Origin of the sequence: Microtetraspora malaysiensis, assembly GCF_001528665.1 — a bacterium.
GTDB classification, from domain to species: Bacteria; Actinomycetota; Actinomycetes; order Streptosporangiales; family Streptosporangiaceae; genus Microtetraspora_A; species Microtetraspora_A malaysiensis.
This window is the reverse complement of sequence record NZ_BBYJ01000025.1, coordinates 1-56904: the sequence shown is the minus strand read 5'-3', so window position 1 is coordinate 56904 and position 56904 is coordinate 1. Positions and strand designations below refer to the sequence as shown.

General features: G+C 71.5%; 53 protein-coding genes (1 of these 53 only partly in view). 27 read left to right on the top strand and 26 right to left on the bottom strand.

Going from position 1 to position 56904, the window contains the following annotated elements; translation table 11 throughout:
* The 3 genes from AWQ71_RS29985 to AWQ71_RS29975 all read right to left on the bottom strand — a co-directional run.
* Positions 1-93, bottom strand: partial view of a hypothetical protein gene (locus tag AWQ71_RS29985; RefSeq protein ID WP_067139189.1) — the start only. Its footprint begins 150 nt before the window's first position; 93 of the gene's 243 nt are visible here — the first part of the coding sequence; its start codon is at positions 91-93; the stop codon falls past the left edge of the window.
* Positions 94-405 carry a DUF6247 family protein gene (locus AWQ71_RS29980; protein ID WP_067139186.1) on the bottom strand — a complete coding sequence of 104 codons (312 nt, stop codon included), beginning with the start codon at positions 403-405 and terminating at the stop codon, positions 94-96.
* Between the two features lie 283 nt (positions 406-688).
* On the bottom strand, positions 689-1816 hold the full coding sequence (locus tag AWQ71_RS29975) for an alpha/beta hydrolase family protein (protein ID WP_067139183.1): 1128 nt from the start codon (positions 1814-1816) through the stop codon (positions 689-691).
* Positions 1817-1967: 151 nt separating this feature from the next.
* On the opposite strand from AWQ71_RS29975, the gene AWQ71_RS29970 reads away from it, so the two are divergent.
* From AWQ71_RS29970 to menC, 9 genes are all read left to right on the top strand, one after another.
* On the top strand, positions 1968-3503 hold the full coding sequence (locus AWQ71_RS29970) for a serine hydrolase domain-containing protein (protein WP_067139180.1): 1536 nt from the start codon (positions 1968-1970) through the stop codon (positions 3501-3503).
* Between the two features lie 127 nt (positions 3504-3630).
* Positions 3631-5193, top strand: a complete 1563-nt coding sequence (locus tag AWQ71_RS29965) for an ABC transporter substrate-binding protein (RefSeq protein ID WP_084259441.1) — start codon at positions 3631-3633, stop codon at positions 5191-5193.
* 1 nt (position 5194) lies between these two features.
* Positions 5195-6151, top strand: coding sequence for an ABC transporter permease (locus tag AWQ71_RS29960; protein WP_067139175.1), 957 nt, complete (start codon positions 5195-5197; stop codon positions 6149-6151).
* Entirely contained in the window at positions 6148-6942 is a 795-nt protein-coding gene (locus tag AWQ71_RS29955) for an ABC transporter permease (RefSeq protein ID WP_067139172.1), read from the top strand. Before AWQ71_RS29960 ends, AWQ71_RS29955 begins: the two co-directional genes overlap by 4 nt.
* Complete coding sequence (locus AWQ71_RS29950) at positions 6939-8666, top strand: dipeptide ABC transporter ATP-binding protein (protein WP_067139169.1); 1728 nt, start codon at positions 6939-6941, stop codon at positions 8664-8666. The genes AWQ71_RS29955 and AWQ71_RS29950 overlap by 4 nt, the downstream gene beginning before the upstream one ends.
* Positions 8667-8766: 100 nt before the next feature.
* Positions 8767-10311 carry an N-acyl-D-amino-acid deacylase family protein gene (locus AWQ71_RS29945; RefSeq protein WP_067139166.1) on the top strand — a complete coding sequence of 515 codons (1545 nt, stop codon included), beginning with the start codon at positions 8767-8769 and terminating at the stop codon, positions 10309-10311.
* Complete coding sequence (locus tag AWQ71_RS29940) at positions 10308-11876, top strand: PucR family transcriptional regulator (protein WP_067139163.1); 1569 nt, start codon at positions 10308-10310, stop codon at positions 11874-11876. The genes AWQ71_RS29945 and AWQ71_RS29940 overlap by 4 nt, the downstream gene beginning before the upstream one ends.
* Before the next feature lie 55 nt (positions 11877-11931).
* Positions 11932-12741 carry a GNAT family N-acetyltransferase gene (locus tag AWQ71_RS29935; RefSeq protein ID WP_245658597.1) on the top strand — a complete coding sequence of 270 codons (810 nt, stop codon included), beginning with the start codon at positions 11932-11934 and terminating at the stop codon, positions 12739-12741.
* A complete protein-coding gene (menC, locus tag AWQ71_RS29930) occupies positions 12738-13844 on the top strand; it encodes an o-succinylbenzoate synthase (protein WP_067139160.1) in 1107 nt (368 codons plus the stop codon). Before AWQ71_RS29935 ends, menC begins: the two co-directional genes overlap by 4 nt.
* A gap of 69 nt (positions 13845-13913) precedes the next feature.
* Here menC and AWQ71_RS29925 read toward each other — a convergent pair whose 3' ends face one another.
* On the bottom strand, positions 13914-14522 hold the full coding sequence (locus tag AWQ71_RS29925) for a TetR/AcrR family transcriptional regulator (RefSeq protein ID WP_067139158.1): 609 nt from the start codon (positions 14520-14522) through the stop codon (positions 13914-13916).
* Between the two features lie 201 nt (positions 14523-14723).
* The gene (locus tag AWQ71_RS29920; RefSeq protein WP_067139416.1) at positions 14724-15596 is read right to left on the bottom strand and encodes a LysR family transcriptional regulator; all 873 of its coding nucleotides are present in this window, start codon (positions 15594-15596) and stop codon (positions 14724-14726) included.
* Between the two features lie 167 nt (positions 15597-15763).
* On the opposite strand from AWQ71_RS29920, the gene AWQ71_RS29915 reads away from it, so the two are divergent.
* The 4 genes from AWQ71_RS29915 to AWQ71_RS29900 all read left to right on the top strand — a co-directional run bounded on the left by AWQ71_RS29915 (position 15764) and on the right by AWQ71_RS29900 (position 19078).
* A complete protein-coding gene (locus AWQ71_RS29915; RefSeq protein WP_084259439.1) occupies positions 15764-16981 on the top strand; it encodes an MFS transporter in 1218 nt (405 codons plus the stop codon).
* Between the two features lie 40 nt (positions 16982-17021).
* Positions 17022-17402, top strand: a complete 381-nt coding sequence (locus tag AWQ71_RS29910) for a VOC family protein (RefSeq protein ID WP_245658587.1) — start codon at positions 17022-17024, stop codon at positions 17400-17402.
* A 240-nt stretch (positions 17403-17642) separates the two neighbouring features.
* Positions 17643-18242, top strand: coding sequence for a TetR/AcrR family transcriptional regulator (locus AWQ71_RS29905; RefSeq protein ID WP_067139152.1), 600 nt, complete (start codon positions 17643-17645; stop codon positions 18240-18242).
* A complete protein-coding gene (locus AWQ71_RS29900) occupies positions 18239-19078 on the top strand; it encodes an alpha/beta fold hydrolase (RefSeq protein ID WP_067139149.1) in 840 nt (279 codons plus the stop codon). Before AWQ71_RS29905 ends, AWQ71_RS29900 begins: the two co-directional genes overlap by 4 nt.
* A gap of 361 nt (positions 19079-19439) precedes the next feature.
* Here AWQ71_RS29900 and AWQ71_RS29895 read toward each other — a convergent pair whose 3' ends face one another.
* Positions 19440-20096: a LysE family translocator gene (locus AWQ71_RS29895; RefSeq protein WP_067139146.1), complete on the bottom strand. Its 657-nt coding sequence runs from the start codon at positions 20094-20096 to the stop codon at positions 19440-19442.
* Between the two features lie 362 nt (positions 20097-20458).
* Between AWQ71_RS29895 and AWQ71_RS29890 the strand changes: the two genes are divergently transcribed.
* Positions 20459-20644: a hypothetical protein gene (locus AWQ71_RS29890; protein WP_174550774.1), complete on the top strand. Its 186-nt coding sequence runs from the start codon at positions 20459-20461 to the stop codon at positions 20642-20644.
* On the opposite strand, the gene AWQ71_RS29885 is transcribed toward AWQ71_RS29890, so the two are convergent.
* Genes AWQ71_RS29885 through AWQ71_RS29875 form a run of 3 tightly spaced genes read right to left on the bottom strand, consistent with a single transcriptional unit; the run spans position 20631 to position 22298 of the window.
* Positions 20631-20999 carry a DUF4180 domain-containing protein gene (locus tag AWQ71_RS29885; RefSeq protein WP_067139141.1) on the bottom strand — a complete coding sequence of 123 codons (369 nt, stop codon included), beginning with the start codon at positions 20997-20999 and terminating at the stop codon, positions 20631-20633. The genes AWQ71_RS29890 and AWQ71_RS29885 overlap by 14 nt on opposite strands.
* Entirely contained in the window at positions 20992-21867 is an 876-nt protein-coding gene (locus tag AWQ71_RS29880) for an alpha/beta fold hydrolase (protein ID WP_067139138.1), read from the bottom strand. The genes AWQ71_RS29885 and AWQ71_RS29880 overlap by 8 nt, the downstream gene beginning before the upstream one ends.
* The gene (locus AWQ71_RS29875; protein WP_067139135.1) at positions 21864-22298 is read right to left on the bottom strand and encodes a helix-turn-helix domain-containing protein; all 435 of its coding nucleotides are present in this window, start codon (positions 22296-22298) and stop codon (positions 21864-21866) included. The genes AWQ71_RS29880 and AWQ71_RS29875 overlap by 4 nt, the downstream gene beginning before the upstream one ends.
* Positions 22299-22414: 116 nt before the next feature.
* Between AWQ71_RS29875 and AWQ71_RS42055 the strand changes: the two genes are divergently transcribed.
* Positions 22415-22567 (top strand): hypothetical protein, encoded by a 153-nt coding sequence (locus AWQ71_RS42055; RefSeq protein ID WP_157570662.1) that lies wholly within the window; start codon positions 22415-22417, stop codon positions 22565-22567.
* A 370-nt stretch (positions 22568-22937) separates the two neighbouring features.
* Here the strand turns inward: AWQ71_RS42055 and AWQ71_RS29870 are convergent, their stop codons facing one another.
* Positions 22938-23588: a TetR/AcrR family transcriptional regulator gene (locus AWQ71_RS29870; protein WP_067139132.1), complete on the bottom strand. Its 651-nt coding sequence runs from the start codon at positions 23586-23588 to the stop codon at positions 22938-22940.
* A gap of 164 nt (positions 23589-23752) precedes the next feature.
* On the opposite strand from AWQ71_RS29870, the gene AWQ71_RS29865 reads away from it, so the two are divergent.
* From AWQ71_RS29865 to AWQ71_RS29855, 3 genes are all read left to right on the top strand, one after another.
* A complete protein-coding gene (locus tag AWQ71_RS29865) occupies positions 23753-24127 on the top strand; it encodes a nitroreductase family deazaflavin-dependent oxidoreductase (protein ID WP_067139129.1) in 375 nt (124 codons plus the stop codon).
* A gap of 197 nt (positions 24128-24324) precedes the next feature.
* On the top strand, positions 24325-24558 hold the full coding sequence (locus AWQ71_RS42050) for a hypothetical protein (RefSeq protein ID WP_067139126.1): 234 nt from the start codon (positions 24325-24327) through the stop codon (positions 24556-24558).
* Between the two features lies 1 nt (position 24559).
* Entirely contained in the window at positions 24560-25114 is a 555-nt protein-coding gene (locus AWQ71_RS29855; protein WP_067139123.1) for a DinB family protein, read from the top strand.
* Between the two features lie 219 nt (positions 25115-25333).
* Here AWQ71_RS29855 and AWQ71_RS29850 read toward each other — a convergent pair whose 3' ends face one another.
* Positions 25334-25897 (bottom strand): dihydrofolate reductase family protein, encoded by a 564-nt coding sequence (locus tag AWQ71_RS29850; protein ID WP_067139119.1) that lies wholly within the window; start codon positions 25895-25897, stop codon positions 25334-25336.
* A 431-nt stretch (positions 25898-26328) separates the two neighbouring features.
* On the opposite strand from AWQ71_RS29850, the gene AWQ71_RS29845 reads away from it, so the two are divergent.
* From AWQ71_RS29845 to AWQ71_RS29835, 3 genes are all read left to right on the top strand, one after another.
* On the top strand, positions 26329-27612 hold the full coding sequence (locus AWQ71_RS29845; protein WP_084259437.1) for an erythromycin esterase family protein: 1284 nt from the start codon (positions 26329-26331) through the stop codon (positions 27610-27612).
* A gap of 134 nt (positions 27613-27746) precedes the next feature.
* Positions 27747-28409: a CatB-related O-acetyltransferase gene (locus AWQ71_RS29840; protein ID WP_218002020.1), complete on the top strand. Its 663-nt coding sequence runs from the start codon at positions 27747-27749 to the stop codon at positions 28407-28409.
* Between the two features lie 166 nt (positions 28410-28575).
* The gene (locus AWQ71_RS29835) at positions 28576-30825 is read left to right on the top strand and encodes an N-acetylmuramoyl-L-alanine amidase (RefSeq protein ID WP_157570661.1); all 2250 of its coding nucleotides are present in this window, start codon (positions 28576-28578) and stop codon (positions 30823-30825) included.
* A gap of 145 nt (positions 30826-30970) precedes the next feature.
* On the opposite strand, the gene AWQ71_RS29830 is transcribed toward AWQ71_RS29835, so the two are convergent.
* The 8 genes from AWQ71_RS29830 to AWQ71_RS29795 form a co-directional block, all read right to left on the bottom strand.
* Positions 30971-31168: a hypothetical protein gene (locus AWQ71_RS29830; protein WP_157570660.1), complete on the bottom strand. Its 198-nt coding sequence runs from the start codon at positions 31166-31168 to the stop codon at positions 30971-30973.
* A gap of 295 nt (positions 31169-31463) precedes the next feature.
* Positions 31464-32645, bottom strand: coding sequence for a carboxylesterase family protein (locus AWQ71_RS29825; RefSeq protein WP_067139110.1), 1182 nt, complete (start codon positions 32643-32645; stop codon positions 31464-31466).
* Positions 32642-33634: an amidohydrolase family protein gene (locus tag AWQ71_RS29820; RefSeq protein ID WP_067139108.1), complete on the bottom strand. Its 993-nt coding sequence runs from the start codon at positions 33632-33634 to the stop codon at positions 32642-32644. The genes AWQ71_RS29825 and AWQ71_RS29820 overlap by 4 nt, the downstream gene beginning before the upstream one ends.
* A complete protein-coding gene (locus AWQ71_RS29815) occupies positions 33631-34173 on the bottom strand; it encodes a 3-hydroxyanthranilate 3,4-dioxygenase (protein ID WP_157570659.1) in 543 nt (180 codons plus the stop codon). Before AWQ71_RS29815 ends, AWQ71_RS29820 begins: the two co-directional genes overlap by 4 nt.
* On the bottom strand, positions 34170-34595 hold the full coding sequence (locus tag AWQ71_RS29810) for a RidA family protein (protein WP_067139104.1): 426 nt from the start codon (positions 34593-34595) through the stop codon (positions 34170-34172). Before AWQ71_RS29810 ends, AWQ71_RS29815 begins: the two co-directional genes overlap by 4 nt.
* Positions 34592-35341: a 2-keto-4-pentenoate hydratase gene (locus AWQ71_RS29805; protein WP_174550773.1), complete on the bottom strand. Its 750-nt coding sequence runs from the start codon at positions 35339-35341 to the stop codon at positions 34592-34594. The genes AWQ71_RS29810 and AWQ71_RS29805 overlap by 4 nt, the downstream gene beginning before the upstream one ends.
* Complete coding sequence (locus AWQ71_RS29800; RefSeq protein WP_067139101.1) at positions 35338-36150, bottom strand: 2-keto-4-pentenoate hydratase; 813 nt, start codon at positions 36148-36150, stop codon at positions 35338-35340. Before AWQ71_RS29800 ends, AWQ71_RS29805 begins: the two co-directional genes overlap by 4 nt.
* 8 nt (positions 36151-36158) lie before the next feature.
* Complete coding sequence (locus AWQ71_RS29795; RefSeq protein WP_067139098.1) at positions 36159-37592, bottom strand: 2-hydroxymuconic semialdehyde dehydrogenase; 1434 nt, start codon at positions 37590-37592, stop codon at positions 36159-36161.
* A 177-nt stretch (positions 37593-37769) separates the two neighbouring features.
* On the opposite strand from AWQ71_RS29795, the gene AWQ71_RS29790 reads away from it, so the two are divergent.
* Both AWQ71_RS29790 and AWQ71_RS29785 read left to right on the top strand, forming a co-directional pair.
* Complete coding sequence (locus tag AWQ71_RS29790) at positions 37770-39095, top strand: MFS transporter (protein WP_067139095.1); 1326 nt, start codon at positions 37770-37772, stop codon at positions 39093-39095.
* Positions 39096-39126: 31 nt separating this feature from the next.
* Positions 39127-40095 (top strand): LysR substrate-binding domain-containing protein, encoded by a 969-nt coding sequence (locus AWQ71_RS29785; protein WP_245658573.1) that lies wholly within the window; start codon positions 39127-39129, stop codon positions 40093-40095.
* A gap of 72 nt (positions 40096-40167) precedes the next feature.
* Here the strand turns inward: AWQ71_RS29785 and AWQ71_RS29780 are convergent, their stop codons facing one another.
* Positions 40168-41367 carry a neutral zinc metallopeptidase gene (locus tag AWQ71_RS29780; RefSeq protein WP_157570658.1) on the bottom strand — a complete coding sequence of 400 codons (1200 nt, stop codon included), beginning with the start codon at positions 41365-41367 and terminating at the stop codon, positions 40168-40170.
* A gap of 217 nt (positions 41368-41584) precedes the next feature.
* Between AWQ71_RS29780 and AWQ71_RS29775 the strand changes: the two genes are divergently transcribed.
* From AWQ71_RS29775 to AWQ71_RS29765, 3 genes are all read left to right on the top strand, one after another.
* Complete coding sequence (locus tag AWQ71_RS29775) at positions 41585-42532, top strand: LuxR C-terminal-related transcriptional regulator (protein WP_157570657.1); 948 nt, start codon at positions 41585-41587, stop codon at positions 42530-42532.
* 56 nt (positions 42533-42588) lie between these two features.
* A complete protein-coding gene (gene tenA / locus AWQ71_RS29770; protein ID WP_067139086.1) occupies positions 42589-43254 on the top strand; it encodes a thiaminase II in 666 nt (221 codons plus the stop codon).
* Positions 43255-43317: 63 nt separating this feature from the next.
* Positions 43318-44865: a PucR family transcriptional regulator gene (locus AWQ71_RS29765; RefSeq protein WP_067139082.1), complete on the top strand. Its 1548-nt coding sequence runs from the start codon at positions 43318-43320 to the stop codon at positions 44863-44865.
* Between the two features lie 42 nt (positions 44866-44907).
* Here AWQ71_RS29765 and AWQ71_RS29760 read toward each other — a convergent pair whose 3' ends face one another.
* Positions 44908-46299, bottom strand: coding sequence for an FAD-binding oxidoreductase (locus tag AWQ71_RS29760; protein WP_067139079.1), 1392 nt, complete (start codon positions 46297-46299; stop codon positions 44908-44910).
* 227 nt (positions 46300-46526) lie between these two features.
* Here AWQ71_RS29760 and AWQ71_RS29755 point away from each other — a divergent pair, with 227 nt between their 5' ends.
* Positions 46527-49652, top strand: a complete 3126-nt coding sequence (locus AWQ71_RS29755; RefSeq protein ID WP_169806668.1) for an ATP-binding protein — start codon at positions 46527-46529, stop codon at positions 49650-49652.
* A 61-nt stretch (positions 49653-49713) separates the two neighbouring features.
* Here the strand turns inward: AWQ71_RS29755 and AWQ71_RS29750 are convergent, their stop codons facing one another.
* From AWQ71_RS29750 to AWQ71_RS29730, 5 genes are all read right to left on the bottom strand, one after another.
* Positions 49714-50715, bottom strand: coding sequence for an adenosine deaminase (locus tag AWQ71_RS29750; RefSeq protein ID WP_067139395.1), 1002 nt, complete (start codon positions 50713-50715; stop codon positions 49714-49716).
* Between the two features lie 13 nt (positions 50716-50728).
* Positions 50729-52483: an adenine deaminase gene (locus tag AWQ71_RS29745; protein WP_067139073.1), complete on the bottom strand. Its 1755-nt coding sequence runs from the start codon at positions 52481-52483 to the stop codon at positions 50729-50731.
* 317 nt (positions 52484-52800) lie between these two features.
* Positions 52801-54186 (bottom strand): purine-cytosine permease family protein, encoded by a 1386-nt coding sequence (locus AWQ71_RS29740; RefSeq protein ID WP_067139070.1) that lies wholly within the window; start codon positions 54184-54186, stop codon positions 52801-52803.
* A gap of 195 nt (positions 54187-54381) precedes the next feature.
* Positions 54382-54780, bottom strand: coding sequence for a hypothetical protein (locus AWQ71_RS29735; protein ID WP_067139067.1), 399 nt, complete (start codon positions 54778-54780; stop codon positions 54382-54384).
* A gap of 100 nt (positions 54781-54880) precedes the next feature.
* Positions 54881-55468 carry a hypothetical protein gene (locus AWQ71_RS29730; RefSeq protein ID WP_157570656.1) on the bottom strand — a complete coding sequence of 196 codons (588 nt, stop codon included), beginning with the start codon at positions 55466-55468 and terminating at the stop codon, positions 54881-54883.
* Between the last annotated feature and the right edge of the window lie 1436 nt (positions 55469-56904).

Below are 56904 nucleotides of genomic sequence, written 5' to 3'. Positions count from 1 at the left end.
TTCGTAGATCTCCAGCAGGACATTGATCTCGGCGTCGGACAGGTCGTCGATTTGGGCTTCGGCAACGTCGCTGCCCAGTCGGATGGTGTACACCTACCGCTGGATTCCGCGGCGGGCGAGCACCTCGGCCAGTGTCGGGCCCGCCGTACGCGCACCGGACTGCAGTTGCTCGGCCTCTCGGTGCATCCGCTGCCAGCCGGCCGGATCAGCGGCGGCGCGGGTGGCGATGCGCCACCACGCGGACAGGAAGTCATCCAGCGCCGCCAGGTTGACGACAGGCGCGTGGGTGATCTCTTCGAGTTCGGCGTCGAACGCGGCGACGTTGGCCGGGGGCAGGGACGCGCGCACGGCGGTGAAGGTCCGCTCAACTTGCGGACAGGGACTGTCGTGCCGCTGAACGGTCATGACGACGCCTTACCTCCTGCCTGGGCCACATGTCATCTCAGCTTATCGAGCGGGCCAGACAGAACGTGGCACTCCCAGGATGCCTGTTCCGCTCCCTTTGAAACGGAACACCTTGACGCGCTCGACCACCCGATCGCGCGAACCGGACATTCCGGCAACGCCTTGCAGTTCTTCGCCCACCACCTCGGACAAGGGTGGCCGCCTTCCAGTGCATGACCCGCCGGCCGGGGACGGGACCCGGCCAGCGCGTTCGCACCGTTCCAGCACGCTTGATCTGTCAGGTCTAGCCGACCGTCTGGAACTTGACCTCGGGGTACTTCGGTGAGCGGCCGTCGAGCAGCGGCTGCGCGCGACCGCGCAGGTGCCGGTCGAAGAACGCCGAGACGTACGTGCGGGTGACGTCCACGGCGCGAACTCCCGTCAGCGCTCCGGCGGGCATGCCGAGCTGCTCCTCCAGCGCCGGATAGTCGGTGAAGGACTCGTGCCCGGCGCCGGTGACGGCCGCCCAGCGCTTCCAGCCGGTCAGCCGGGGCCAGTTGTCCCGCCAGGACCGCTCCTCGTCCGGGCTTCCCGGGGTGAAGGTGTCCGCGGCGCCGAAGAGCAGGAACGGCCGGGCCAGCCCGGGGGCCGCGATCGGGGCGATGAACGCGCCGTCCATGTTCACGCCGGCGTCGATCCTGGGGTCGTCCCGCATGGCCTGGGCGGCGCTGTTGCCGCCGATGGAGTGGCCGGCCATGCCGATCCTGGACGCGTCGATCAGCCCGGGCGGGCCCCACGCGGGGCGGGGGCCGGTGAGCCGGTCGATCACGAACGAGACGTCGGCCGAGCGGATCGCCGGGACGCGTCCGGGGGAATCCTCGATGTCGCACGCCGTGCACGTGGTGGTGCGGCCGTCGGGGAAGGTGGTCGCCCTCGACTCGTAGGTGTGGTCGATCGCGGCGACCGCGTAGCCCCGGCTGGCGAGGTCTTCGCCGAGCGAGGTGAGCGACGAGCGGGGCAGGCCGAAGCCCGGGGAGAGGACGACCAGCGGCAGCCCGGTCCGCGACGGCGCCGCGCCGGTCACCGCGTGCGTTTTGATCCGGCTCAGCAGGTCGGTGGGCACGCCTTCGGCCTCCAGCCCGGCGAGCAGCAGCGCCGACTCGGCGGGCGTCACGTACCGCGCCCGGACGCCTGTCTTCGCGCGCGCCGGGTACCACAGCGTGACCATCAGCTCGCGCCGCCGGGCGGGTGTCCACGGGTCGGCGCGGGAGGAGTCGACCAGGTGCAGGGTCGCGGTCCCGAGCGGGTACGGGCCCGTCGGCGCGAGGAGGACCGGCGCCGGCGGGGCGGGCGCGGAGGCGTGCGCGGGGGCCGCCAGGGGCCCGAGCGCGACGGAGGCGGCGACCACGCCGCTGAGCAGGAGTTTGATCATGCGGTGAACCTAGCCCCGGCCCGCGCCGCCGGGTTTGTGGTCGTACGCCAAAGATTCCCGGCCGCCCGTCGTCGCGGACGCCAAAACGCGCTGCGCAACTTTGCATCGGCGGCCAAAAGGCGGGCCGTCGCACGTCGTGATACTGGAAAACATGCATCTTGAGCTGGTAGAAAACGAGATTTCCGGGCTGGTCAAGCCGGGTGACCCCGGGCTCGCGGTGGGGGTGTACGCCGACGGCTCCGCGCGGCGGACCGCGGCCACGGGCGCGGCGTGCGTGGAGTTCGGCGTCCCGATCGACGCCCGCACCCGCTTCGACATCGCCTCGGCCAGCAAGCAGTTCACCGCCGCGTGCGTCCTGCTGCTGGCGCGGGACGGCGCGCTGAGCCTGGACGACGACGTCAGGACGCACGTGCCCGAGCTGGCCCTCGACGTCCCCGTCACGCTGCGGCAGTGCCTGCAGCACACCGGCGGCCTGCCGGAGTGGTACGCGCTGCAGGCGCTCACCGGCGTGCCGCTGGCGGAGATGACCGAGGAGCGGCTGCTCAGGATGGTCTCCGGCATCCGCGCGACGACCTTCCCCCCGGGCACCGACTTCAGCTACTCCAACACCGGCTACATCCTGTCCGCCGTCGTGGTCTCCCGGGTCACCGGCACGTCCCTCGCCGCGTTCGCCCGTGAGCGGATCTTCTCCCCGCTCGGCATGGACGACAGCGTGTTCCGGGACGACGCGGCGGCGGCGCTGCCGCGGCTGGCCTACGGCTACGCCAACGCCGACGGCGAGCCCCGGCGGGCCGACACCCAGGAGAGCGCCGTCGGCGACGGCGGCCTGGCGACCAGCGTGAGCGAGCTCGCCGCCTGGTTCGGTTTCCTGGCCGACGGGCGGGTGCTCGGCGCGGACCTGCGCGACGCGCTGCTCGACCGGGCCGTGCTCGCCGACGGCACCGTCCTGCCGTACGCCTTCGGGATCTATCACACCGAGGTGGCGGGCCGTCCCGCGTACGCGCACGCCGGAGGCATGCACGGGTACCTGTCCAACCTGCTCTACCTGCCGGACCCCGGCTTCGGCGTCGCGGTGCTGTCGAACCAGACCGCGATCGACCCGGTCAAGCTGTCCGACCGCCTCGCCCGCGTCCTGCTCGGCGAGCCGCCGGTCGCCGAGCAACCGCCCGCCGCCGAGCCCATGCCGGTCCCCGCCGGGCACTGGCACGACCCGGCGGGCGACGACACCCTCACCGTCGGCGAGGGTACGGACGGTGCGATCGAGCTGGTCGTCGGCGGCGTGCCCGTCACGTTCACCCCCCGCGCGGACGGCCGCTGGCACGGCACGGGCGACGCGGACGGAGCCTGGCTGGCCAAGGAGGGCGACCGGCTGCTGCTGGGCAGCGCCTCGCCGGCCCGGCGTCCGGTGGCGTACGTGCCGTGCGACCCGCCGGGCACGGAGCCGCTGCCGGACGGCGTGTACCTCAGCGAGGAGTTGGGCGTTCTGGCCACGGTGCGGGACGGCGAGCTGAGCGTCGGGACCGAGCTGCGGCTGCCGGTCGAGCCCGCGCCCGCGGGAACGTGGCGGGCGGGGCCGTTCACGCTCCGCCCGGATCAGGAGGACCTGCTGCTCAGCGGCGTCGCGCTGCGCCGGATGCGCTTCACCGGCCAGCCGGAGGGCACCCGGCCGGTGGGCTTCCCGCGCTGAGGGCCGGCGATCGGCGATTGGCCTGGAGGACGAGCGCGGGGCGGCCGGTTTTGGCTGCGGCGTCAGTGAACGCGGGACGTACGGCTTCTAGCGTCCGACTATCCCGCTCTCCCCCCGAGGTGATCACATGACATCGCCGACCATGAGGGCCGCCGCGGCGGCCCTGCTCTTCCTGTCCGTCACGGCCTGCGCCGGCTCCGCCCAGAAATCGGGCGGCGCGGGCCGTGACACCCTGGTCTGGGCGTCCGGCGCCGCGCCGAACAGCCTGGACATCGCACACGGCTTCAACGGCGCGTCGACGACCATCCAGATGGCGGTGCTGGACACCATGGTCACCCTCGACGACCGGGGCGTGCCGGCCCCCGCCCTCGCCGCGTCGTGGACCCAGCCCGATCCCGCCAGCTACGAGTTCACCCTTCGCGAAGGGGTGAAGTTCACCGACGGCAGCGCGCTCACCGCCGACGACGCCGCCTACTCCCTGCGCCGCCACCTGGACCCGGCCGTCGCCTCCCAGGCCGCCAGCTACTTCACCACGGTGAAGAAGGTCGAGGCCGTCGGCGCCGACAAGGTCAGGGTCACCCTGAACCGGCCCAACCCGGCGTTCCTCGCCGTCGCGGCCGTCGCCTGGCAGGTCGTGCCGCGCAAGCTCGCCGAGGCCCACCCCAAGGATCTGGGCAGCCCCGAGGTCGGCACGATCGGCACCGGCCCCTTCAAGGTCGCGAAGTTCTCCCTCACCTCGGGCACCGTGCTGGAGCGCAACGACGCCTACTGGGGGCCCAAGCCCGCGCTGCGCCGGATAGAGATCAAGAGCATCACCGACGCCGAGACGCTCCGGATGGCCGTCAGGTCGGGCGAGGTGGACGGGACCGACGGCCTGAACGCCCGCGACGCCCGCAAGTGGACGGGCCTGCCCGGCGTCACCACGTTCTTCTATCCGAGCAACAACATCGCCTACCTGTCCATGGCCGTCGGCGCCGGCCCGCTCAAGGACGTGCACGTACGGCGGGCGATCGCCCACGCGGTGGACCGGGCGGCCCTCACCAACCTGATGACCGCGGGCCACGGCGGCCCCGCGACGGCGATGCTGCCGCACCCCCAGCTCACCGCCGTCTACGGCGACGCCGTCCCCGCCTTCCCCGACCAGCCGCTGGACCTGGCCGCCGCCAAGGCCGAGCTCGCCAAGTCCGCCTATCCGGACGGGTTCACGCTGAGCGTGCCGTACGCGACGGGCGGGGACAGCGCGACCGCCATGCAGGCCGTCGCCGCCGACCTCGCGAAGATCGGCATCAAGATCGTCCTGGAGCCGAACCCCGGCGACAAATACATGGCGAGGATGATGGCCCACGACCGGCTCGCCATCCAGTACGTGGACCTCGCCTACGGCACGCCGGACCCGATCGAGGTCCTGCCCGACATGATCAGCCGGGGCGCGGCCGAGCCGCAGGGCTTCAACTTCTCCGGGTACGGCTCGGCCGACCTGGACGCGCGGCTGGACACGTTCGCCTCGGCCACCGGGGAGGCCAGGAAGACCCAGTTGACCGGGCTGCTCACCGAGATCGCCGAGCAGGTGCCGTACGTCCCGCTGTTCTACACCGACAACGCGGTGGCGCTGAGCGACCGGTTCACCGCGACCTTCGGCACCTGGAGGTTCAACTACCTCACCCTCGTCCGTCCCGCGTCCGGGAGCTGACATGGCGGTCCTGACCCTCCTCGCCCGCCGCCTGGCGGCCGCCCTGGTCCTGCTCGGCGTGCTCTCGGCGCTCACCTTCGGCCTGCTCGCCGCCTCGCCCGGCGGCCCGGAGCAGGTGCTGCTCGGCAGCCGTCCCTCGACGGCCGAGACCCGGGCCGCGATCCGGGCCGAGTACCACCTCGACGACCCGTTCCCGGTGCGCTACGCGCGCTGGCTCGGCGACGCCGTACGCGGCGACTTCGGCGTCTCCATCTACTCCCGGGAGCCGGTGACGGACGTCATCGCCGACCGGATGCCGGTCACCGCGAGCCTGGCCGGCTACGCCCTGCTGCTCACCGTCGCCGTCGGCGTCCCGCTCGGCCTGGTCGCCGCGATGCGGCGCGGCGGCGCACTGGACCAGGGCATCACGCTGGCCGCGCTGGTCACGCTCGCCATCCCGCCGTTCGCGCTGAGCATCCTCCTGCTGTACGGCTTCGCGGTCGCGCTCGGCTGGTTCCCCGTCTTCGGCGCGGGCGAGACGCCGCTGGACCGGATCGTCCACCTCACCCTGCCCGCCATCGCGCTGGCCGGGGCGCAGACCGCGATGGTGGTACGGCAGATGCGGGCGGCGGCGCTGGACCTCGCCGGGCAGGACTTCCTGACGTTCGCGCGGGCGCGCGGCCTTCCCCGCCGCCGGATCTGGCTCGGGTACGCGCTGCGCAACGCCGCCCTGCCCGTGCTGACCGTCGGCGGGCTGCTGCTGGCCGCCAACCTGACCGGGTCGCTGTTCGTGGAGCAGGCGTTCGGCCTGCACGGGCTCGGCGCGCTGCTCATCGGCGCCATCGGGCAGAAGGACATCCCGGTCGTGCAGGCGCTGGTCCTGCTGGGCGGCGCGATCGTGGTCGCGGTGAACCTGCTCATCGACCTGGCCTATCTCGCGGTGGACCCCCGGGTGCGGCACGGCGCGGTGACGTCGTGAGGGGCGCCCTGGTCACCGTGCTCGCGCTGGCGGCCGTCGCCGCCGTCGCCGGCTCCTGGCTGGCGCCGTACGACCCGGCGGCGCAGGACCTCGCGCTCGGCGCGGCCGGTCCGAGCGCCGCGCACTGGCTGGGCACCGACGACCTGGGCCGGGACGTGCTCTCGCGGCTGCTGGCCGGCGCCGGGTCGGCGCTGTTCTGGCCCGTCCTCGTCGCGCTGGGCACGACCGCGCTCAGCACCTCGCTCGGCCTGCTCGCCGGCTACCGGCTCGGCTGGGTGGACGCGCTCATGATGCGGATCATCGACCTGGCCATCGCGATGCCCGGGATGCTGGTGCTGATCGTGGTGGTCGGCGTGCTCGGCGGCGGGTACGGCTGGGCCGTCCTGGCGATGGCCGTGCTGTTCACCCCCGGCGACATCCGGGTGATCCGCAGTCTGACACTGGCGCAGCGCGGGCTGGCCTACGCCGAGGCGGCCAGGACGCTGGGGCTGCGCCCGGCGCGGGTCATGTTCCGCCACCTGCTGCCCAACCTCGCCCCGACGGTCGTCGCGAACGCCCTGCTCAGCTTCGTCGCCGCGCTGGTCTCCCTGGCCGGGCTGTCGTTCCTCGGCATCGGGCTCCCCGCGGGCACCCCCGACTGGGGGCTGATGGTCGAGGAGAACCGCGGCCTGCTCGACCTCAATCCGTGGGCGGCGCTCGCCCCGGTCATCCTGATCACCCTGGTCGCGACCGCCGCCACCCTGCTGGGCGACCGGCTGTTCGAGACCCTGTCCGAGGGAGGCGCCCGGTGACCCTGCTGGACGTCGGCGGCCTGACCGTCACCGGCCGCCACCTGATCGTGGACGGCGTAGATCTGAACGTCTCCCGAGGTGAGACCGTCGGCCTGGTCGGCGAGTCGGGCAGCGGCAAGTCCCTGACCGCCCGCGCCGTCGCGGGCCTGCTGCCGAAGGGGCTGACCGCGACCGGATCCGTCACCCTGTCCGGCCGCGAACTGCTCGGCGCCCGCGAGCGCCTGCTGCGGTCGGTGCGCGGCTCGCAGGTGGCGCTCCTCATGCAGGACCCCTTCGCGATGCTCAACCCCCTGCGCACCGCGGGCGCGCACGTCGCCGAGTCCCTGCCGCGGCTGCCGCGCGCGGCCCGGCGCGCGGAGGTGCTCCGGCGGCTCGCCGAGGTGGGCATCGCCGACCCCTCGGTGGCGGGCCGCCACCCCTTCCAGCTCTCCGGCGGGATGCGGCAGCGGGTCGCGCTGGCGGCGGCGCTCGCCCGTGACCCCGAGCTGCTCATCGCCGACGAGCCGACCACCGCCCTGGACGCGACCACCCAGCACGAGATCCTCATGCTGCTGCGCGGCGTGCAGCGGGCACGCGGGATGGGCGTGCTGCTGATCACCCACGACCTGCGCGTCGCGTTCGAGCTGTGCGACCGGGTCTCCGTCATGTACGCGGGGCGGATCGTCGAGAGCGGGCCCGGCTCCGGTGTGGCCGGGGCGCCCGCCCACCCGTACACGTCTGGGTTGCTGGCCGCGCTCCCCTCGGTGACCGTGACGCTGCCGCGGCTGGAGGCCGTCCCCGGCTCCGTGCCGCACGCCGAGGACGTGACGGACGTGTGCGCGTTCGCGGCCAGGTGCGGCCAGGCCGAGCCCGAGTGCGGGCAGGCCCGCCCGCCGCTGCGCGAGCTCTCCCCCGGCAGGCGCACGGCCTGCCTGTACGAGGTCCGCCCCCGCCCCCGTACGGCGCCGCCGGCCCTCGCGCCGGACGCGGCCCCGGCGGGCGGGACGCTGCTGCGGGTCGAGGAGCTGCGTAAGAGGTACGGCGGGCATGTCGCCCTCGGCGGGGTCTCCCTCGATGTCGGCGCGGGAGAGAGCGTCGGCGTCGTCGGCGAGTCCGGCTCGGGCAAGACGACGCTGGCCCGCTGCGTCCTCGGCCTGGCGACCCCGGACGGGGGCCGCGTCGAGCTGGCCGGGCTGGACGTGACGCCGGGCGCGCGGGCGGCGCGGCGAGAGGGGGCGCACCGGCTGGTGCAGTGCGTGTTCCAGGACCCCTCGACCTCGCTCAACCCCGCGCTGACGGTGGGGGCGACGCTCGCCGAGGCGGCCGCGCAGGGCAGGGCGGAGGGACGGCCGTCGGTGGCCGAGCTGCTCGACCTGGTCGGGCTGCCCACCGCGTACGCGTCCCGCCGTCCTCGGGCGCTGTCGGGCGGCGAGCGGCAGCGGGTCGCCATCGCCAGGGCGCTGGCCGTCCGGCCCGCCCTGCTCATCTGCGACGAGCCGACGGCCTCGCTGGACGTGTCCGTTCAGGCGCACGTGCTGGAGCTGCTGCGCACGATCCGCCGGGAGCTGGGCACCGCGCTGCTGTTCATCACCCACGATCTGGCCGTCGTCCGGCAGATCGCCGATCGGACCGTGGTGCTGTTCCGGGGCGAGGTCGTCGAGTCGGGCGAGACCGCCCGGGTCCTGGACGCCCCGGCCCACGACTACACCCGCAGGCTCCTCGCCTCGGTCCCGCCGACCCCGTGACGGCCGCCGTTCCGGCCGCCCCGAACGACCTGCTTTTGTCGCCCTATTTCCATACTTTGGTCGATAGTGGCCGAAGTGTCAGGAAAGGAAGCCTTGTCTCATGCACGACCTGCTCCTCCGCCACGGAACCGTCCATGACGGGTTCGGCGGCCCCGCCCGCGAGGCCGACGTCGCGATCGACGATGGCCGGGTCACCGCAGTCGGGCGCGACCTCGGGGCCGCCCGCCGGGTGATCGACATCTCCGGGCTGGTGGTCGCACCGGGGTTCGTCGATCCGCACAGCCACTCCGACACCGTGCCCTTCCTCACCGAGCCCCAGCCGTTCAAGCTCTACCAGGGCGTCACCACCGAGATCATCGGCAACTGCGGCTTCTCCTGCGGCCCGGCCAACCCCGACACCGCCGGCTTCATGCCCGCCGTGCTGGCCGGGGAGGCGTTCACCACCTTCGGCGCGTACCTCGACGCGGCCCAGGCGGCCGGGCCCAGCAACAACCTGGCCGTGCTGGTCGGGCACAACACGCTGCGGCTCGCCGCGGGCGGGATGGAGGCCGCACCCGGCCCGAAGGCGCTGGACCGCATGTGCGCCCTCGCCGCCGAGTCGTTCGCGGCCGGCGCGGCCGGCCTGTCCAGCGGCCTGGAGTACGTCCCCGGCGCGTACGCCGACGCGGCCGAGCTGGTCGCGCTCGCGCTGGTCGCCCGGCGGTGGAACCTGCCGTACGCGACGCACATGCGCAACGAGAGCGAGGGCCTGGCCGACGCGCTGGACGAGGCGATCGCGGTCGCCACCCGGGCCGGCGTGCGGCTGCAGGTCTCGCACTGCAAGGCGTCGGGCCGGGCCGTCCACGGCTCCTCGGCCATGCTGCTGGCCAAGCTCGCCGCCGCCCGCCGGGCGGGCCTGGACGTGCGCGCCGACGTCTATCCGTACCGGGCCTTCGGCACCGGCCTGGTCGCCGTGCTGCCCCCGCGCGCCTGCGAGGGCGGCGAGGACGCGCTGCGGGCCCGGCTCGCCGACCCGGCCGAGCGGGCCGCGCTCCGCGCGCTGGCGCAGGACCCGGCAACCGCCATCGGAGTCGGCCTCTGGCGCGAGCTGCACCCGGCCGACGTGCAGATTCTCACCCACACCGACCCCGACGTCGCCGGCAGGCGGCTGGCCGACCTGCCCGGCGATCCGTGGGACGCCCTGTGCGACCTGCTGCGCGCCGACCCGCACGCGGCCGGGGTCTTCCACACCATGCACGACGACGACGTGACCGCGATCATGGCGGACCCGCTGGTCTCCATCGGCTCCGACAGCGGCCCTCCGGTCGGCCCCAACCACCCCCGCACGTTCGGCACGTTCCCCACCTTCCTCGGGACGTACGTCCGGGAGCGGAAGGTCGTGCCGATGGCCGAGGCGATCCGCAAGGTCAGCTCGGCCGTGGCGGCCCAGTTCGGGCTCGCCGACCGCGGCTGGCTCGGCCCCGGCGCCGTCGCCGACGTCTGCGTCTTCGACCCGGCCGCCATCGGCCACCCCGGCACGTACGAGACACCCGACACGCGCCCCACCGGCGTACGGCACGTCTTCCTCGCCGGGCACCAGGTGATCGCCGACGGCGAGTTCACCGGGGGCAGGCACGGCACGGTGCTGCGGCGGGGCGCCCCGTGACCGCACGCGGGCGGGTCACCCTCGGGGTGCTGCTGGACAGCCTGGGCGCCGAGGTGGTGCGGGCGCTCGCCCTGCCGCGCGGGCGGGAGCTGCTGGTCGGGACGCCGGTCATCTACGACCCCGAGGAGCCGATGACCGGCCTCGACGGCGCGGTGCTGCTGGTGGCCGGGCGGCCGTCCGCCGAGGTGCTGGCCCGCGCCGGCGAGGCGGGGGTCGCGGTCGTGATCGTCAAGCCGGGCACCTGCGACCCCGAGCCGCTGGCCGAGGCGGCCCGCGCCGCCGGAACGGCGCTGCTGGCCGCCGCCCCCGACCTGTCCTGGGGGCAGCTCTACACGCTCATCGACGCGCTGCTCGCGGTGGTGGCCCCCGCCGAGAACCTGGGCGACGCCTGGGCGGCCGATCTGTTCGCGCTGGCCAACCAGGTGGCGATCCGGGTGGGCGGCGCCGTGGCGATCGAGGACCTCGCCATGCGGGTCCTCGCGTACTCCACGGTCGAGGACCAGCCGATCGACGACCTGCGCAGGGAGGGCATCCTCGGCCGCAGGGTGCCCGCGCACCCGACCAACACCGAGGAGTACGCCGCGGTGCTGCGCGCCGAGGACGCGGTGTGGAGCTACGAGCCGCGCGAGTTCTATCCCCGGCTGGCCATCGCGATCCGCGCGCACGGCGAGGCGCTCGGCACGATCTGGGCGGTCCAGGCGGAGAAGCCGCTCACGCCCGACGCCGCGGACGTGCTCGCGGAGGCGGCCCGCGCCGCCGCGCCCCACCTGGCCAGGATCAACCTGGCCGCCGACGAGGCGCGCCGTCGCCGCGACGAGTGCCTGGACCGGCTGCTGCGCGGCATCGGCCCGGTCAGGGAACTGGCCACGTCCTTCGGCCTGCTCCCCGACGAGCCGGTGACCGTGGTGACGGTCGGCCCGCACGCCCGCCCGGCCGACGCCTTCGCCGCGACCCACACCGGCGACCTGCTGCGCACCGCGTACGCCGCGTACCGGATGCGGGCGGCGGCCGGAGCGGTCGACGGCCGCGCCTACGCGATCGTCGCCACGGACTCGGCGGCCCCGCTGCTGCGCCGGATCACCGCCGACACCCTGGCCAGGGTCGCCGACCGGCTCGGCGGGCGCTGGCGCGCGGGTATCGGCCGGACCGTTCCCTCGGTCGCCTCGGCCCCCACGAGCGCCCGCCAGGCCGAGGAGGCGCTGCGCGCGCTGTGCGGGCCCTTCGCCGACGCCGAGGTCGGCCACCACGAGGAGCTGTCGGCCGCGCTGCTCCTGATGGACGTCGACACCTCCATGCGGGCCCGGCCCTCGCTGTACGGCGAGCCGCTGCGGCCGGTCGCCGAGCACGACGGCCGGCACGGCACCGACTACGTGCGCAGCCTGCGGGTATGGCTGGCCGCGCACTACGACGTGCCCAAGGCCGCGGAACTGCTCTCCCTGCACCCGAACACGCTGCGCTACCGGCTGCGCCGGATCGGCGAGCTGATCGACCTGGACGATCCGGACATCCGCCTGGTCCTGGCACTCCAGCTACGGCTGAGCGGCGCCACAAATCCGGCCGGGTGAAATTCGGCGTCCGCGCCAACGCGGCGTGCGCTCCCCCGGCGGGATGCTGTGGAGCATGGTCGAACTCCTCGCCCCGGCCCCGGCCGGGGTACGCCTCCTGTCCCTGCACCCCACCTCCGACCTCCAGCGGGCCGACCGGCTGCTGCGCCGGACCTGGGGCACCCGGCCCGGCGACGACGCGCCCCTCGCCCTGGACATGATGTGCGCCCTGGCCCACACCGGCGGCTACGTCGGCGGCGCCTTCCTCGACGACGAGCTGGTGGGGGTCGCCGCCGGGTTCCTCGCCGCCGGCGGCACCCTGCACTCCCACATCGCCGGAGTGGCCCGGGAGGCGCAGGGGCGAGGCGTCGGCCTGGCGCTCAAGCGACACCAGCGCGCCTGGGCGGCCGAACGCGGCCTGACCGCCATCACCTGGACCTTCGACCCGCTGGTCCGCCGCAACGCCTACTTCAACCTGACCCGGCTCGGGGCGGCCGCCGTCGAGTACCTGCCCGACTTCTACGGCCCGCTGAGCGACGGCATCAACGACGGCGACGTCTCCGACCGGCTCCTCGTCACCTGGCCCGTCCCCGCGTCCGGCATCGCGTCCGGTATCGCGTCCGCCGCGGCGCCTCCCGTCACCGCGCCCGCCGCCGTGGCGATCCTCGACGAGGCCGGGGCCGTACGCGCCGGCGGGGGCGCGCCGTCGCTGCGCTGCGCCACCCCGCCGGACGTCGAGCGGCTACGCGCGGACGACCCCGGCGCGGCCAGGCGCTGGCGGACCGCCCTCGGCGACGCGCTGGGCGGCGCGCTCGCCGACGGCTACCGGATCGCCGGGTTCACCCGCTCCGGGTGGTACCTGCTCACCCGGGGAGCCGCCGCGTGAAGCTCGAAGGCGTCGAACTGCGCCGCGTCGCGCTCCCGCTCGTCACCCCGTTCCGCACCTCCCTCGGCACCCAGACCGTGCGCGACGCCCTGCTCGTACGCGTGGCGACCGACGAAGGCGAGGGGTGGGCGGAGTGCGCCGCCGAGGACGAGCCCACCTACTCCCCCGAGTACCTGGAGGGGGCGGCCGACGTGATCCGCCGCTTCCTCGTCCCCGCACTCTTCCCGATCGACCTGGACCCGGCCGCCGTCGCGCCCGCCCTGCGCCATCTGCGCGGCCACCCCATGGCCAAGTCGGCGGTCGAGGCCGCCGTGCTCGACGCCTGGCTGCGCGCCCGGGGCATGTCCCTCGCCGCCTACCTGGGCGCGGTACGGCGCAGCCTCCCGGTCGGCGTCTCGGTCGGCATCACGGACACCATCGACGAACTGCTCGACACCGTGGACCGCCACCTCGCGGCCGGGTACGCCCGGGTGAAGCTGAAGATCGAGCCCGGCTGGGACCTGGAACCCGTCGCCCGGGTCCGGGAGACCTTCGGCGCGGACGTGATGCTCACCGTCGACGCCAACACCGCCTACCGTCCCGCCGACGCCCGCCACCTCGCCGAGCTGGACGCGTACGGACTGGCCATGATCGAGCAGCCCTTCGCCCCCGACGACCTGCACGCGCACGCCCGGCTCGCGGCCATGATCGGCACCCCGATCTGCCTCGACGAGAGCATCACCTCGGCCCGCGACGCCGTCACCGCGATCCGACAGGGCGCGTGCTCCATCATCAACATCAAGCCGGGCCGGGTCGGAGGCTATTTGGAGGCGCGCCGCATCCACGACGTCGCCACCGCCCACGGCCTGCCCGTGTGGTGCGGCGGGATGCTGGAGACCGGGCTCGGCCGGGCCGCCAACCTGGCGCTCGCCGCGCTGCCCGGGTTCACCCTGCCGGGCGACATCTCCGCCACCGCGCGGTACTACCAGCGGGACATCACCGCGCCGTTCACTCTGGTGGACGGCGAGCTGCCGGTGCCGGCCGGGCCCGGCATCGGCATCACGCCCGAGCCGTCCGACATGGAGGCGCTCACCACGGCGACGGAGTGGATCCCCGCTCCCTGAGCACCCGGCGGCCGCCCGCCCCTCGCGCCGGGGGCGGGCGGCCGTTCGCACTCGTGAGACTTCGAGAGTTCAAGGCGTGGGCGTGATGCGCAGCTCATCGGTGACACGTCCCAGCGCGGTCCGCACGGCCCGGTCCCGGCTGAGACGCCCGATGAGCACGTGGACCGCCAAGCCGTCCAGCAGCGCGTTGAACCACGGCAGGAACTCCTCGACGGCGACCGCGCGAAAGGCCCCGCTCGCCACGCCGTCATCGATGATCGCGGTGAGATCCCGCATCCAGCCGCTGTCGATCTCGTCCGCCGTACGGCTCATCTCCTCATTGGTCACCGAGCGCAGCCAGGCCTCCAGCCAGAGCTTCCAGGAGACGTCGTGACTGTCCTCGGGCAGATAGAGCCGGACGTAGCGATCCAGCCGCTCCTCCGGATCGGTGACCCCGTCCAGCTCGCGCGCCCGCCGCTCGGCCAGCACGCGCTCGCTCCAGCGGAAGGTCTCGGCGAGGATCCGGTCCCTCGACCGGAAGTAATACAGAACCCGCGCCGGGCTCATCCCGGCGCGGTCGGCGATCTGCTGGACCTGGATCTCGGCCACCGGCCGCTCCGCGATCTCGGCCAGCGCGGCCTCCAACACCGTGCGGCGCGCCTGACGGCCACGCTCCTGCGTCCTGGTCCGGTCAGTCATCCGCCCATCGCATTCCAAAGGAAAACCTCGTGAGAATATCCTCCACCGCCGCGCCGTGCTGACCGTCGGCGCGCTCGCCGCGGCCGCGGAACCGACATCCCGACCTCCGGCGTCGGGACCCGCCCGCATACGTGAATGAGTGCTCAAACCGAGGAGATTTCCCGTCCGGCACGGCTCAGACGAGAGACACCCTCCCCGTGATCAGCCCTCGTGATCGGCGCGAAGCAGCTCAAGGAACGCCGTGGCCGCCGGGGTCGGCCGACTGTCCCAGATCAGGTGCTCCACCCGCGTCGGGGCATCGCGAAGGCGGATCATGCGCAGGTCGGAGAAGCGCGGCGCGTACGCGGCCGGCAGCATGCCCACTCCGAGGCCTTGCCGTACCAGATCGACCATGAACTCGGCGGACGACACCTCGAAGGGCACCTCACGTTGGACGCCTGCGGCCGCGAAGGCCTCGTCCGACTGTGCTCGCCCGGCCGCGCCGACGCGGAAGTCGATGAACGGTTCGTCCGCCAGGCTCCGCAGGTCTACCTCGTTCTCCGTCAGGTGGTGATCCTGCGTGACCACGGCGACCAGTTCGCCTCCGCCGAGCCGGCGGCTCTGGACACCCTTCGGTTCCGCGCGAGGCGGCAGGCCGAGGAACGCGACGTCGACGTCGCCTCGCCGGACCCGCTCGATCAGGTCTTCGCTACCCGCCGATGCGAGCGTGATCTGCACCCGCGGATAGCGTCGGCGGTAGTCCCTCAGGGCCACCGGCAGGTTGACGGCCGTGACCGTGGGGATGGCGCCGACGGCGAGCCGCCCGCGGACCTCCCCGCTGGCGGCCGCGACTTCGGCCCGCGCGCGGTCCGCGGCCTCCAGGCACTCGCGGGCCGCGGGCAGGAACGCCTCTCCGGCCGGCGTCAGCCGTACGCGCCGGCTGGTGCGCTCGAACAGCCGGGCGCCCAGCTCCCGTTCCAGGCCGGCGATCTGATGGCTGAGCGCCGACTGCACGACCCGGCAGCGTTCGGCGGCCCGGGTGAAGTTGTTGGTCTCCGCGACCGCGATGACATACCTCAGTTGCTGCAGCTCCATCGAACCATCGTGCATCACGATCGATCACGATGAAAAGTATGTGTTGGACTCATTGATCGATGCTCGCGCATCCTTGATCCATGACGGAAACCCCGCAGCTCGCGGCCATCACCGCGGGCTAGCCGTTCAGCCGCACATCCATGACATGAACGATCAGAAGGAAGAGAATGACCACCCACGATAGACACCCTCACTCGACCTTGCGGTCATGGCTTGGGGTTTCTGCGATCACCGCCAGTCTGTTCGTCTTTCTCACCACGGAATTGATGCCCGTCGGCCTGCTTACTCCGATCAGCACAAGCCTGAGCATTTCCGTAGGCATCGCCGGGCTGATGGTCACGCTGTACGGCGTGTCAGCCGGGCTGGGCGTGCCGTTCATCGTGGCCTGGACCAGGCGCGTCAACCGGCGCGTTCTGCTGACCACCCTCCTGGCGATTTTGACCCTGGGCAACCTGATCACCGCCATCTCGCCGAACTATCCGCTGGTATTGGCGACGCGGCTCATCATGGGATTCGCCAACGGCGTGTTCTGGGCCATCGGCGTGAGCATGGCGATGCGCCTCGTTCCGGAACGCCACGCGAGCCGGGCGGCCGCGGTCGCGATGTCCGGCATCTCCATCGCCGCGGTCGTGGGCATGCCGCTGGGAACAGCTCTGGAGAGCCTCACCGACTGGCGGACCACGCTTCTCATCTGGGCCGGCCTCGGCGCGCTGGTGCTCCTCGCCGTCGTCGCCACCATTCCCTCGCTGCCGTCGACGAACGCGGTCTCGGCGCGCGAAGTCTTCGGGCTCCCGCTGAAGAACGTGCCGCTGCGTCTGGTGCTGTTCACCGTCGTCCTCTTCGTCCTCGGCCATTTCGGCGCGTACACGTTCGTGCGCCCCTTCCTGGAGCACAGCGCATCCGCCACGCCCCTCTTCATCACCGTGCTTCTGGTGCTTTACGGCGCAGGCGGCGCGGCCGGGAACTTCATCGCCGGATACACGGTGAACAAGAGTTTGCGGGGCAGCTTCATCGCCGGCCTCGCGGGACTCGTGGTGTCCTTGCTGTTGCTGCTCACGGTCGGTCACGGGCCGGCCGGTTCGATCATCTCGCTGACCCTCTGGGGAGTTTCCTTCGGCGTCGTGCAGCTGTGCCAGCTCAACATGACGCAGGCCGCCGCGCCCGACACCTTCGAAGCCGCGATGTCCCTCAACACCATGGCTTACAACACGTCCATCGCGCTCGGCGCCCTCTTCGGTGGACTGTTCGCCGACCATCTGGGCGTCGCAAGTGTCGTCTGGTTCGGCCTGGCACTGACCGCGGCCGCGCTGCTCCTCACGCTCGGCACCCGCCGGAAGACCGCACGCACCGTCCCCGACGACGCGTTGGCACCCGCCGGTAAGTAGGCCAGTCCTCCAACCCTGACGAAGGAGATTGTCAGTGCGCGTGAAAGCCTTTGATCATCTGGTGCTCAACGTGCGGGATGTTGAGCGGGCGCTGGAGTTCTACGCGGGAACCCTCGGACTTGAGGAGGAGCGGGTCGCTGAATGGCGGGCGGGCAAGGCGCCCTTCCCGTCGGTGCGGGTCAACGAGTCCACCATCATCGACCTGGTCCACCGCCCGCGCGGCGAGTCCAACGTGGACCACATCTGCCTCGTCGTGGATCCTGTGGACTGGCAGCAGGTGATCGATTCCGGCGTCTTCGCCGTGCTGGAGGGGCCGGTCAGCCGGTTCGGCGCACGTGGCGTCGCGCAGTCGGTGTACGTGCGGGACCCGGACGGCAACACCGTCGAGCTGCGCTGGTACCCCCAGGACGCCGAGCGGTGAGTCGTGCCGGGGCCGGTCGGCCACGCGATCCCGCGATCGGCGCGCACCTCCGCTCTCCCCTGATCTCGGCGCGCCGGTCCGCGCCGGAGGGCGTCACTCCTGGCCATGGCTCCCGAGGGTGGGCGACCGCATATTCCAGTTGCTCAACATGTGGCTTGGCCCACTATCCTTGGACCCCAAGGCTTAAACTAGAGATACTAGACAAAGCCAAAGGATTCTAGGAGAAGGGTGGTGTGCGCCATGGCCCGGGCCGGATTGACGGCGGATCGGGTGACACTCACCGGCGCCGAACTGGCGGACGATGTCGGGCTCGACCACGTGACCATGTCCGCGGTGGCGCGACGACTCGGGGTGAAAGACGCCAGCCTTTACGCGCACGTCCGCAACCTCGAGGACCTGCGCGGACGGATCGCACTGCTGGCGGCGGACGAGAAGACTATCCGCATCGCGGAGGCCATCGCCGGACGGGCCGGGAAGGACGCGCTGGTCGCGTACGCGAACGCCTACCGGCAGTACGCCCACGACCACCCGGGCCGGTACACGGCGACGCAGATCCCGATACAGATCGATCCCGAGCTCCTGGCCCGGGCGCCCGGGCCGCGGCGCGCGGTCGAGCTGACCTACAGCATGTTGCGCGCCTACGCACTGGACGAGCCTGACCTGACCGACGCGGTCCGGTTGCTGCGCAGCACGCTCCACGGCTTCATCAGCCTCGAGGCCGCAGGAGGGTTCGCGCACGCGCGCCCAGTGGAGGACACCTGGGCCCGCTGCCTCGACGGCCTGCACACCCTCCTGGAGCACTGGCCCGCACACGACGACGACAAAGGAGAGCCGGCGTGACCAGCCCGACCATCGACCACCTGCGCGTGGACGGCGCCACCCTGCACTACGAGGTGCGCGGCCGGGGCCCGCTCCTGCTGCTGATCCCCGGCGGCACGGGCGGTGCGGCCTCCTATGACGGCGTCGCCGACGACCTGGCCGCCGATTACACGGTCGCGTCCTACGATCCACGCGGCCTGTCCCGCAGCCCGCTCGACGACCCGGAGGCCCGGCAGCGGGTCGCGCAGCACGCCGACGACGCGTTCCGGTTGCTGGAGCTGCTGTCTCCGGACGCGCCCGCCCACGTGGCCGGCTGCAGTTCGGGGGCGATCGTCGCGCTGCACCTGCTCGCCACCCATCCCGGGCGGGTCGAACGCGTCGTCGCGCACGAGCCGCCGATGGTGGAGGTGCTGCCCGACGCCGCCGTGCACCACGCGATGCTCGCCCGTGTCCAGGACGCGTTCCACCGGGACGGGCTGATGCCCGCGGTCGCCGAGTTCGCGGCGGGCCTCCGACGGCCCGGCGCCCCACCCGTCGACGTCCGGGCGGCCACCGAGCTACCGCCCCAGGCGGCGGCGCGAGCGGAGCGGACGATGGCCGCCATGCCCTACTTCATCGGGCGTATCGTGCCGAGCTTCATGGCCTACGCCCCGGACGTGGATCGGCTGAAGGCCCTGTCGGACCGGCTCGTGCTCGCGGGCGGAGCGGACTCTGGCGGTGAACTCCCCTATCGTTCCGCCGCCTTCCTGGCCGAGCTGCTCGGCACGGAGCTCATCCACTTCCCCGGCGGGCACACGGGCCTCAGCACGCACCCCGCCGAGTTCGGCGAGCTGCTCCGCAAGGTGCTGAGCGCCTAGTTGTACTGACGCCGAGCGTGTCCTGGACGTCGTCATGCGGGCGGCTGGACCCGCACACGAAATACGAGACACCGATCGGCCCTTCGTACGAAGGACAGCGGGGATACGCGACGACGACGCGACGCGGTCGGCCCGGCGACCAGGGACGTCACGCCATCTTTCCCCAGGGCCCACGGCAACTACGTAAGCGCCCAACTGCACGGTAAGCCGGGAAACGCCACCGGCACGGGGTTAACGAGGACCGCCGACGCCGGCCTGCTGGCGGCGTTCATCCCGCTGGCCTTCACCATCGGCACCGACTTCAAGCCTGCTCCTCGTAGGCCGGTCCTTCGGGAGTGGGCCCGCTGCTCGGCCCTGATCGTCAGCGGCTCTCAGCCGCCAGGCGCAGGCCCAGGGCGACGAGGACCGTGCCACTGACGGCGTCCAGCCGACGCCGGATCATCGGGCGGCGGAACCACGCGCCGGCCCGCCCGACCGCGGCCGCCAGCGTCAGATACAGGACGGTTTCGACGGCCACCTGGAGCACGGCGAACAGCGCGGTCGTGGCGAACAGCGGCCGGTCGGCCGGCACGAACTGCGGATAGAACGCGATCATGAAGGCGGCGATCTTCGGGTTTGCCAGCATCACCACCGATCCCTCGCCGAACGCCCTCCACCATGACGGTGGCGAGCCGGGCTCCTGCTCGCCGGCCGCCACCTTCTCGGCCGCCTTGCCGGTGTCGCGGCTGCGCCAGGCCGAGCGCCAGGCCTTGATCCCGAGGTACAGCAGGAAGCCCGCGCCGACCACCCGCAGGATCAGGAAGGCCACCTCTGAGGCCGCCACCAGGGTGGTGAGCCCGGCGGCGGCGAGCAACGCCCACAGGTACAGGCCCGCCTCCAGGCCCAGCACCGTGGGCACCGCGCCGGAGAAACCGTGCAGGGCCGCACGGCGCAGGATCAGCGCCATCGCCGGGCCCGGCGATGCCGAGATCAGCACCACGGCAAGGGCGAAGGCGGGCAGAGAGGAGATGAGATCCATGAGGCGAATCATGGTGGTGCGTGTTCTGCCCGTTCAACGCCTTTTGCGTTGACGCTCGCCATTGCGGACTGGTCGATGGATCACGCCCGGCGAATCCTCGTGGCCCGCCGCGACTTCGACGACCGCGCCGCGGCAGAGCCGGTCCCCATCCGCTGACGCCCCACAGGTCCGGGCCGATGACACGGAACATGTGGAAACGCCGCACTCTGGTGTACTCCGGAGAGGACAGTCGTGTTGCTCACGGTCTTTCGCAAGACCAGACAGCATGATCAGAGGCAGATCGACCGGGCGGTACGGGCGCAGAAGGTCTGCGAACGTGATCATCGAGGCCCAGTGGCTGTGACGTTCGAAAGGCACGTGTGATGGCCGGCTACCACACCCGTAGGACGCGTTCGGAGTTCGAGGCCGAGGATCCGGAGCGGATCGCCATTCGTGAGGCACTGGCCTTCGGAAAGGCTCTGTACGACCGGCGGATGGCATTGGGGCTGATCGATGTGGTTCGAAGCCCGCGCGGCATGAGCTGTGACGCGCGGGTCACGCCCCGGTGAGGCGTAGGCGCAGCGCCTCGGTGTCGGGGACGAACCAGACGTGCGTGCCGCGGTTGCTCTCGCGGACGAAGTCGCGCAGCGCCGTACTGGCCTCGGTGTACGGGGAGACGTCGCCGACGACGGCCACTCCGAGACGGTAGTTGACGAACTTCTGGAGGAAGTCGCCGGCGACGCGGGTGCGCAGCCGGAAGAAGTCGTCGTGCAGCCGCTCGACCGGCACCGCCACCCAGGCCGCGCCCAGGTACATGGCCTCGCCGATGACGTCGGTCGCGTCGCGCTCCTCACGCATCGAATCGCCGTCCGCCACGCACACCAGGACGGCGGTGCCGCCGAAGTCCCGCAGAGTGTCAGCCACTGGATGCCGCTCCTTCCCGCGCGAGCAGGAACTCCAGGATCGGCCGCGTCTGGTCCGTGATCAGGTGGCCGACCTCGGGGAGGAAGGAGATCCTCACGTGCGGCACGGCCTGCTGGAGGCGGCGGCGGGATTCGTGAGAGTCCACCAGCGTGTCCCGGCCGCCGAGGGCGACCAGCATCGGCATGGTCAGGCCGCGCAGGGCGTCGTCGCCGAAGACCGGCAGCTTCTCCATCCGCGGCCGGAAGTTCCGATGGACGAGCATCACGTACTCGCTGCGCTCCCGGTCCTCCGGCGTCGCCCCGGTTGACGCGGCTCCCATGGCTCGGTTCATTGTCAGCCGCCTGCCCCACCGGCCGAACGGCAGCAGCAGCACCGACCCCAGCAGCAGACCGTACTTCTGCCGGCCGACCCCGGCCGGGCACTGGAGCGCCAGCCGCTCGACCCGCTCCGGACGGCGGATGGCGTAGTCGAGGGCCAGCCAGCCGCCGAGCGAGGTCCCGGCGAACGCCGCGCTCCGGATGCCCAGCGCCTCCAGCACGTCGTCCAGCCACAGCGCGTGGGCGTCGGAGTCCAGGGGCGCGCGCGAGGGCGAGCTCAGGCCCGGCTCGCCGATCATGTCGACGGCGAGAACGCGGAAGTGCTGCGCCCACACCGGCACGTCGGGCATCCACATCGCGGCGTTCGCGCCGGAGCCGTGCAACAGAACCAGCGGCGGCGCGTCCTCGGGACCGCTCGCCATGACGAACGTCTCCCCTTGGCGGGTCGGCACGCGCAGCCGGTCGGCGGGCACCGGCCATCGGTCCAGGTAGGCGAGGTAGCGCTCCCGCAGAATGCGCTCGCCCTCGGTGGATTTGTAGATATCGCTCATTTCGATGGTCCGATCAACGCTTCGATGATTTTGAGCAGCTCAGCGGCGTCCTCCAGGCCGCCGAGGATGACGACCTTCAGCGCGGCTCTCTGTTCGTCGTAGACGGTCTGGACGTGCAGGCGAACGTCCGTGCGCGGGCTGTTGACGGTGGCGATGAGGGCGTTGGCCAGGCGGGACGCGGCGTCGCGGTCGATCCCGTCGATCTGCACGATGCCGGACACCTCGGCCCTCGGCTCCGCCGGGGACGGGGACGAAGACGGGGACGGCGCCGAGCCGCCGGTGAACGCTTCCAGATCCTCGCGCGTGATCCGGTACTGCTTGCCGATGCGGGTCGCCTTCAACCGGCCGTCCCGCACGTAGCCGCGCACGGTCCTGACGTGGAGATCAAGCAGCTCCGCCACCTGGTCGACCGAGTAGTACTGCTGCGCCACCGCATCCCCCTCCGAGGCCCACCTTATGACGTTTTATACCCTATCACTCCCTAAACGCCCAATATTGCGCAGGCTAGATGACGATAGGGAAGGTTGAGGTTAGCGGGTCCGTCGGCGTGTCCCTGAACGGCGCCCTGTCGGCGCCCCGCCTGGATGACACCATCGCCCCCGGCCTGGCCGGGGGGCCGGCGTACGTGGCGATGTGCGGCGTCGCGGGCGGGCTCGACGGCGGAGTGCCGACACCCCACCTCTCGATCATCAGTGTGTGACGGTTCCGAGCTACCGATTCAAGGTTGTTCGCAAGGGTCGCCCAGGGTCGGCCGTGCATCGTTGCGGTCGTCGTCGGATCCACCCCCGGACCGAGGTGGCCGACTGTTGCCAACGAAGGAGATCCCATGAAGCGCACGTTCGTACGCCTGACGGCTGCCTTGCTGTTCGCCGTGTCCGCCACGGCCGGTGGCGTGGCCGTCGCATCGTCCGCGTCGGCCGATGTACCCCTCTGCTGCTGATGAACATGCGGTGAAGAGAAGTGCCTTTGAACGGAAGGCGCAGGGCTCGCCCGAGGTCCTGTCAGCGTCCATCAAAGGCACTTCTCACGTTCAGGAACGCGGGCCGGCGACCGTGGTGGTGCCGGGAGCTCTACCTCCGCCGAGCTTCGAGCCCATCCAGAATCAGGTCCAGGCCATAGCCGAACTCGCTCGTGTGGTCATAGCCCGGCCGCAGGGCGTGGTCGACGATCATCTCCTTGAGGTACGGCAACTCCTCCGCCGGCAGGTGCTCAAGGATGCCGCCGGCCACTTCCTCGACGTCGTCCGGCGTCATCACCGGCAGGTTCGCCTCCTGGAGGACGAACCCGCCGACGTAGCTGTCGATGAGCGAGACGGCATGCGCGGCCATCGGCAGCGTGAACCCCGCCTTCCGCAGGACGCCGAGGACGGCGTCGTGGTGGCGTAGCGTCGCCGGTCCCGGGTCGCGACGAGAATCCATCAGGCCGAGAGCCCAGCTGTGCTGAGACAGGACAGCACGTGCCGAGGAAGCGCGCGCACGGATCGCGTCGCGCCAGTCGTCGAACTCGGCGCTGGGCAGCTCGATCGCCGCGAACACCATGTCGACCACGCCGTCGAGGATCGCGTCCTTGTTCGGTACGTGGTGGTAGAGCGACATCGCCTCCACGCCCAGCTCCTGCGCCACCCGTCGCATCGTGATCGCCTCGACACCGCCGCGATCCGCGACCCGGATCGCGGCTTCCAGCACGAGACCTCTGCTGAGCGGTTGTGGTGGTGGTGACACGACGGCTCCGGGGCATGGGCGGTTGACAACCTTACAAGCGTAAGCCAGCCTTACATGCGTAAGCCGCCTTACAGATGTAAGTCCTCCGGGGCCGGTATCAGCCGGCGGCTCGGTGAATGCCTGACCTGCGACGCGCCCCGCCGGGGTGGGACAAGGAGATCCCGATGCCGATGCCGAAGTGGTGGGGGCACGTGAACAAGAGGGTGTTCAACCCTCGTGCGATCGCGGGCGGGAAGTGGCCGGTGCTGATTCACGTCGGCCGCGCCTCCGGCGCGACGTACCGCACGCCACTCGACGCACATCCTGTCGACGGCGGCTACCTGTTCGTTCTGGTGTATGGATCGCGCTCGGACTGGGTGCAGAACGTCCTGGCGGCCGACGGTGCGCGGCTCCGGGTCGACGGCAGGGAGGTGGAACTCACCACCCCACGCCTCGTCGGGGAAGCCGAGGCGTTCCAGGCCCTCCCCGATGAGGTGGCGCGCCCGCCGAGGCTGTTCCGCATCACCGAGTTCCTCCGCATGGACCTCGTCACACACTGACGATCGACGCCTACTGGGTGGGGTGTCCGCGCATCTTGGCCGGATCAGCCACTTCGCAAGAAGGGAACCTGCGGTCCTCGCGAAGCCCGCTTCACCGGGGGTGCCACCGGAATACGGCAGAAGCGGGTCGCGGGTGTGATCGCTGGTCGTTAGGATCTCGGTGTCCGTGCCGTTGGTGACGGTTTCCGGGGGTTCGGGTGGCGTCGATCGATCGGACCCTGCCGCTGAACATCGAGGACCTGGACTTCGCTGGCCGCCGCGCGCTGGTGAAGGCCAAAGGCGCGCAGTCCAAGGCCCGCCGCCGCGGCCAGGCCCGCGAGGCCTGCTCGCACCCGGCCACACACGCCGAGGCGGCGGCACGTGACCGAGTCGGCCGACCCGTCGATCCTGATCATCCTGACCGACCCGAAACCACCGAGCCCTGGAGTTGACATGGCTGACATGATCGTGCCCGGCCCCGCCACGCGGGACATTCTCGCGATCTTCGAACGCGCGCGATCCCGGCTGTTCGAGCGCCTTGAGGACCTGACCGACGCCGAGTACCACTGGGAGCCGGTCAGCGACTGCATCGGCGTCCGCCCCGGCGACGACGGCCTCTTCCGCGTCGCCACGCTCTTTCCGGAATCGAGTCCGGAGGCGCCGGACCCCGTCACGACGATCGCCTGGCGCATCTGGCACATCGGCAACCTCTGCCTGCGCGGCTACGTGATCTACCTCTTCGACGACGTTCCCGACTACGGCGACCGCGATGTGTGGCCGGGCACCGCCAAAGAGGGCATCCAGGCGCTCGCCGAGGACTGGGAGCACTTCATCTCCCGGATCGCAGCCCTCGGCGACAAGCGCCTGTTGGCGCCGATAGGCATGGGCCCCGGCGGTTGGGCCGATGAGACCTATCTGAAGCTCGCGCTGCACGCTCTGGTCGAGGTCGCGCATCACGGCGGCGAGATCGGCCTGCTGCGCGACCTGTACCTGCGCGAAGGCGTCTGACGTCACGCAGGGGCCTCATACCGCCGGGCAGATCGGGCAGCCGGAAGGAGTAGCGGCCCAGCACATTGACGTGGTGGCGCACGAACGGCTGGGTGCGCCGGGTGTGAAGCTCTTACATACACGGCCTGTGATCCGGGGCGGGTATCACGATCGCCTCGGAACACAGCGCCACGAGATCCTTGGGTGGCCCGAAGCACAGGCCGATCCGAGGTCGGGTACTCAGCGCCTGGTCTCGTACCTGGTCAGGAGTACGCCGTCGGGGAACGTCCGGGTCTCCATCAGGGTCAGGTTCACCCAGTTGTCCAGGGCCGTAAAGAACGGCGTGCCGCTGCCCAGCAAGACCGGTGCGGTGACCAGCACGTACTCGTTGATCAGCCCGGCCCGTGCGGCCGCTGCGGCAAGTGTGGCGCCGCCGATGTCCATGGGGCCACCGTCCTCGGCCTTGAGCCGGGTGATCTCGGTGACCGCGTCGCCGGTGACCAGGCGGGTGTTCCAGTCGACCGTGCTGGTCGTCGAGGAGAACACCACCTTCGGCATGTCTCGCCAGCGGCGGGCGTACTCGATCTCCGCCGGTGTTGCGCCAGGCTGCTGGTCGGCGGTCGGCCAGTGGGAGCTCATCGTCTCCCACAGTTTGCGCCCGTACAGCGCCAGGCCCGTCGCGCCCACCCGGTCGGACCACCACTGGAACAGCTCGTCGCTCGGTACGCTCCAGCCGAGGTCGTCTCCGGGCGCGGCGACGTAGCCGTCCAGGCTCAGGTTCATGCCGAAGGTCAGTTTCCGCATGGCGTCAGTCTCCTGTGAGTCGGTACTCGGCGTACAGACCAACACGGCGCGGAAAAATCATCGGTCAGGCCATACCGAGGGCCGGTTCACCACCACGCCAGTCCGCCGCGAGAACACCAGCCGGTGCCTGCCTGACGGTGAACACCCGGAACCCGGCTCGGGCCGCCAGACGGCAGAACAGCTCGTGGGCGTGGAGCGCGACGCTGATGGGCCGTCCGATGCTGGGGCCGGATAAGATCGACTTATGGTACCTGGCACCTTGTTTCGCTGACACCGGTCGGTGAGCTGACGCAGCAGCGCTGGAGCGCGATGACTCCGGCGCCGGCTCGGCGTGCGCCGAGCCGGATTCCGGGGGCATCCCGGTGCTTCGCCCTGCGTTTCTCACCACGTGGATGACCGGATCATCATCAGCAGAGAAACGAGTGCACACCATGACGTCCAGCGCCTCTTCAGCGCGCTTCACCCACACCCAGGCGGGGCAGACCGCCGTCCTGACCACCCTCGATCCCCGAGAGCCGCTTCTCGACGATCTCGAACCACTGGGTGGCGTGGTCGCCGACGCCCGGGTTGTGGGCATCGGCGAGGGAGCTCACTTCGTCCACGAGTTCAACCTCGCCCGCGCGCGGCTCATCCGCTACCTCCTTGAACGGCACGGCTTCACGCACGTGGCGCTCGAACTCGGCGCCGCCGACGCGGTCGCCGTCAATCCCTGGCTCGCCGGCGACGGCGAGGAGTCCGACCTCTCCCGGCTGAGCGGCCCGCTCACCCTCGGCGTGTTCGGCGAGCTGCTGCACTGGCTGCGCGACTACAACCGGGGCAGGCCGCGCCCCGTCCAGGTCATCGGAATCGATCTGCCGAACACCCTCACCCTGCGGCCGGACCTCGATCCGGTCGCCGAGTACCTGCGGCTGGTCGACCCGGACGCCGGCGACCTCGTCGCGGGCGTCCTGCGGACCGCGGACGAGATCACCGGAGGGTCGGCCGCCGTGTCGGCACCCCAGTGGGGACGCCTCGATCCGGCGGTACGGGACGCGCTCACCGCGGGCCTGGCCCGGCTGTCGCTGCGACTTCGCGCGCTGGAGCCGCTTTACGTCTCCCGTAGTGACCAGCAGCGCTACGACGTCGCCCGGCGGCAGCTGGACGCGGCCTGCCACGCCGACTACATGCTCCAGGCCATGAACAACCTGTTCTCCGGGGCGGGGCTGCCCGGGGACACCTCGGTCCGCGACCGCTTCATGGCGACGTGCGTGCACTGGCACCTGGCTCGCGCCGGCGTCGGCGCGCGGGTCGTGCTGGTGGCGCACAACAACCACATACAGAAGACCCCTGTCACCTTCGGCGGCCACCTCGCCGGTCTGCCCATGGGCCACTACCTGGCGCGGGAACTCGGCTCGCACTACCGCGCCGTGGCCATGACGCACACCGCCGGCGAGGTGCCGGAGATGAGCGTCCCGGCCGAGGGGTCGCCGGTCGGCTTCGCCGTCGAACCCGTCCGCCTGGACGCTCCGGAACCCGGCAGCGTGGAACGAGCGCTGATCGACGCCGGGCTCGGCGAGGTCGTCACCGTGACCGACCTGCGTCGGCCGGACCCGGTGACGGCGTCGCCGGGTCGGATCCGATCGCAGAGCGCCGTGATGGACACCCCGCTTCACCAGGCCTTCGACGCCGTCGTGTGCACGCCCACCGCGACGCTCGACGCCACCGTCGACTTCTGATCGACACGACCGGCCGCGGCGCGAGGCTCCTCGACGCCTCGTGGACCTCGCGCCGCGCCCGCCGGAACGTCCACCGCCGACGGCTGACATCCGCCGGATCCTGTAAGCGCTCACCCATTCATGAGGAGTTCTCAATGTCCCACCGTGCCGTGCCGGCTGTTCCCGCCGATCCGACCGTGCTCCATCCGATGCCCGGACAACCGCGTGTGGTGCTGCTGAAGCCGCTGATCACGTCGCCCCTGATCGAGGTCGGCGAGTTCTCCTACTACGACGACCCGGTTGAGCCGACCGCTTTCGAGACCAGCAACGTGCTGTACCACTACGGACCGGAAAAGCTGATCATCGGGAGGTTCTGCGCACTCGCCGAGGGCGTGCGGTTCATCATGAACGGCGCCAACCACCGTATGGACGGCCCCTCGACGTTCCCCTTCCCGATCATGGGCGGCTCCTGGGCGGAGCACATGGATCTGATCGCCGGCCTCCCCGGACGCGGCGACACCGTGGTCGGCAACGACGTGTGGCTCGGGTACCGGGCGATGGTGATGCCCGGCGTCCGCATCGGCAATGGGGCGATCATCGCCTCCGGTTCCGTCGTCGTCGACGACGTCCCCGACTACGGCATCGTCGGCGGCAACCCGGCCCGGCTCATCCGCCGCCGCCACAGCGACGAGGACGTCGCCCGGCTGCTGCGGCTGGCCTGGTGGGACTGGCCGCTTCCGCACATCACCGAACACCTCCGGACGATCATGTCCGGCAGCATCGACGACCTCGAGGCGGCGGCGCCCGGCCGCCGGTAGCGGCGGCCTCCCCGGCGAGACGGTGATTTTCATACACCCGGCCATGTTTGGCGAAAAATTACAATCTTGCCGAGATTTGCCGACGGCCCTGGCGTGAGAGGCCATCACGGCGATGTGATTACCCGGCCTGAACCCCCACAGGCAGCACGAGAAGGGGTCACATCACGTGAGATCTTCACTCCGGAGTGTCGCGATCACGGGCGCGGCGGTGGCGACGGTGTCGCTGTCCGTCGCGCCCGCCGCGTTGGGCGCCACATCAGCGCGCACTCCCGAGGCACAGGTGTCCTGCGCGGCGACGCTGTCCGCGCCCAGCAGAGAAGCGGCGTTCTCCGAGGCGTCCCGCGCCGCGGGCGTGCCGGAGTCCCTGCTGAAGGCGGTGGCGTACATGCTGTCGCGCTGGGACCAGCACCAGGGCGGGCCCAGCAGCGACGGCGGCTACGGCGTGTTCGACCTGAACACCCGGACGCCCGAGGCGTGGGACGGCGCCGGCAAGGGCCGCACGACCGAGGCGAAGAGCCAGGTCGCGGCGGCGGCCGAGCTGACCGGGCTGACGGCCGCCGCCCTGACCGGCGAGTCGAACGCCAACATCTGCGGCGGCGCGGCGTTGCTGGCGTCCTACCGCGCGTCCGGCGCCTCCGGCCGCGCGTCCACACAGCGGGCAGGCGACGACCTCGCCTCCTGGCAGGGCGCGGTCGCGCGCTTCGGCGCACGGAGCGACTTCGTCCGGCAGGTCTACCAGACCCTCCAGAAGGGCGAGAGCCGCGTCACCGACGACGGCCAGAAGGTGACGCTCGCCGCCGACCCCTCGGTCGCGCTCCCCCGCGCGCAGGCGGCCGTCGCCCCCGCCGTGGACTGCCCGGCCGGGCTCGACTGCGAGTGGCTGGAGGCGCCGTACGCCAAGGGCGCCCCCACGCTGCCGGACGGCACGACCGACTACGGCAACCACGACCTCGCCGACCGGACCGGGCCGGGAGGCCCGAAGCTCAAGTACATCGTCATCCACGACACCGAGGGGTATTACGGACCCTCGGTGCAGCTCGCCCAGGACCCCACGTACCTTGCGTGGAACTACACGATCCGCTCCTCCGACGGCCACATCGCCCAGCACCTCGACGCCAAGGACGTCGGCTGGCACGCCGGCAACTGGTACGTGAACATGCACTCGATCGGCATCGAGCACGAGGGCTTCGCCGGGACCGCGGGCTGGTTCACCGAGGCGATGTACCAGACCTCCTCCGCGCTGGTGAAGCACCTCGCCACGAAGTACGACATCCCGCTGGACCGCGCGCACATCATCGGCCACGACCAGGTGCCCGGGACCGTGTTCGGCAACACCAAGAGCGTCCACTGGGACCCGGGGCCGTACTGGGACTGGGACCACTACTTCGAGTTGCTCGGCGCCCCCGTCGGCGGCACCCGGGAGGCCACCGCGAACGTCGCGGCGGGAGACGTCGTGGAGGTGCGGGCCGGCTACCAGGACAACCCGCAATCTGTGACCGGCTGCGCGCAGGCGTCGCCGCACTCGCCGGACTGCGTCCCCGGGGCGGGCACGAACTTCGTCCCGCTCCGCCAGTCGCCCTCCGAGAGCGCGCCGCTCGCCAAGGACCCGGGGTGGAAGCCGGACGGCGCCGACGGCACGACCTACGCGAGCGACATCAGCGCGCGCGTCACCTCCGGCCACAAGCTCGTCGTCGCCGAGGTCCGCGGCGACTGGCTCGGCGTGTGGTGGGCGGGCTCGCTCGCCTGGCTGCACAACCCGGCCGGCAAGCCCGTGGTCGTCCGCACGCTCGCCAAGACGGTCACCGGGAAGTCGTCCGCGACCCAGCCCGCCTCGATCTACGGTCGGGCCTATCCCGAGGCCGCCGCCTACAACGGCACCGGCATCCCCGTCCAGGCGCTCTCGGCGCTGGAGTACAAGATCCCGGCCGGGCAGTCGTACGCCGTCAGCGACGAGGACGTGGTCACGGACTACTACCGGGCGACGACGTTCGACGGGTCGGCCGCGGGCGACCGCACCGACCTCAAGGGCCAGGACAGGTACTACCAGCTCTGGTACGCCCACCGGCAGGTGTTCGTCCGGGCAACGGAGGTGGACCTGAACGACGCGCGGACGCCCGCGGTGCTCAACACCGCGCCCCCGGCCGTGACCGGCGTCGCGAAGATCGGCTGGTCGCTGAAGGCGTCACCCGGCACCTGGTCGCCGGAGACGGAGACGGTCGCGTACCAGTGGCTGCGTGACGGCGTCCCGGTCAAGGACGCGACCGGGCAGACCTATCACCTCAAGGGAGACGACCGCGGCGCGCGCCTGTCCGTACGCGTGACGGTGTCGGCGGAGGGCTACGCGGACGGCACGGCGACATCGGAGCCGACCGCGCCGGTGACCGCCGCTCCCCCGGCATCCGCCGACGAGAGCTGACCGAGACATGCGGGGGTGACGGCCGGTCGGCCGTCACCCCCCACTCGGCCACCCGCTGAGCACCGTCATCACCGCCGCGTCGTCGGCGCGGGAAACGGCGAATGCCGCCTCCGGATGTCCGGAGGCGGCATTCGTGATCGTCAGATCAGTGCGCGAGAGCGTACCGCGTGGGGTTGCTGATCGTGGTGCAGTAGTACCCGGCGGGGGCCAGCTTGAGGTCGATCTGGCAGGCCCGCGCACCCGCGGTGGTGTACGGATAGGTCTTGATGACGGTCTGCGCCGACGCCACACCCGAACCTAGGACGATGCCGGCGGCGGCGGCCGCGGCGACGACGACTGACACTGCTCGGGAAGTACGCTTCAGGCCGATCTTCACGCGTAATCACTCCTCGCACTTGACTAACAGTGATCATTACATGTCGGTCAGCGCCATCGCCAGATCATCGGCATCACAAGATCATGTGACTTGCCTCATAGCGTGCGCGCCCGGCAGGACGGGTAAAAGGAGAGGTCTTCCGGGAATCTGCACGACCGCCCGGTCAGACCTCCCCAGAAGTCCCGGACAGGGCCGGCCCGCGGGTCGGTGCCGATGTTCCCCGATCCGGTGATCGCGACCGTGGCGGCTTCATTCATCGCGTTCACTCCTCGCCGCGACAGAACCGGGCGAACTCCTCGGTCATCGCGCCCGCCCGCTCGTCCACCTCGGGACCGGCGCCGGTGAGCGGGGTCCCGTGGTTGCCGAAGTAGAGCGGCACGTCCACGAGATGGCAGGCGCCGAGCGTGATCCCGCCGTGGCGCAGGGGCGAGCGGTGGTCGCAGACCAGCAGCCGCGCGGGCCCCCGGTGCGCCTCGACGACCTCCTGCGCGGGCTCCTCGAACACGTCGCGCCTGCCGGGGTCTCCCCCGCCGATCGCGGCGAACAGCCGCATCTCCTGCGACGTCGTCGTCACCAGGAGCGGCACCGGGGCGGCCGCGCCCGAGCGGATCGCGTCCATCGGATGGACGGCGAGCAGGTCGCCGTCGACGACCGGCGCGACCGGCAGCAGCCCACCCACCGGCGGCGTCGCCCGCGCGGCGGCCCCCTCGGCGTCCAGCAGGTCCGCGAGCGGGGCGGTGAACGGGTCGGCGCCCCCGAGCGCCTCGCGGGCGGCCGCGGTCCAGGCCGCGGCCTCCTCCCGGGTGGCGAAGCCGTACGGCACGGGGCTCATGGCCACGGCGCGCGAGAAGAGGCCGGGCGCCAGGGCCATCAGGGCGAGCACGCTGGTCGCGCCCGCCGAATGGCCGCCGAGGGTGACCCGCTCCGGGTCGCCGCCGAAGGCCGCGATGTTGTCGCGCACCCACTCAAGCGCGGCGAGCTGGTCCCGCAGGGCGATGTCGGCCGGCACGCCGTCGCCGTACCAGAACCCGGCGAAGCCGAACCGGTAGTTCACCGTCACGACGACGAGCCCGTGGTCGCGGGCGAGCGCGGCGCCGTCGTACATCTGCTGCGCGCCGGAGCCGAACACGAACGCGCCGCCGTGCAGGAACACCAGCACCGGCCGCCGCTCCTCGCACGAGGACGTCCAGACGTTCAGGAACAGGCAGTCCTCGCGGCCGCTCGACGGGTCGATCTCCAGCCCCGGCACCCAGCCCATCCGCCCCGGCCACTGCGGCGCGGGCGGGCCGGGTGCGACGGCGTCCGCGACGCCCTCCCACGGCAGAGCCGGGGAGGGCGCGGCGAACCGGCGGGCCGGCGCGGCGTACCGCACGCCCGTGAACGCGGAGACGCCGCCGAGATCCACGCCGCGCAGAGTGCCGAGGGGCGGGTGCGCGAGCGTCATCCCAGCCCCAGGAACCTCGTGGCGTTGCCGCCGAGGATCGCGGCCCGGGCGGCCTCGTCCAGCTCGGGGCAGTCGCGCACGACCGCGCCCGGCTCCTGCTCGCCCAGCGGGAAGGGGAAGTCGGTGCCGAGCATGACCCGCTCGACGCCCATGACCTCGACGAGCAGGCGCAGCGCCCGCGGGTCGAACACCGCCGAGTCGACGTAGAACCGGTCGGTGTACGCCGAGGGCGGCTTGGGCGAGTCCTTCCGCACGATGTCCCGGTTGCGCCAGGCGTTGTCGGCGCGGCCGAGAAGGAACGCGAAGCTGCCGCCACCGTGGCAGAAGCAGAGCCGCAGCGAGGAAGGCAGCCGTTCGAACGCGCCGGACAGCATCAGCGACAGGATGCTGAGCTGGGTCTCGGTCGCCATGCCGACCAGCCACGGCAGCATGTAGCCCGCCATGCGGTCGGTGGCGAGCATGTCCCACGGGTGGACGAGCACCGGCATGTCCACGTCGGCGCAGTGGGTGAGGAACGCGACGATGTCCTGGTCGTGGAGGTTGCGCGGGCCCACGTGGTTGCCGATGTGGACGCCCCGGTGCCCGGCCGCCTTGGCCTTGTCGACCATCGCGCACGCGGTCGCCAGGTCCTGCAGCGGCACCTGGCACAGGGGCAGCAGGCGGGAGGGATCCTCGGCGCAGTAGGCGAGAATCCGGTCGTTGACCATCTCGCACCAGTCCGCGGCGCGATCCGGCTCGGCCGCGTACCCGAACAGCAGCGGCGTGGACGAGACCGCCTGCACGTCGACGCCGAGGCGGTCCATCGCCGCGAGGCGGGCCCCCGCATCCCACAGCTCCGGGGTGACGGGACGGTAGTCGTCGTCGCCGCTCATCATCATGCCGTCACGCAGCCACGGCTCGCCCGCCCCGGCGAGGATCCGGCTCTCCTCGCGGGAGATGCGCGGGAAGACGTGCGCGTGGACGTCGATGACCTGACCGGAACGGGTCACCGGATCACCGGCCGCATGTGCTCGGGCCAGTCCTTGCCCGGGTGGGTCGCCCCGCAGTGCGGGCAGGTGCGGTCGCCGTCATAGAAGGCCTGGAAGACCGGCGGCAGGTCCTCGACGATCGACTGGAGCTGGATCTCGGCACGGTGGACCCGGTGGTGGCACTCCGTGCAGTACCACTCGAAGGCGTCCAGCTCGCCCTGCGGGCGGGCGTACTCGACGACCAGGCCGATCGAGCCGGGCACCGGACGCTGCGGCGAGTGCCGCACGTGCGGCGGCAGCAGGAAGATGTCGCCCTCCTTGATCTGCACGTCCACCGGAGGCTTGCCTTCCTCCTCCATGACGCGCAGCACCATGTCGCCCTTGAGCTGGTAGAAGAACTCCTCGATCGGGTCGTCGTGGAAGTCGGTGCGCTGGTTGGGGCCGCCGACGATGGTGACCATCAGGTCGGCGTCCTTCCAGATCTGCACGTTGCCGACGGGCGGCCGCAGCATGTCCTGGTGCTCGTCGATCCACTTCTGGAGGTTGAAGGGAGGGATCACTGTGCGCTCCTTTGGGGGATGTAAGCGGTGCAGGAGATCTCGATGAGCAGGTGCGGGTGCGGGAGCTGGTGGACGGCGACCGTGGTGCGCGCGGGCCCGGTCTCGTCGAAGTACGCGCCGTAGACCTCGTTGTAGCCGCCGAAGTCGTTCATGTTGACGAGGTAGGTGGTCACGTTGACCACGTCGGACAGGTCTCCGCCGGCGGCCGCGAGCAGGTCGCGAATGTTCTCGATGACCGCCCTGGTCTGCTCGCGGATGTCCAGGTCGGTGGTGCCCATGGCGTCCGCGCGGGCCCCGGCGAACGAGCCGTCGGGACGGCGCGAGCTGGTGCCGGACACGAACACGAAGTCGCCCGCCCGCCTGATGTGCGGGAACCTCCCCCGAGGGGTGGCCTTGCCCTGGACGAGCAGCGCGTCGCTCATCGCGTCGTCACCTCCACGTGACCGAGACCGGCGGCGCTGACGCGGACGTGCGCGCCGGAGGGAAGCGGGACGGCCGCGGTCGCGGCGCCCGCGAGGATGACCCAGCCGGGCTGCAGCTCGATCCCGGCGGCGCAGGCCAGGCGCGCGGCCGCGTTCAGCGACCGCAGCGGGTCTCCGAGGATGGCCGCCGACGAGCCGCTCGCCACGGGGCGGCCGTCGATCTCCAGCAGCATGCCCACGTTGCCGACGTGCTTGGGAGCGTGCCACGGGCCGAGCCCGAAGCCGCTGGCCGAGGCGTTGTCGGCGACGACGTCCGCGAGGGTGAAGCTGAAGCCCTCGTAGCGGGAGTCGAGCACCTCGTAGCCGACGGCGATCCCGCCGATGGCCGCGACCGCGTCCGCGGGGGTGCGCACCGGCCGGTCCAGCAGGAACGCGATCTCCGGCTCGATGCGCGGGTGGATCAGCTCGGAGGTGTCCAGGTGCGACTCGACCAGCATGGCGTCGGTGAGCAGGCCCCAGATGACGTCGTCTACCCCCATCTGCACCATCTTGGCGCGGCTGGTGAAGCCCATCTTGACGCCGATGAGCGCCTCGCCCCTGGCCCGCCTCCGCTCGATCACCGCCCGCTGCACCTCGTACGCCTCGGCGACGTCGAGCGGCGCGGTGTCGGTGAGCCGGGGGACGGCCCGGCGGCTGCGCACCGCCTCGTCCAGGGTCTCCGCGAACGCGTTCAGGCGCGGGTTCACACTTCCTCCTCAGCGGACTTCTCGGCGGGCTTCTCGGCGGCGAACGCGGCCCGCACGTCGCCGAGGCCGTCGATGCGCGCTTCCAGCACGTCGCCGGGCACGACCGGGACGACCGGCCCGAGCGCCCCGGTCAGCACGGTGTCGCCCGCCTGCAGCGGGCGGCCGAGCCGCACCAGCGTGTCGGCCAGCCACACCGCCGCGTGCAGCGGGTTGCCGAGGCAGGCCGCGCCGATGCCGCTGGACACCTGGTCGCCGCGCCGCTCGATCACCATTCCGGCCAGCCGCAGGTCCACGTCCCGCAGCGACACCGGACGGGTACCCAGGACGTACATGCCGGAGGACGCGTTGTCGGCGACGGTGTCGATCAGGGTGATGTCCCAGTCGCGGATCCGGCTGCCCACGATCTCGATCGCGGGCAGCGCGAAGGCGGTGGCCCGGATGATGTCGGCGACCGTGTGCCGTTCGTGGGTCAGGTCGCGGTCGAGCACGAGCGCGACCTCCGCCTCGGCGCGCGGCTGCAGGACCGCGCCGACGGGGATCTCCTCGCCGTCCGGCACCGCCATGTCGGCGAAGAGCATGCCGAAGTCCGGCGAGTCCACCCCGAGCTGCCGCTGGACCGCTGTGCTGGTCAGTCCGATCTTGCGGCCGGTGAGGCGCCGTCCCTGCGCCAGCCACCGCTCGGTGACCAGGTTCTGCACGGCGTAGGCGTCGTCCACGCCGTCGATCAGGTCGCGTACCGGCTCGCACGGGCGGCCGGACGCGTACGCCTCCAGCAGCCGTGCCGCGGCGGCCTGGTGTCTCTCTGTCACGGATGTCCTCAAATCTTGACGCACACGTTGACGGGCTCGGAGAAGAAGTCGAGCGAGTACTCGCCGCCCTCACGCCCGATGCCGGACGCCTTCACCCCTCCGAAGGGGGTGCGCAGGTCCCGCAGGTTCCAGCAGTTGACCCACACGATCCCGGCCTCGACGCGCGGCGCCACGCGGTGGGCGCGCGACAGGTCGGTGGTCCACACTGTGGCGGCCAGGCCGTACGGGCTGTCGTTGGCCAGCCGGATCGCCTCGTCCTCGTCGTCGAACGGCGCGACGTGGCAGACGGGGCCGAAGATCTCCTCGCGTACGGTCCTGGCGCTCTGCGGCAGCCCGGTCAGCACGGTCGGCTCGACGTAGAACCCGCTGTCGCGGGCGTCGCCGAAGGTCGGCACGCCGCCGCCGGCCTGGACCGTGGCGCCCTCCTCCACCGCGAGGCGGTAGTAGGAGAGCACCTTGTCGCGGTGCTCGGCCGAGATCATCGGGCCGTAGCCGGTGAGTGCGCGGGCGCGCTCGGCCAGGGCGCGGACGAACTCGTCGAAGACGGGCCGCTGCACGTAGACGCGCTCGGTGCACAGGCAGATCTGGCCCGAGTGGGTGAAGCTCGACCGCACGGTCCCCTCGACCGCCTCGGCGAGGTCGGCGTCCGCGAAGACCAGTGCCGGGTTCTTGCCGCCGAGCTCGAAGGACAGCGGCGTGACGTGCTCGGCCGCGTTGCGCATGATCGCCGCGCCGGTGGCCGACGCGCCGGTGAAGGCGATCGCGTCCACACCCGCGTGGGAGGTCAGGTGCTCCCCCGCCGCGCCGGCGCCGTGGCCGTGCACGAGGTTGAAGGCGCCGTCCGGCAGCCCCGCCTCGCCGATCACCTCGGCGAGCAGGGTCGCGGTGGACGGGGTCTCCTCCGACGGCTTGGCGACGACCGCGTTGCCGGCGGCGAGCGCGGGCGCGACCTTCCAGGTCAGCAGGAGCAGCGGCAGGTTCCACGGCGAGATGATCGCGACGACGCCGAGCGGGCGGCGGACGGTGTAGTTCAGCGCCTGGCCGCTGCCGCTCCAGCCCGGGACCGTGGTGGGGTAGGCCCGCTCGGGGCGTCCGTAGGCCAGGTCGGCGTAGGCGCGGAAGTTGCCGATCGCGCGCGGGATGTCCACCGTGGCGGCCAGGTCGCGCGGCTTGCCGGTGTCGGCGACCTCGGCGGCGACGAACTCGTCGAAGCGGGCCTCGATGCCGTCGGCGATCCGGCGCAGGAACGCGCACCGCTCCTCGACGCTCGTGCGTCCCCACGGGCCGTCGAGCGCCGCCCTGGCGGCGCGGACCGCCGCGTCGACGATGTCGCGCGAGGCTTCGGGGACGACTCCTACCTGGCTTCCGTCGACGGGGGAAAGCAGCGGAAAGGTCGCTTCCGTCGGCGCGAAGACACCGTTGACGTAGTGCGCGGGCTTCATGGCCGCAATTGTGCTGCGCAATGGCATAACAGTCTAATACCGCTCTAGGTCTCAGCTATCTCAATTTCGTTATATATCAGGATCCGCATACCTCACGCCCAGATCGGTATTCGTCGCGGCATACCACCTGGATGCATCCTCATCCCTACTCCCCGACCGAAAAGGCACAGGTGTTTTATGGACACAGACCGCCGCAAGGCCGCGCGCCGCGTCTCGTGGGCGGCCTTCATCGGCACGACCATCGAGTGGTACGACTTCTTCCTGTACGGCACGGCGGCCGCACTGGTCTTCAACAAGCAGTTCTTCCCCGCCATGGACCCGGTCGCCGGGTCGATCGCCTCGTTCGGCACCATGACCGTGGGCTTCCTCGCCCGTCCCCTCGGCGGCATCATCTTCGGCCACTTCGGCGACCGCATCGGACGGCGGAACACGCTGGTCGTATCGCTGCTGATCATGGGCATCGGCACCACGCTGATCGGCCTGCTCCCGACGTACTCCACCCTCGGTGTGGGGGCGGCGGTGCTCCTCGTCCTGATGCGCGTCGCGCAGGGCATCGGGCTCGGCGGCGAGCTGGGCGGCGCTGTGGTGCTGACCATGGAGCACGCCCCGAAGGGCCGAAGAGGGCTTTTCGGCGCGTTCCCCATGATGGGCACGCCCGCCGGCATGCTGACCGCCAACCTCGTCTTCCTCGGCACGTCGTCGCTGCTCAGCGAGGAGAGCTTCCTGTCGTGGGGCTGGCGGGTGCCGTTCCTGCTCAGCGTCGTGCTGGTGGGCGTCGGGCTCTACCTGCGGCTGCGCATCGAGGAGAGCCCCGCGTATGAGAACCTCGTCGAGCGCCGCAAGCCCGCCAGGCTGCCGATCGCGGTCGTGCTGCGCGACCACTGGCGCCAGGTGATCCACACCATCGGCGTGGTCGTCGGCAACAGCGCGGTCTCCTACATCTTCATGGTCTACATCCTCAATTACGGCGAGACCGAGGTCCACCTGTCCCGCACCTTCCTGCTGATGTGCGTGATCGGCGGCGCCGCCGTGTGGCTGGCCACCGCGCCCATCTGGGCGCACATCGGCGACCGGCGCGGGCTGCGCGCGATCTTCACCGGCGGCTCCGTGGTCCTGCTGGTGGGCGCCGTGGCGATCCTCCCGATCATCAACACCGGCAACACCGCCCTCATCGCGGTGTTCATGGTGGCGATGGGCGCCGTCCTGTCGATGACCCACGCCCCGCAGGGCACGCTGACCGCGAGCTTCTTCCCCGTGGCCATCCGCTACTCGGGCACCTCGGTCGCGTACCAGCTCGCCTCGCTGCTCGGCGGCGGCATCACCCCGCTCATCGCCGCCTCGCTGTTCGCGGCCTCCGGCAGCTCGCTGTCCATCACCGGCTACCTGACCGCGGTCGCCGCGATCAGCCTCGTCGCCGCGCTCGTGATCCCGCGCAACGACGCCGAGCGTCTGGGCGACCTCCCCGCCGGACAGCCCGCCTCGCCTGCCGATATAGCAAAATAGGTCCCACTTTCCGGACTTATATGATGTGGCGGTGATATCCCGACCGCTGGACCTGCTGAGCGGCCGGCTCAAGCTCCGGCACCTGGTGCTCGTGACAACCATCGCCGAGCACGGCAGCGTCCTGCGTGCCGCCGAGCATCTCCACCTGGCGCAGCCCGCCGTGACACGCGGGCTGCGGGAGGTGGAGCAGATCCTCGGAGTGGAGCTGTTCCGCCGCGGCCCGCGCGGCGTCACGCCCACCCTCTTCGGCGAGGCGTTCATCGACCACGCCCGTGCCGTACAGGCCGAGCTGCGCCGGGCGGGCGACCGGATCGCGGGGCTCGCCGACGGCGAGACCGGCACCGTCACCGTCGGCACCCTCCTGGCCGCGACCAACGTGCTGCTGCCCCGCTCGATCGCCGCGCTGAAGGCCGAACGGCCCGGCATCACGGTGATCGTCAGGGAGGGTACGTTCGACTCGCTCGTCCCGCGGCTGATCGACGGCGGCACCGACCTGATTCTCGGGCGGCTCAACCCCATCGAGGGCCGGCCGGGCCTGCACCAGATCCCCCTCTACAACGAGCCGACCCTGCTCGTCGCCCGCGCCGGGCACCCCGCCGGGCACGCGCGTACGCTGCCCGAGCTGCTCGGCTATCCGTGGATCCTCCCGCTGGACCAGACCGCCCTGAAGCACGAGCTGGAGCAGGTCTTCCAGCGCGAGGGGCTGCCGCTGCCGGAGAACCGGGTCGAGTGCACCTCGATCCTGACGATCCGCTCGCTGCTCCTGGCGACCGACATGATCGCCGCGCTGCCGGCGCTGCTTGTCCGCACCGACGACCAGCTCGCGGAGCTGCCGGTGCCGCTCGCGTCCGTACGGCGCTCGGTCGGCGTGACGCTGCCCGAGGCCCGGCCGCTCACGCCGGCCGCCAAGGCCATGCTCGACCACCTGCGCCGCCAGGCGGAGGCGCTCCAGCATGAGCTGCCCATGACCGAGGACGAGGCGGCCCGTCCCACCGGATAACGGTCGCCGGCCTCCTGACATGAAAGGGGGCCGGTCCGGCGACCGGCCCCCGATGTCGGCAGTACTACTGGACTACTGGGCGTCCGGCTTGACGATGACCGGAAGCTGGGCGTCGAACAGGTTGGCGAAGGTCATCGAGGGCATGATGTGGCCCTGCTTCTGCGCGTCCTGCGCCAGGTCGACGGCCCACGACGAGCTGGCCAGCCGCTGGTTCGGCGTGCCGTGGTGACCGTCGCTGGAGAAGGAGCAGTCGCCCACCTCGAAGAAGGACTGCACCGCGGGAAGCAGGCGCTTGGCGTTGAGGGTTCCGCCGCGCTTGTGGGTGAGGAAGTACCCGGCGAATGCGTCGGCCATGAGCTCGGTGCGGCGGGTGGCCTCGGGGCCGGTGAGCGGGCTGTCGAAGAGGTTGTCCTCGTACTGGACGTGGTGCCCGAACTCGTGGCTCAGGATGGACTTGGCGGCCACTTCGTCGTCCAGGCCGATCCCGGCCATGCCCTTCATGATGCCGTCACCCATGATGATCTTGTCGGGGATGCCCTGCACGACCGGGTCCGGGTCTCCCTCGGCGGTGAAGGCGAACGCGTTGAACGTGAAGATCGGGTTGTCGGCGTTGAGCACCGGGTCGGCGGCCAGCACCTCGATGAGCAGGTCGGCCAGGTCCCTGCCCTCACCGGCGGGCAGGCCCCACAGCACCTCGAGGACGCGGGCGGTGCGGTCGGCGTCCTTGAGCACGTCGCCGTGCATCGCGACGCCGCGGATGTCGTCGGACTTGATGTCCCAGAACTTCTTCAGATCGCGCAGCTCGTGCGTGACGGTGGTGGTGTATTCACCGCTCTCGCCGTAGCTCTGCGGGGTGTCGCCCGAGTTGAAGAGCAGCGCGTCGTACGCGGGGATGTCCAGGCCGCCGAGGATCACGACGATGAAGATCGTGCTGAAATCCGCGCCCTCGAGCCGCGCGTCGAGCCACGCGCTCAGCGTGGTGTCCGCGCACTGGTAGTCGTTCGGATCGATGGCGTTGAGCGCCATCTCGTTCCAGGCCGAGCCGGTGACGCCCAGCCCGGCCTTGAACCGGGCGGCCCGCTCCTGCCAGTCGGCCGGCAGGGCCTTGACGGTCTCGAGATAGCGCGCCTTGGTGGCGTCGTCGACGTGCAGCGAGTTGATCGCGCCCTCGAGCGCGGAGGTGGGGGATGTCGCCTGCGCCGAGGCCGGGGCGCCGATTGTGAGGGCGGCGGCGACGGCGGCGGCGGCCAGGAGGGCCAAGGGCTTACGCAAAAGGACTCCTTCGACGTGAAAGCACTTGGCGAAAGTCTCCAGATTCCTGACATCGATTGTGAACGATCCTGACGTGTCAAGATCCGGCATGTCCGGAATATGACAAGGAATGGGAAGGCGAACCCGCCAGGGAGCGCCCTCGGTTGCGTCCGCGATCTCCTCGGGGCTCCTCGGGGCTCCTCGAGACCCCGGGCTCCTCGGGAAGGTGAACGACACGGTGAGACCCTTACAGGCGCTCGGCCTCTCACCGACGGCCGAAGCGATCTACTTCTCCTTGGCCGAAGCCGGCCAGAGCCCCGTGGAGGCCCTGCCCGCACTGCGTGAAGACCTCGAGCGCGCGCTGGCCGAGCTGGAGGCGCTGGGGCTGGTCACCGTGGCGGACGGCCGCGTGTCCCCGCTGCCCCCGCTCAGCGCCCTGGCCTCCTACGCCGAGCGCCGCGCGCGTGAGGCGCTGCTGGCCAGGGAGAGCGCCGCCGTACTGGCCAGAATCTGGCAGGATCACCAGCGGTCGGCGAGCTACCTCGAGAGCGTCGCCTCCGCGGACGGCACGGCGGCGATGGAGCGCAAGCTGCTCGACCAGGCGGAGCGCGAGGTGCGGGCGCTGGTCCTCGGACCGGTATCACGTCCCGAGGAGACCCCGCGGGTGGCGGCGGGCACCCTCGAGGCGCTGGCCCGCGGCGTCGCCATCCGGGCGGTCTACGGAGCCGAGATCCTGCGCCGGCCCGCCGCGCTCGCCGCCCTGCGCGCCTGCGTCGAGGCCGGCGAGCAGGCCCGCGTGTTCCCCGACATATCCCTCCATATGCTCATCGGCGACGACCGTGAGGCCCTGCTGATCTTCCGGGGAGACGGCGAGACGCGCCACGCCATCGCGATCCAGCCGTCGGGCCTCCTGACGGGACTCACCGGGATCTTCGAGTCGTTCTGGAGAATGGCGGTGCCGCTCGCCGCCACCGTGGAGGCGGACGACCTCGACGCCGGCCGGACCGCCGAGGAACGCCGGCTGCTCAGCTACCTCAGCGCCGGACTCACCGACGAGTCCATCGCCCGCGAGTTCGGGGTCAGCGAGCGCACCGTCGCCCGCAGGATCGCCAGGCTGCAGGACGTCCTCGGCGCCCAGACACGCTTCCAGCTCGGCGTACAGGCCTCCCGCAAGGGCTGGATCTAGTGCCCCTCACCCGGACTGGACGCCGGGCTCGTCGGCGGGCTGGATAGCATCGGCGGATGCGTCCCTTCCGCGACGAGCTGTGGCGGGCGATGGACGGGATCTACCACGAGATCCTGGCCCACCCCTTCCTCACCGGGCTGACCGACGGCTCCCTCCCCAAAGAGGTCTTCCGGCATTTCGTCCTGCAGGAGGCGCACTTCCTGCCCGACTACGCGCGGGCGCTGGCCGCGTGCGCCGTCAAGGCGCCCGACCCGGCCGCCGTCCAGCGGTTCGCCGCCGACGCCGCCCGCACCGTCGAGGTCGAGCACAGCCTGCACGTGGAGCTGCTCAACGCGTTCGGCATCGGGGAGGCGGAGGCCCGCCGCCACCCGGCGCCGCCGACCGCGCTCGGCTACGGGTCGTACCTGCTGCGCGCCTGCCACCTCGGCACCTTCGCCGAGGCGCTCGGCGCGATCGTGCCGTGCTACTGGATCTACGCCCGCGTCGGCGAGACCCTGCTCGGCCGCTCCTCCCCCGACCCGCTGTACGCCTGGTGGATCGAGACGTACGGCGGCGCGGAGTACCAGGAGACCGTCGCGGGCGTGCTCGACCTGCTCGACGAGGTCGCGGCCGGCCTGACCGACGACGAACGCGGGCGACTCCTCGCCAACGCCACCACCACCGCACGCTACGAGTGGATGTTCTGGGACGCCGCCTGGCGGCGGGAGGAGTGGCCCGTCTGAGCTGCCGATACTCTCAATAGAGCATTCGACGGAAGAAATCGGACAGCTACGGGATTGGGAGAGATGCGGCTGCGGGACCTGTGCCAGGTCGACCATCTGGGGTTGAAGGTCCTGACCGGCCACGACCTGCTCGACCGGCGCGTGCGTGGCGTGTCCACGACCGACCTGCCCGATCCGACCAGGTTCGTCAAGCCCGGAGAGCTGGTCCTCACCGAGCTGACCTGGCACGACGGCCCCGACTCCGCGCGGCGCTTCGTCGCCGCGCTCGCCGGGGTGGGGGTGACCGCGCTCTGCTCGGGTACCGCGCTGAAGGTGCCGCCCTCCGACCTGATCGACGCCTGCGCCGAGGCCGGCCTGCCGCTGCTCTGCCTGTCGGTGGAGGTGCCGTTCAGCGCGGTCACCGAGTACGTCCTGCGCCGCCTGATCGACGAGCTCGGCGCCGCGCCCCGCGGCCTCCAGGGCTCCCGGCGCAGGCTGGCGAGCGTGCTCGTGGACGGCGGCAGCCTGACCAAGCTGGTCACCGCCGTCGCCGGAGAGCTGGACGTGCCCTGCTGGGTGATGTCGGCCACCGGCCGGGTCATCGTGGGGTCGCAGCCGCTCGCCGCCCACGACCGCGCCCGGCTCGCCCACACGTTCCTGTCGGCGCGGTTCCTGCCCGGCATGTCCACGCGGGAGGACGGCACGCTGCTGTCGGTCTTCCCGGTCAGCAAGGGCGCGCCGCACCGCATCGCCAACTGGTTCCTCGCGTACGCCGGGGAGCAGGCGGGCGTCGGCGGCGAGCACGAGGACCTGATCGTGGAGCTGGCCGCGCTGGTGGCGCTGGAACGCTCCCGACTGGAGGCCGCGCAGCGGATCGAGCGGCGCGTGTTCGACCAGCTCCTCGACCTGCTCGCCTCGGGCGAGGCCAACCTGCCCGGGGTCGTCTCGCGACTGCACACGCTGCACGTCGAGACCGAGCACGGGCTCCTCGCGGCGACACTGCGGATCGAGGGCGTGGCCCGGGCGGACGAGGTCGGCGCCGCCGTCCTCGACGAGCTGCTGCGCCCGATCGCGCCGGGCGTGGCCACCGCGCGCGAGGACGGCGAGGCGGTCGCGCTCGTGCCGCTCGCGGGCAACACCGCCGAGGAGATCGCCGAGCACGTGCTGCGCGGCGCGCGGACCCTGGAGGCCGGTCTCGGCAAGGCCCGGATCGCGCTCGGGCTGAGCAGCGTGACGACCGGCCCGGCCGGGCTGAGCAGCCTCATCGAGGAAGCGCGGCACGCGCGCACCCTGGCGGCGCTGGGGCGCGACCGGGTGAGCGCGATGACCGCCGAGGACGTCGGCTCACACCGGTCACTGCTCGCGGCCATCCCCGGCGACCTGCGCCGGTCGTTCCGCACCCGCCTGCTCGGCCGGCTGCAGGAGTACGACGCCGCCAACCAGACCGACCTGATCGAGACGCTGGAGACCTTCCTGGAGGAGTCCGGCTCCTGGGCGGCGACGGCCGACCGGCTGCACGTCCACGTCAACACGCTGCGCTACCGGCTGAAGCGGATCGAGGAGCTGACCGGCCGCTCCCTCAACACGCTGGAGGAGCGGGTGGACTTCCTGCTCGCCCTCAGAATGCGCTGATTCGCAGGTCCCCACCCACCTCCGCCCCTCTCGCGGCGCGCGTCAGCGGCCGGAACGCCGGGGCACGACGTGGCCGAAGCGGAACAGGTTCGCCGGGTCGAAGCGGTCCCTCAGCTCGGCGAGCCTCGCCAGCACGGGCTCGGGCCACGCCCGGGAGAGCTGCTCGGGGGCGAGGGCGGAGCCCTGGAAGTTGATCATCGTCCCTCCCGTCGACCACGGCGCGGCGGCCTCGACCACCGCCCGGATGGAGGCCGGGACGGCCGAGTCCATCAGCTCAGGCACCGGCGCGCCGATGACCATCAGGGAGAAGGCCGCGTCGCGCCCGCCCACGGCGTTGGGCTCCTTGGGCTCGCGGGCCAGCGCGCCGCCGAGCTGTCGCACCTCCACCACAGCGAGGGGGACCTGGGCCGCGGGGCCGGCGACGGCGAGCAGGGCGTCCACGGCCTCACCGGTCAGCTCCCGCAGGAGCATGCTCCGCTCGGCCACCGGCATCGGGGTGACAGGGTCCTGGTGGATGGCGTCGAGCGCCGTGTACGGCAGAGGCCCGACGGCGTCGAGGACCGGCGCGGCGACGGCCCGCATGGGAGCGAGCAGCGCCTCGGCCTCCCGCTCCTCGCCCATGTGGGCGATCCGGAGGTGGACGACGAACCGCCCGCTCAGCTGCGGCGGCAGCTCGGGCAGCGGGGGGAGGCGGAGCAGGGCGACCGAGGTGGTGGTGGCCTCGGGCAACGTGGCCGTCCAGGTCCGGTAGGCGTGCAGGACCGACGGGGCATCCTCGCCCGCGTAGAACAGGCCCCCGCCGTACACCGCGGTGATGGGGAACAGATCAACGGTGATCGAGGTGACGACGCCGAAGCCGCCCTTCCCGCCGCGCAGCGCCCAGAACAGGTCCGGCTCCCGGCCCGTGTCGGCTGTACGGATCCGGCCGTCTCCCGTCACGACCGTGATCTCGCGGACGTGGTCGGCCGCGAACCCGAACGTCCGCGCGATCGGCCCGATGCCGCCCCCCAGCGTGAAACCGACCGCGCCGACGCCGGACGCCGAGCCGCTGAGCGGCGCCAGACCGTATGGCGACACCGCGGCGACGACCTCGGCCCAGGTGCAGCCGGCGCCGATTCTCGCGGTCCGGGCCACCGGGTCGACGACGATCTCCCTCATCCGGCGGGTGCTGACGAGCAGCGCGCCGTCCGCCGCCTGAACCGCGCCGTGGCCGGTCGCCTGCACCGCCACCGGCAGTCTGTGCGCCGCGGCGAGCCGCACCGCCGCGGCGACGTCCTCCACGCCGGTCGCCCCCACGATCACGGCGGGGCGGTGCCGTACGGCGAGGTTGAAGCCGGCGGCCTCCTCCTCGAACCCGTCCTGGCCGGGGATCAGGACGGGCCCGATGACCTCGCGGCGCAGCGCGGCCTCCATAGAGGAGTGCGTGGTGTCCATATCTTCTCCTGATGTCGCGATGTATGACTGGGATGTGTGTCTCAGCGGACCCAGTTGTCGCACCACCGACTTGGAGGCTGGTTGAGGCCGTCCCGCCGGAATCCAAGCGACGTCCAAGAGGCGCGCAAGCGGCCCCGCGTGGCGGGCTCACCAGCCCGATCAGACATCAACCGACATGTCAGTATGATGAGCCGGAAATCAGCGGCCTGGCTCGTTCGGGGGAAGTGATGCGGGCGGGTGTGGACGACGCGGACGCGCCGGGCCGCCGGACAGGCGGAGCCTCCTCGCAGCCGGGGAACCGGCTCGACTTCCACGTCCTCGGAACTCTGGAGGTCGTGGACGGCGCGGGAGCCCGCCTCGACATCGGGTCACGGAAGCAGCGGGCCCTGCTGGCGCTTCTCCTGCTGAACGCACCGCATGTGGTGCCGCTCGACCAGCTCATCGACCGGCTGTGGGCCGACGAACCGCCGTCGAGCGCCACGGGAACGCTCCAGGCGTACATCTCGCACCTGCGCCGGACGTTGGAGCCCCGTCGTAGCCCGCGCTCCCCCGCCCGCGTCCTGCGTACCCGGGAGCCCGGCTACCTGCTGGACATCACCCCCTCCCAGCTCGACGCCGAGCGCTTCGCCCGCGCCGCGGACGCGGCCCACGCCGCGCTGGCGGACGGCAAACCGGAGGACGTGGAGCGGATTCTGCGCCCGGCGCTGGTGGAGTGGCGGGGAGACCCGCTCGCCGACTTCGCCGACGAGGCCTTCGCACAGTCCACGATCGCCCGGCTGGTCGCCGTCCGGTTGTCGGCACTCACGGTCCGGGCGGAGGCGTGGCTCGCGCTCGGACGTCCGGCCGCCGCCGCGGTCGAGGTCGAGCGGCTGCTCGAGAGGGAGCCGTACCGCGAGGGCCTGTGGGCGCTGCTCATCCGCGCCCTGTACCAGGACCGCAGGCAGGCCGAGGCGCTCGCCGCCTACCAGCGGTGCCGCGCGCTGCTCGGCGACGAACTGGGCATCGATCCGAGCCCTGAGCTGCGCGGGCTGGAGCAGGCCGTCCTGAACCAGGATGAGCTCCTGGTCCGGTCCTGGTCCCCCGCCGCGCCACCTGTGGCCGAGCTGAGAAGACCGCCCGGCCCGATCCTCCCCCGGCTGGTCGGGCGGGAGCCCCACCTGCGCCGCATCGGAGAACGGCTCGACGACCTCAGGCAGACGGCCGGCGGCGTGCTCCTCGTCACCGGCGAGTCGGGCATCGGCAAGACCCGCCTGGCCGAGGCCGCCGCCGAGATGGCCGCCGAACGCGGCGTCACGGTGGCATGGAGCCGGTGCGTCGAAGGTAGCGGCGCCCCGGCGTTCTGGCCGTGGATCCAGGCGCTCCAGGCGCTGCCCGGCGATCTCCCCCGGCAGCGCGGCACCGAGCGGATGGGCGTCGCCCCTCTGACCTCTGAGCAGATCGTCGACTACCTGGCCGAGGCGGGAGGTCCGGCCACGGAGCCCGAGCTCGCCCGCGCCCTGCACGACCGGACCGGTGGCAACCCGTTCTTCCTCGGAGAGATGCTGCGCCTGCTGTCCAGCGTCCGCACGAAGGACCGGGTGGACGCCTCGGACGTGCTCGCCCTCGCCGTGCCCGACGGCGTACGGGACGTCATCAACCAGCGGGTGTCCCGCCTGCCCGAGGACTGTCAGACGTTGCTGCGGACGGCGGCCGTGATCGGCAGGGACGTGGACGCCGACGTGCTGGAGACCGCGACCGGCATCGGCGGCGCGCGGCTGATGACCCTGCTCGAGCCCGCCGTCGCCACGGGCCTGCTGGTCGAGGTGGACGGCGGCTGGGACTACCGCTTCTCCCACGCTCTGGTGCAGGAGGCACTGTATTCGGGCCTGAGCCGCCGCCAGCGCGCCCAGCTCCACGGCCGGGTCGGCGAGGCCGTCGAGAGCCTGTCCCACGGTGACGCCGCCTCGCGCCTGTCCGCCCTCGCCCGCCACTTCGGGCTCGCCGCCCGGGTGGGCTACACGGACAAGGCGATCGCGTACGCCGCCGAGGCGGCGCGCCGGGCCGCGGCGACGCTCGCCTACGACGAGGCGGTCATGCACTGGGAACGGGCCCTCGAGGCGGCCACCGGCGAGCCGGCGCTGCGCCGCTGCCGGCTGCTGATCGAGCTGGGCCGGGCCCGGCGGGCGACCGGCGATGTCGAGGGGGCGCGCGCCACGCTCGACGAGGCCGTGACACTCGGCACCCAGATCGGCGACGACGAGGCCGTCATCGAGGCCGCGGCGGTCTTCGGCGGCGTGACGCTGTGGAACTGGCGCCACTACGGCATGGTCGACCAGGGCATGGTGCGGGTTCTGGAAGACCAGCTCCACCGCCTCGACCCGCGCGCCGCGGCCACCCGGGCCGAGTTGCTCGGCACGCTCGGTGTCGAGCTGTACTACGGGGACCGCCGCGAGGAGGGGCGGCGCCACGCGCTCGAGGCCGTGGAGCTGGCACGCGAGCTCGGTGACACGGGCCTCCTCGCCCGTACCCTCAACAACTTCGTCATCGCGGCGTGGCGGCCGGAGCACGAGGAGGAGCGCTGCCGGGCCGCCGAGGAGATCCTCACCCTGCCCGCGCTGCCGCGCGCCACCGAGATCATCGCCCGCCTGCACCGGATGCCGACCCTGCTCCGCGCCGGACGGCTCGCCGAGTACGACGCGGAGCTGGCCCGCTGCCTGCGGATGATCGACGAGGTCCGGATGCCGGAGATCGAGACCCAGGTCACGTTCGCCGCGACCGGGCGCGCCATCCTCGGCGGCGACTGGACGCAGTCGACCCGTCTGGTGGGCCTCGCCACGGGCGCCTTCCGCCGCACCAGCCTGTGGGGACCCGACCCCCTCAAGCTGATCGGCACGTTCTTCTGTGAATGGGGCCAGGGACGCGGGCCGGCGCTCCTACCCGCGCTGGTCGAGGGCGGCGCGAACGAGTCCAACCTGCTGGTACGGCCCACGGCCGTGCTCGCCGCGGTGGAGTCGGGCGACGAGGGCCTCGCGCACCGGCTGATGGACCGCTGGGGCACGGCCGTCCAGCGCGACTGGACCTGGCAGTTCGTCATGTGGCAGTGGGGACTCGTCGCCGCCAGGCTCGGCCGTCCAGACCCCGGCGACCTGCTCGACGAGCTGCGGCCGATCGCCGCCGAGCTGGTGACGCTCGGCACCGGATGCGTCTCCTGGGGCGCTCTGCACGACGTGGTGGCGATGCTGCTCCACCGGACCGGAGACGTCGCGGGGGCGCTCGCCCACGCCGAAGCCGGCCGTGAGACGCACCGCCGCCTCGGCCTGCGCCACCTGGAGGAGCGCAGCCTCGCCCTGTTCCGGCGGCTCTCCCCCGGTTGACGCGGCGACGCCCGCCCCACCCGGCGTGCGCCGGGCCGGACGGGCGTGCCGGTTCGTCGATTCAGGACGCGGCGTAGGCGTCCAGCTCGGCCAGGTAGGCGTCCTTCACCTGGCGTGGCAGCCAAGTGATCTCGAAGGCATTGCGCTGGAGCCGGACCAGCTCCTCACGGGACAGGTCGAGCGCCTCCTGCACCGCGGCCACGTTCTCCTGCACATAGCCGGTGAAGTACGCCGGGTCGTCGGAGTTGATCGTGACGCGCAGGCCCAGGTCGAGCATCCGGCGGATGGCGTCCGTCTTCATCGAGTCGGTGACGTACCCGTTGGAGATGGGGCACACGGTCAGGCCGAGCCCGCGCTCCTTGATGGCCTCAACCAGCTTCGGGTCCTCCAGGGAGTTGACGCCGTGGTCGATCCGGTTGACGCCGATCTCCTCGACGCACTGGCGGATGTGCTCGGTGGAGTTCTCCTGGTCCACGTCGCAGTGCATGGTCAGCAGGTAGCCCTCCTGCCGGGCCCGGGCGAACACCGCCGCGAACTTGGCCGGCGGGTTGCCCTTCTCGTCGGAGTCCAGGCCGACGCCCACGATCCACTCCCGGTACGGCAGCGACTCCAGCAGCGTCGCCATGGCGTACTCGGCCTGGAAGTCACGCAGGAAGCACATGATGAGCTGGGCGCGGACGCCGAGCTGGTTCTCGGCGTCGATCAGCGCCCGGCGCAGGCCGCGGACCACCACGTCGAACGGCACGCCACGCGAGGTGTGCGCCTGCGGGTCGAAGAAGATCTCCGCGTACCGCACGTTCTGCGCGGCGGCCCTGCTCAGGTACGCCATGGCCAGGTCGTAGAAGTCCGGCTCGGTGCGCAGGACGTTCATGCCCTCGTAGTACACCGACAGGAACGACGGCAGGTCGTCGAAGTCGTAGGCGGCCCGCATGTCCTCGACCGACTCGTACGGCAGGGCCAGGCCGTTCCGCTTCGCCAGCTCGAACTTCAGCTCGGGTTCGAGCGTGCCCTCGATGTGCAGGTGCAGCTCGCACTTGGGCAGTCCGGCGATGAAGTCCTTCATGGACTCGGGCATGTCAGGCCTCCGAGATGATCGGGTCGATGACGTCCAGGGCCACGCAGTCGACCAGGCCGAGGTCGGTGATCGCGTAGTCCGGGATCGCGGTGATCGAGAGGAAGAACAGGTACATCAGCGGCGCGGGCAGCGCGCAGCCCAGCTCCCGCGCCAGGTCGTCGAGCCGGGTCTCGGCGGCGGCCATCTCGGCCGCGGGCAGGTCGGAGACGATGCCGCCGACCGGCAGCGGCAGCAGCGCCGCGACCTCGCCGTCCACCACGACCGCCTGACCGCCACCCGCCGCGACGACCGCGTTGATCGCGACCGCCATGTCGGCGCGCGAGGCACCCACGCAGATGATGTTGTTGTCGTCAGGGGCCGCGCTGGTGGCGATCGCACCCTTGCGCAGGCCCATGCCGCTCACCATGGCCACCGGCATGTTGCCGGTCTTGCCGTACCGCTCGACCACGGTGACCAGCAGCGCGTCCTCGGCCACCGAGGGCTCGACCAGCCCGCCGGTGACGGGCAGCGTCACGTCGCGGCGCTTGCGCACGAACACCTGCTCCGGCGTCATGTTCATGGTCAGCACGGTCACCTGCGAGGCGCCCTCGGGCGCGCGCAGCACCAGGTCATCGGCGGTGACCTCGCGGACGGGCAGCGACCGCACCGCGCCGCGCTCCGGCGGCGCCGTCGGGGTGATCATGGTGCCGCCGCGTGCCACCAGGGCGCCGCCGGCCACGACCTCGCGGACGCGGAAGTCCTCCAGCGAGTCCACGATCAGCACGTCCGCGAAGCGGCCGGGGGCGATGCTGCCGACCAGGTGGTCGATCCGGTACATCTCGGCGCAGTTGATCGTGGCCATCTGGATCGCGGTCACCGGGTCGACGCCCGCCTTGACGGCCATCCGGACCAGCTTGTCCATGTGCCCGCCGGCCAGCACGTCGGCCGCGTGGACGTCGTCGGTGCAGAACGCCACGCGCCGCGCGCCGACCTTGGCCACGACCTGGATGTTCTCGTCCAGGAAGTGCGCCACCGACGACTCGCGGACGATCCCGTACATGCCGAGGCGGAGCTTCTCCAGCATCTCCTCGTGCGAGTACGACTCGTGGTCGAGGCGCACCCCGGCCGCGGCCAGGCCGCCGATCCGGCGGGCGTCGGACAGCGGCGCGCAGCCGAAGACGGGCAGCCGGTGCCGCTCGGCCAGGTCGAGGGCGTCCATGACCGCGGGGTCGCCGTGCTCCACCATCTCCTGGACGGTCTCCCACACGCCGACGCACTCCGGCCAGGTGTGCGCCTCCGCGTGCTGCTCCGGCCCGAAGGTGTGGCCGACCGTCGACTCCGGCACCGTGTACGGCGCCTTGGCGGGGGCGCCCCACCAGATGCGCATGCCGGTGTTCTTGGACTCGTCCAGGAAGCTCCGCACGCCGGGCAGACCGTCGACCACGAGGATCTGGTCCAGGCCGGACACCACGCTGGTCGTGCCGAGCGGGACGACCAGGTCGGCGAAGCTGGTGACCGAGAGCTTGCTGCACTCGATGTGCAGGTGGCCGTCGATCAGGCCGGGCACGAGGTAGCCGCCGCGCGCGTCGATGATCTCGGTGTCGGGGCCGCGCAGCGCCTCGGGCAGGTCCCCCACCGCCGCGATCCGCGTGCCGCTGATCGCGACGTCGGCGGGGTAGGTCTCGCCGGTCAGCACGTTGACCAGCGTGCCGCCGGTGATGATGCGGTCGGCGGGGCGTCGCCCGTAGGCGACGTCGAGCAGGAGGCGGTCGGCCATCGGATGTCGTGCCTTTCGTTGTCGTGGTCGCGCAGGGAGCGGGCCGGGGCGCGGTCAGCGCGGGCTCCGGCCGCTCCCCGCGACCGGTTCAGGCGGGGGGCTGACGGGTCTCTCCGGAACCGTCCGGGTCTCTCCGGAACCGTCCGGGCTTCTCCGGAACTGTCCGGGCTTCTCCGGAACTGTCCGGGCTTCTCCGGAACTGTCCGGGCTTCTCCGGAACTGTCCGGGCTTCTCCGGAACTGTCCGGGCTTCTCCGGAACTGTCCGGGCTTCTCCGGATGTCTCCGGGGTTTCTCCGGGTTTCTCCGGGGTGCGAGGTCAGGCGGCGTCGGGCGCGGCCTGCAGGGCGGGCGGCCGCTTCAGCACCAGCTCCAGCGCCAGATAGGTGATGCCCGCCACGATCGCCCCGGCGAAGATGCTGAAGTCCGCGCCGCCCATCGCCTGCGAGATCCAGCCGACGAACGCGACGGAGTTGATGCACAGCCCCGCCGCGATCATGCCGATGATCTGCGCGGCCATGCCGGACCACCGGATGCCGCCATGTCCCCAGTAGGGGCTCGCCGGGCTCTCGTCGAACAACGCCGGGCCGTCGTAGGAGCCCCTGCGGCGCAGCCAGTCGGAGAGGTAGACCCCGGCCCACGGCGCCAGCCAGATGATCAGCAGGCCGAGGAAGGTGTTCAGCATGGTGTTGAACGAGTCGGACATCACGGCGACATAGGTGACGGCGACGCAGATCACCAGGTCGGCCACGACCGCGACCCAGCGCTTGACGTTGATCCCGGCCGCCTGCAGGTTCAGGCCCGAGGAGTACAGGTCGGTGGTGTTCACCGCGAACAGCGTCACCATGGCGAGCAGCAGGTAGGGCACGGTGAACCAGCCGGGCAGCGCGCCGGGCAGGCCCGAGATCGGGTCCCCCGCGTCCTTGACCACGGTGGCCACCGCCGCGCCCAGCGTCATCAGCAGCACGTACGGCACGAAGCCGCCGAGTGCGGCGTAGCCGAAGACCGCCTTGCGGCTCGCGTTCTGCGGGAGATAGCGGGAGTAGTCGCTGCCCAGCGGGGCCCAGGAGAGCCCGCCACAGGACATGACCAGCGCGACGGCGCCGGTGAACGTGGCGAAGTCGGCGCCGCCGCTCGCGGTGATCTCCACCTTCGGCCCGATCAGCACGGCCATGATCGCGAACATGGCGACGAACACCCAGGTGAAGTACTTCTGAGCCTTCATGACGGCGGCGTGCCCCACGAGCGGGAGCACGAGCTGGATCAGCGCGGCCACCAGGATCACGGCCACCTTGAGCCCGATCCCCTGGTCGTGGACGCCCGCCTTGTCCAGCAGCGCGAGCGCGGCGAAGGTGATCAGCACCATGCCGCCCGCCTCGAAGCCGACCATGTTCAGCCAGCCGAAGAAGCCCAGCGCGCGGGCGCCCTTGGGGCCGTACGCGGCGCGGGAGACGGCCATCGTGGACGTGCCGACGGCCGGGCCCTGGAGGCTGGTCAGTCCGACCAGCGGGAAGGACAGCAGGTTTCCGATGACGATCGCCGCCACCGCCTGCGGGAAGCTGAGGCCGAGGGACACGACGACCGTGCCGTAGACCAGGGTGAAGATGCCGAGCGTCGTCCCCGACCACAGGAAGAGCAGGTCGCGGGGCCTGCCGTACCTCTCCTGCTGCGATACCAGCTCAATGCCGCGTTGCTCGACGGCCACCGGCCCCCCTCTTTACCTTTAGAAGCGACATATTGGGCGCTTCCAGGAAACCAGCGAACGTCGACCCTGGCCATTGGCGAACGCCACGAGCCATGGCTTTCCTTCCTGTAGCCGTCTCCAAGCCCGGCGAGCCGGGCGTGCCCCACGCCGGCCGGGCCCGGCCGGTCAGGCTCTCCGGCCGGACCCGCCCGCTGGTCACTGGGTGACCGGCAGCCGGCGCCACGTGTTCACCGCGGGACCCGCGGTGACGGTCAACTGGTTGTTCTCGCCGTTCTCGGTGAGGAACATGTGCTCCTCGGCCAGTCGCGAGCGGAACGAGTAGTTGCCCACCGATATCCCGTCCGGCCCGTCGCTCTCGCACCACAGGTAGCCGTCGCTGTTGGGGCGGAACGAGTTCAGCGTGACCCCGTTGCCGCTCAACGGATCCAGGCTGGCCGCCGTCGAGTTGAGGTACTTCCCGCCGTAGACCAGGTAGTTGCAGTCCTCGCCGCCGGCCTGCCCGGCGGGGATTCGGGAGAACCGCTCAAAGGGCTGCCGACAGCGGGCAGTGGCGCCGCTCCGCCCGTCTTCACCGCACCGACCCCGGGAGCTCACCGACGCCGGGGGCTCACTGACGCCGGGGGCTACCCGACGCCGGACAGCAGGATCAACCGGGTCGTCGATCCGACCTCGTTACTGATCCTGGCGCGAGGGATCAGATCTGGGGCGCGGGCCCCTGTCCCGGACACGGCGCGCCGACGCCGATCAGCACCTCCTGGACGGCGCCGCCGTCCACCCGGACCCGGATCGGCAGGCATCCCATGTCGCGGACGAGGTAGCCCCCAGGGAAGACGATCCACTCCTTGTCCCACTCGCACCGGTCCGCCACCACGCGCGCACCCGGCGAGCCGGGCTTACCCCATACCAGCCAAGCCCGGCCGGTCAGGCTCTCCGGCACGGACAACTCGACATGGCGTCCGCGCCGTACGAGCAGGCCCTGCTTGGCGTACGATCCCGGGCTTCCGTCCGGCATCTTCGCCTCGGACGCCTGCAGGGCCGCCTTCCTGACATCGCTCGTCGGCAGCGCCACCGCATCGCCGACCACCTGGAAGTCGGCGGGAGGAGCGGCTGCCCCGTCCATCCCCTCGTCGCACCGTACGGACGCGGAAGCGGCGGCAGGAGACGCTGGGGAGACGGCGGGAGAACCCGGGGAGGGAGCCTGTCGTCGCGCGGGCGGATCGCCGGTGCCGCATGCGGCGGTCAATCCCACCAGGACGACGCCGACGGCGAGGAGACTGCGCATGCGTCCATCTTGCTCGCCGAACCTCGGATCCGCTCGAACTCCGCGTTCTTTCCGTCTTTCCCGTTCTTGCCCCAATCGGACGACGCCTCGACGGGACTCGCCTCACACGGGTTCGTGCCGGCCGGATTCTCGGTTGAACGTGAGCGCTTTGCGCGCATCCCGCGAGAACGCGGCCGGGTTGCCCGTCGCCTTTCACACGCCTTTCACACTGGTGCGGAACACCCGCCGACGCCGGGCAGCAGCATCGGCCAAGTCGTCTTCGCCCGGGCCGAGGCCGGACGTCTACCGATGGCCGACGGCAGCGTCGATCGGATCCCCAGCAATCCGCCCTGCGGCGGGCAGGTCGCCGGCCGTGGCCTGCTCTCCTCATCCACCGCACTCTGGTGGGCGGAGCCGTGCTCGCACCCGACGCGACGGGAGTAGTCCTGCTTCCCGATCTCGACGATTTGCCGATCGGGATCCGCCCCCAGCTCAGCCCCGCGCTCTTTCAGCGCGTCCAGGTTTCGAGTGTGGAATCGGACATCGTCCGATTGGTCGCGGCCGCGTCCCGGAGCGGGCGGAAAGCCTCACCGAGCAACGAGCGCACGCCTCCGTGAGGAGCGAGGGACGCCCGAACACCAAGCCGCGCTCCTGGCACCCCTCGGCGTGACGTCCCGTCCGATTGTCAGGAGCCTGGAGGGCGGCGGCCCCAGAAGAGGCCGGCCAGGCGGCCCGCTGTGGTCGCGTCATGCAACCAGACGGCCGTGATCGATCGCGAGCTGTGTGATCCGGGTGCCCGCCGGCACGGGGTCATCGCCGCTCTCGTCACTTTCCGCCCCGATCCGATCTGCCGGCCCTGGCCGACCAGGGTTACGAAGGTGCCGCCGACGTCGTACGCGTCCCCGCCAAGAAGAGGTCCGGCCAGCCCAAGCTCGGCCATGACCAGCACACCTACACACGCTGCTTCAAGGCCTGCGAGGAGTCGGCAAGCGGGCGAACGCCCTGCTCCCCGTCACCTTCAAGGCCCTACGCCGGGTAAGCCTCGACCCTTGGCGCATCGTGAAGATCGTTCAGGCCGCACTCGTCCTGCTCAACCACAAGCACAACTGGACCATGCCAGCGTCACACAACGCGATCTTCAATTACCAACAATGGCTCACTCAGGGACGTACCGCCCCAAACCAACGTGGCCAGAAATCCGACATTTCTCGAAATATAATATCGATACCTTCCTCGAAATTCTTTGCGAATTCGACTTGATTAACGCCGCCGCCTTTGGCATTATTCATACAGGCGTTCTAATCGCGATCGGGGGTGGGCATGACTCAGCTGTTCGAGCCCGCCGGGTTCTTTCCTGATGAACTACCGGGTCGCGACGAGTCCCGCCCTTGTGATGCTGACTGGTGGGAGCGCGCCACGACCCCCGGGTCAGCCCAAACGGGCGAAACGCCCCGTAG

Excerpts from the sequence above, each read along its gene's own strand:
- AWQ71_RS29980 (WP_067139186.1), bottom strand. The coding sequence starts at position 405 with ATGACCGTTCAGCGGCACGACAGTCCCTGTCCGCAAGTTGAGCGGACC.
- AWQ71_RS29975 (WP_067139183.1), bottom strand. The coding sequence starts at position 1,816 with ATGATCAAACTCCTGCTCAGCGGCGTGGTCGCCGCCTCCGTCGCGCTC.
- AWQ71_RS29970 (WP_067139180.1), top strand. The coding sequence starts at position 1,968 with ATGCATCTTGAGCTGGTAGAAAACGAGATTTCCGGGCTGGTCAAGCCG.
- AWQ71_RS29965 (WP_084259441.1), top strand. The coding sequence starts at position 3,631 with ATGACATCGCCGACCATGAGGGCCGCCGCGGCGGCCCTGCTCTTCCTG.
- AWQ71_RS29960 (WP_067139175.1), top strand. The coding sequence starts at position 5,195 with ATGGCGGTCCTGACCCTCCTCGCCCGCCGCCTGGCGGCCGCCCTGGTC.
- AWQ71_RS29945 (WP_067139166.1), top strand. The coding sequence starts at position 8,767 with ATGCACGACCTGCTCCTCCGCCACGGAACCGTCCATGACGGGTTCGGC.
- AWQ71_RS29935 (WP_245658597.1), top strand. The coding sequence starts at position 11,932 with ATGGTCGAACTCCTCGCCCCGGCCCCGGCCGGGGTACGCCTCCTGTCC.
- AWQ71_RS29925 (WP_067139158.1), bottom strand. The coding sequence starts at position 14,522 with ATGACTGACCGGACCAGGACGCAGGAGCGTGGCCGTCAGGCGCGCCGC.
- AWQ71_RS29920 (WP_067139416.1), bottom strand. The coding sequence starts at position 15,596 with ATGGAGCTGCAGCAACTGAGGTATGTCATCGCGGTCGCGGAGACCAAC.
- AWQ71_RS29915 (WP_084259439.1), top strand. The coding sequence starts at position 15,764 with ATGACCACCCACGATAGACACCCTCACTCGACCTTGCGGTCATGGCTT.
- AWQ71_RS29905 (WP_067139152.1), top strand. The coding sequence starts at position 17,643 with ATGGCCCGGGCCGGATTGACGGCGGATCGGGTGACACTCACCGGCGCC.
- AWQ71_RS29895 (WP_067139146.1), bottom strand. The coding sequence starts at position 20,096 with ATGGATCTCATCTCCTCTCTGCCCGCCTTCGCCCTTGCCGTGGTGCTG.
- AWQ71_RS29890 (WP_174550774.1), top strand. The coding sequence starts at position 20,459 with ATGGCCGGCTACCACACCCGTAGGACGCGTTCGGAGTTCGAGGCCGAG.
- AWQ71_RS29880 (WP_067139138.1), bottom strand. The coding sequence starts at position 21,867 with ATGAGCGATATCTACAAATCCACCGAGGGCGAGCGCATTCTGCGGGAG.
- AWQ71_RS29865 (WP_067139129.1), top strand. The coding sequence starts at position 23,753 with ATGCCGATGCCGAAGTGGTGGGGGCACGTGAACAAGAGGGTGTTCAAC.
- AWQ71_RS29855 (WP_067139123.1), top strand. The coding sequence starts at position 24,560 with ATGGCTGACATGATCGTGCCCGGCCCCGCCACGCGGGACATTCTCGCG.
- AWQ71_RS29850 (WP_067139119.1), bottom strand. The coding sequence starts at position 25,897 with ATGCGGAAACTGACCTTCGGCATGAACCTGAGCCTGGACGGCTACGTC.
- AWQ71_RS29845 (WP_084259437.1), top strand. The coding sequence starts at position 26,329 with ATGACGTCCAGCGCCTCTTCAGCGCGCTTCACCCACACCCAGGCGGGG.
- AWQ71_RS29840 (WP_218002020.1), top strand. The coding sequence starts at position 27,747 with ATGTCCCACCGTGCCGTGCCGGCTGTTCCCGCCGATCCGACCGTGCTC.
- AWQ71_RS29825 (WP_067139110.1), bottom strand. The coding sequence starts at position 32,645 with ATGACGCTCGCGCACCCGCCCCTCGGCACTCTGCGCGGCGTGGATCTC.
- AWQ71_RS29810 (WP_067139104.1), bottom strand. The coding sequence starts at position 34,595 with ATGAGCGACGCGCTGCTCGTCCAGGGCAAGGCCACCCCTCGGGGGAGG.
- AWQ71_RS29795 (WP_067139098.1), bottom strand. The coding sequence starts at position 37,592 with ATGAAGCCCGCGCACTACGTCAACGGTGTCTTCGCGCCGACGGAAGCG.
- AWQ71_RS29790 (WP_067139095.1), top strand. The coding sequence starts at position 37,770 with ATGGACACAGACCGCCGCAAGGCCGCGCGCCGCGTCTCGTGGGCGGCC.
- tenA (WP_067139086.1), top strand. The coding sequence starts at position 42,589 with ATGCGTCCCTTCCGCGACGAGCTGTGGCGGGCGATGGACGGGATCTAC.
- AWQ71_RS29765 (WP_067139082.1), top strand. The coding sequence starts at position 43,318 with ATGCGGCTGCGGGACCTGTGCCAGGTCGACCATCTGGGGTTGAAGGTC.
- AWQ71_RS29760 (WP_067139079.1), bottom strand. The coding sequence starts at position 46,299 with ATGGACACCACGCACTCCTCTATGGAGGCCGCGCTGCGCCGCGAGGTC.
- AWQ71_RS29755 (WP_169806668.1), top strand. The coding sequence starts at position 46,527 with ATGCGGGCGGGTGTGGACGACGCGGACGCGCCGGGCCGCCGGACAGGC.
- AWQ71_RS29750 (WP_067139395.1), bottom strand. The coding sequence starts at position 50,715 with ATGAAGGACTTCATCGCCGGACTGCCCAAGTGCGAGCTGCACCTGCAC.
- AWQ71_RS29745 (WP_067139073.1), bottom strand. The coding sequence starts at position 52,483 with ATGGCCGACCGCCTCCTGCTCGACGTCGCCTACGGGCGACGCCCCGCC.
- AWQ71_RS29730 (WP_157570656.1), bottom strand. The coding sequence starts at position 55,468 with ATGCGCAGTCTCCTCGCCGTCGGCGTCGTCCTGGTGGGATTGACCGCC.